This is a genomic window from Caballeronia sp. S22 (genome assembly GCF_964261745.1).
GTDB classification, from domain to species: domain Bacteria; phylum Pseudomonadota; class Gammaproteobacteria; order Burkholderiales; family Burkholderiaceae; genus Caballeronia; species Caballeronia jiangsuensis.
The window spans coordinates 1,356,079-1,413,749 of the sequence record NZ_OZ180036.1 but is presented as its reverse complement, the minus strand read 5'-3'; the positions used below and the strand labels follow the sequence as shown (position 1 = coordinate 1,413,749).

The window sequence follows — 57,671 nt, the reverse complement described above, 5'->3', positions numbered from 1 at the left end:
CAGGCTAGCGCGACCGGCCGCACAAACACTGATCACAGAGGTCGGATCGATCTTGCGGATCTGGTCGACCATCAGGAACAGGTGTTGAGTCATGTCCTGCGCGTCACTGACCCAGGTCCCCGACACGAGTGTCCGGCCGACGTTGAACGGCAGCCCATACAAGATCAACCAGTTGTACGGTTTCTTCAGAACGCCGGTATCGATCAGCTTGCGCTTGGCGAGTTCGATTTCACCCGAGCTGTGAACCGCCAGCTCTGGCTTGACGCCGACTTCCTCGAGCGTCGCGACAGCCGGCAACGCGAAGGCCTCAGGATGCCCCGGCGCACACGGTGCGACTTCCGTCAGGCCTTCACGAGCGGGACTCAAGCACATGTCGAACGTGGTGCCGTTCAGCACGTTCACGTTCGGGACGAAATCGTTGCCGAAGCGAGCTCGCAGCGGCTCGATAACCTGCTTATAGGCTTCGACCGGGAGGTAATCGCGATCCATGCGACGCCCCTGCGCGTCGGTCATGAATGAAAAGTCGATGTGGACCCCGCAGGCGCCCGCTTCGATCACGGCGGTTGCTTCATCCACATACGCCTGGAAAGACGACGTGTCGTCGAAGCGTCCCGAAACCGCGGCGTTGATTGCGATTTTCTCCGACACATTCCACTTGGGCTGCAAGTCGGCTCCTGCAATGAATTGATACTCCTCCAATTCGCGTTTGGCGGCTTCCCAGAGCGGCAGTTTTTCCATCATGATGATCCTCGACACAGGTAGTAAATTTGGGTCCATGAGCCTTTCGAACCCACGAAAAAATCTAACTGAATACGACTCGGCGGCTCGCGCCGGCGCGCGTCGACTTCGTCCAGACAAATCGATGCAGCGGATACTGTGCTTCACAAGATTACTGTATATCGAATCATGCGATATGGAATCAATAAAATCAAGGCTTTCAGTGAATACCCTGATGAATTTTGCGCGGATTCCGGTGCTTCCTGTCGATAACCCTCTCGCGCAGGCGTGGCGCGTCCTCGGCTATCAGCGCTCAAACACAGCCTTCAATTTCTCTGGTGGGAGCGCGGAAGTGAGGTCGGCATCCGGCGGAGCCGTGGGGTCGCATTTGGGGTCGAGTCCCTTTGCGCTATCTGCATACGCGAACGGAAGGATCGAAGGAGATTCCTTGTTGACGGTTCCCTGGTATGCGGCTACACCCTGGCGTACCGCGAAGCGTACGTAGGTTGTCGTGCCATCGAGCGTGAAGTAGGGGTAGGGCTTGCCCGATTGCTTCGCCGCGACAAAATGGCAGTTCACCTGGTTGTCGCTTGCTATCGTGGCGATCGCGGGGACCGGAAGGTGAGCCTGTTCGAATGCCTTGACGGCGGCCAGGGCGGTCTCGCCGCCATCCGTCACGATGGCATCGATCTTCGGATATTGCGCGATGAGACCGACGGTGGCCTTTTGTGCGTCGACAGGATTCCAGTTCGTCACGACATATTGCTCGTTGAGCAACTTCAGATCCGGGTATTTCTTGAGTCCGCCTCTCAGGCCATCCATGAAGTTCTGAGAGGTGGTCGCGCCAGGCGAGCCTCCCATGAACACGACATTTCCCTTCTTGAGTGTGGTTCCGAGCCAGTCGGCCCACAAGACACCGATCTGCTTCGTATCGCCGACCACGTTTATGACGTAGTCGCGGCCTGGCACGCCAGCCATCTGAGCCGAATACGGGACCACCGCGACGCCGGCTTTCATGGCTGCCCGCATTGCGGGAAGCTGCACCGCGCCAAAGTCAGGAAGCAGAACGAGGACGTTGATGCCCTGCGCGACCATGCTGTTGATGTCGGAATTCGCCTTCTGCGGATCGCCGTTAGCGTTGCTGTAGATGACCCGTGTGACGTTCTTGCATCGACTCAGTTCGTCCTTGACTTCAGCGAGACCCGTCTTGCGCCAGGTATTGCCGCCGTAGCCATCCGATACGCCGACTATCATTGGCTTCGTGCCGCACATCGGCGTGATATCGCCTTGGCGGTTGGTGACGGAATCTTCCAGCGCGTGGGCGGTACAGATGAAACCAAGGGAGAGAAGCAGTCCGGTGCACATCTTCGCGGCTGAGGAAAAATACTTGCCAGGCCAATATCGATCGCGACGGTTCTCGAGACCGTCCGCATGAGAGCGTTGCACTTCCTGCAATGGAGCCTGCGAAACGCGAAGCTTGAAGAACATGGTGATCCTCGCCGTCGGTGATGGATGAGTGATGGAGCAACTCGATTGGAGAAAAGGAATATCCGTGTGCCGGGACCGACACTTAACCCATATGAATCGATGCGTCATTAGATCGATTCATATCGAATAATGTTTGCCGGGACGAATGAAGTCAAGCACTCTTGGGGAAAGTCCCTGTGCGGACGTTGTTGAACCTGATGGGTGCGGACCGGATTTGCTTCGTGTAAAGCGCTGAGACGGCGCGGGTGCTTGCGCCTCCGCTCACAAGCTGAGGCTGAGCTGGGGGAGAGGATGGAAGGCAGCCCGATCTAAAACGGGCCAGCGAAGACTACTGTTTTAGTCGCGTCCGCCGCAACAGCAAACCTTGCCGGTACGGCGGCGCCAACGAAGGAGCGGGTCGTGCTCATGTCAGGGAACGCGACTCGCCTGCGACACAAACTTGGTTACAAGGTAGGCGTCGAATGTTTCGCTGCCTCCTTCGCTGCCCATGCCACTATCCTTCACGCCACCCAGCGGCGTCTCGGGAAGTGCAAGGCCGAAATGGTTGATGCCAACCATTCCGGCTTCGATACGGCCAGCAACGTATTCGGCGGTCGCGATCGAACTGGTGAAAACGTAGGAGGCTAACCCGTATTGCAGCGCATTGGCTCGTGACAGAGCCTCATCGGCGGTTGTGAATGTCGTTACCGGCACAACCGGTCCAAAGGGCTCCTCGACCATCAGGCGTGCATTGTCGGGCACGCCGGTGAGAATTGTCGGGGCGAAGAAATACCCTTTCTCGGCCAGACGACCGCCGCCACAAATCAGTGAAGCACCGCGTTCTTGCGCGTCCGTCACCAACGCCTCCATCGCTTCGACGCGCCTTTCGTGTGCCAGCGGTCCCATCTGGGTCCGGGGGTCAAGGCCGTCTCCAACGCGCAGTGGCGCGTATTCGGCAGCGAAGGCATCCACGAATCGCTCATAGGCCTTTTCGTGCACGTAGAAGCGGCTTGGTGCCATGCAGACCTGACCGGCATTGCGTGTCTTGGTACCCGCCAGAAATCGCGCTGCTCCTTCGATGTCGGCGTCGTCGAACACCAGCACGGGTGAGTGGCCGCCGAGTTCCATGGTCATGCGCTTCATGTGCGCGCCGGCGAGTGACGCCAGTTGTTTGCCAACGGAGATCGAGCCGGTGAACGAAATCTTCCGTACCGCGGGGGCGTTGATGAGATGTCTGGAGACCTCGGAGGGCACGCCCCACACGATGTTGAGACATCCGGCCGGTAAACCCGCATCGTGGAAAATGCGCGCCAGCGCCACCACCGCGCTTGGCGATTCCTCCGGGCCCTTGAGGACCACTGTGCACCCTGCGCCCAAGGCAGCGACGACCTTACGGAGCGCCAGGTTGAAGGGGAAATTCCAGGGTGTGAACGCAACGCAAACCCCTATGGGTTCCCGCGAGACCATCTGCTGCACGCCTGGCGCGCGTGGCGGGATCATGCGCCCATAAATTCGCCGGCACTCCTCCGCATGCCATTCGGCGTGCTCGGCACAGCTCTGAACTTCCAGAATGGCTTCGTTCAGGGGCTTGCCCTGGTCGAGCGTAATGTTACGAGCGATCTGTGGGGCCCGTTCCCGGATCAAGGAAGCAACGCGGCGCAGCAACGCTGAACGTTCGATTGCAGGCGTGCGCCGCCAGATCTGGAATGCGACGGCCGCTGCGCTCACAGCATCATCCAGATCCTGAGGCGTGGCGTGTGGCAAGCGGGCAAACGCGTTGCCAGTTGCGGGGTTGATCACATCCTGTTCCGGCCGCCCGTCGGCGACTAGAAATCGGCCATTGATGTAGAGCGCGAGTGTTTCGTAAGGTGCGGTTGTGGTGTTCATGGCGTTCCAGCTCAGAGGAAAACACTACCGCCGTCCACGGCGAGGGTCTGACCGGTGACAAAGCTCGCACCGTCACTCACGAGGTAGGCGAGCGCTGCCACGAGGTCTGCCGGCACTTGGTCGCGCTGAATACAACGGCCAGCAGTACGGGCATTTTCACCAATGCGATCGTGTAGATCGGTCTGCAGCACGCCATCGCTGAGCGTGAAGCCTGGCGCAATCGAATTCACCGTGATGCTGTCCTTCGCCAGTTCCCGCGCAAGCGCGCGCGTGAAGGCAATGACGGCGCCTTTGCTGGCCACGTAGTGCGCCATGTTCACCGGCCCCTTGATCGGTACGGTCGATGCAATATTCACCAGCCGACCTCGACCGCTTTGTCGAAGTTGCGGCAACACCGCTTTGGCGCAGTTGAAGGGGCCGAGCGTGTTGACCTCCATCACCCGCATCCACTCCTCATTGGTGATCTGCTCAAACGGCTTGAGTGTCAGGGTGGTAAATAGCGCGGCGTTATTGATCAGACCGTCGATTCCACCGAACTCCGAGACCGCTGCGGCGGCCATGTCCGCAACGTCCGTCTCGCTGACGACGTCCGTTCGCACGCCGATGGCCTGATGTCCGGACTCACGAAGCCGTGTCGCGGCTTCCTCGGCGCCACGCAAGTCGGCGATGACTACGCGGTGCCCCAACTGCGCAAGGTGCTCGCTGAAGGCATAGCCAATGCCGCTGGCGCCGCCCGTGACGATGAGGCGCTTAGGTGATTCAGGTTTCATATTTCCCTTCGCAGTTCATAAGATTCGGATGTCAGTATGAGGACGGCCTCACGCAAGGTTGAGGGCGTTCGATTGACATTCCGCTCCATACATCATCAGATGTCAAAGATATCGACTAAACTGTCCGGATACCGGACGTTTGTACGGAATTCGAATTCTGCGAGGATCTATGGCAGTCAAGACAGGCGCAAAAGAATCACCTGAAAGCGAGCCGGAATACGTGATGGGGCTGGAAAAAGGGCTATCCATCATCGAAGCATTCGGGATGAAAAAAGGGCCGTTGACACTGACACAGGCTGCGGAGATAACCGGCCATACGAAGGGCTCGGTACGGCGCAGTTTGCTAACTTTGTGCAGGTTGGGCTATGCCGCGCAGAACGGTCACAGCTATGTTCTCGCGCCGCGCGCTTTGCGGCTGGGCTACGCGTATGTTGTCTCGGACCCTTTGACCAAGATCGCACAGCCTGTCCTGGAGATCACTAACGAGCGTACGCAAGAGTCTGCATCGATCGCCGTATTGGATTCGCAGGATGCAGTCTTCGTCGCGCGCTCGACGCACCGGCGCAGCCTGTCCAGCGGTCTCGGCGTTGGCTCGCGCCTGCCTGCTTACTGTAGCGCCACCGGCCGCGTTCTCTTGTCAGGCCGTCCATCTGCCGAGGTGCGATTCATGTTGAACAGAATGGCGCGTCCTGCGCTGACGCCTCATACCCGGACAACGACCAGCAGCATCATGAAGGAGATCGAGTTTGCGAGTAGACACGGGTATGCGATCATCGATGAAGAACTGGAGATCGGTATACGCTCAATCGCTGTTCCGATCAGGAATGCACGCGGAGAAATGATTGCAGCGATGAGCCTCTCGGTCTCCACGAGTCGGATGAGCCGCGAAGGTGTCGTGGAGCACCTCTTGCCGGAACTCGAGATCGCACGGCGTCACCTCGCCACGTTGCTGTAACGCTTCGTTCGATCTCGGACAGCGTAGGGAAGTCCGTGTTACAAGGCGTTTTACAGCGAGCGTTGCAACCGCCCGGCCGTCTCACGTAGCGTCGGCAAAAAACTTTCTCGCAGTGTTTCGATGCTCACGCGCCCCGAAAAAACGCTCACGCTCAGCGCCGCCACGACTTGCCCGGCGCCGTTCTTCACCGGTACGGCCATCGCCGACATACCAATTTCCAACTCTTCGTCGCTGATCGCGTAACCGTCCACCACCGCGCGCCGGATCGCCTTCAGCACGCCGTCGACATTCGCCACTGTGCGATTAGTGAGGCGCTTCATGGGCACGCTTTCCAGATGTGCCCGCGTCTGTTGTTCAGGCAGATCGCCCAGCAGAACGCGCCCTGTGGCTGAGCAATAGGCGGGCAGGCGACCGCCGAGCTTCACGCCCGTCGAAACGATACGCACTGCCTCGGCGCGTGCGATGAACACGGCATAACCCTCGTCCAGCACGGCCAGTGACACGGACTCCTGTAGCTTGTCGCGCGCGATCGCTAAAAGGGGTTGCGCAATCTGCGGTAAGGACGATGTGCTGAGGTATGCGCCACCCAGCCTCAGCATGCGCGGCAACGGCGTGAAGAATTTTCCGTCGTGCGCGAGATAGCCGAGATCGACGAGCGTCAGCAGGCAACGCCGCGCTGCGGGGCGGCTCAATTCGGCCAGTTGCGCGGCGTCAGAGACGGTCATGCGTGTGGTGTTCGCGCCGAAGGCTTCGATGATCGCCAACCCCTTCGCTAGTCCCCCCATTCCTTCCTTCGCCCGGCTCTCGGTTGACGCGTCTCCATCCGTCACAGGCGACGAGTCACCGGTTCGCGTATTGACAGGCCTTTTTATGGATGTCATATTGGTTCCAATATCGAACAATGTACGATATTCGAACACATCGAAAACGGGCTGTCAACGACGGCCTCGACTCGGTCTCTCGGAATCTTGCGTTCGGCAAACGCCAGCTATGGAGTCAGCGACTTGAACATCATCCCCATTCAACCGGCGCCCCGCGCCACTGTCCAGTGGCCCGTCGAGGGCGTCACGCGCGTACCCTATGCACTGTTCCAGAGCGAAGATGTATATGCGGATGAACAGGTAGCGATCTTTCGTGGTCCGCACTGGAGTTATCTCTGCCTCGAAGCGGAGTTGCAGAGTTCAGGCGACTTCCGCAGTACGTTCGTCGGCGATGCTCCGGTGGTCGTCACGCGCGACACGGACGGCGAGCTCTATGCATTCGAAAACCGGTGCGCTCATCGCGGCGCGATGGTTTGCCTGGAGGACCACGGCAACGCAAAGGACTTCAGTTGCGTCTATCACGCCTGGACCTACAGTCTGCAGGGCGATCTATGCGGCGTTGCGTTTCAGGACGGTGTCAACGGCCAGGGCGGCATGAAGGAAGACTTCTGCCTCGGCGATCACGGCTTGCGCAAGCTGCGCGTCGCCACGCTGCATGGTCTCGTGTTCGGCAGCTTCTCCGACGATGTACCGCCACTCGACGAATATCTCGGCGAGGAGATCGTCGAACGCATTGCGCGCGTGCTTGAAAATCGTTCGCCAGTCGTGCTCGGCCGCTTCACGCAGATGCTGCCGAACAATTGGAAGCTTTATGTCGAGAACGTTAAGGATTCCTATCACGCAAGTATCCTGCATCTTTTCTTTACAACATTCCAGTTAAACAAGCTGTCCCAGCGCGGCGGGATCATAGTCGACGCCAGCGGTGGGCATCACGTCAGCTATTCGGCGGTCGATCACGCTGCTGAGGCAGCGGAGCAAACGGCCGCGGACGGCTACGCGGAACAGAAGATCCGCTCGGAGAGCGGCCACAGCCTCGAAGACGCCTCGATCCTCGCGGGCGCCGACGAATTCGGTGACGGCGTCACTTTGCAGATCCTTTCGGTGTTTCCGGGCTTCGTGCTACAGCAGATTCAGAACGCCATTGCAGTGCGGCAGATCCTGCCGCGTGGTGCGCGGCAGACCGAACTGAACTGGACCTATCTCGGCTTCGAGGACGATACACCGGAGCTGCGGGAAATGCGTCTGCTCCAGTCGAATCTCGTCGGACCGGCGGGTTATGTCTCTATGGAGGATGGCTGCGTAGGCGGCTTCGTGCAGCGTGGCATCGATGGGGCCAGTGACGCACGGTCAGTGATCGAGATGGGCGGCGAAGGCACGACAAGCAGCGCCAGCCGCGTAACCGAAGCCTCGATTCGCGGATTCTGGAAGGCCTACCGTAACGCAATGGGATATTGACGATGACGCAGGACATTCATCAACTGATCGCGCGGGCGCAGGCCGAATACGCACGCTGCATCGACGACGGCGACCTCGGGCAGTGGCCCGGGTTCTTCACGAAGTCATGTCTTTACAGGGTCACGACTGCCGACAACCATCGCCGTGGTCTCGTGGGCAGCATGATCTACGCGACCTCATACGGCATGCTGGTCGACAGGGTCGCCTCCTTGCGCGATGCGAACATCTATGAACGGCACGTCTACCGTCATTTGCTCGGGCAGCCGTATGTGATCCATGACGACGGCGTGGAGGCACACAGCGAAACGTCCTTCATGGTTGCGCGCGTCATGCGCGACGGAACCACCGACCTGTTCGCAACGGGTCGATATTGCGATGTATACGTGCGCGAAGAGGCCAGTGTGCGGTTGCGCGAGCGCATCGTCGTGTGCGATAGCTCGCGTGTCGATACCCTGCTCGCGTTGCCCCTGTGATCCCCGCGAAGTCACTCCAAACCTTGCCCGACGACGGTCGACAAGTTATCGAGGCCATATCATGGATTTTCAGATTTTCGTCGCTGACAGCGATATAACGTTCTCGTGCACGACAGGTGAAACCGTCCTCGACGCAGCCGAAAGGGCCGGCTACGCGGTGCCTTACTCGTGCCGCAAGGGCGTCTGCTCATCCTGCGAAGGACGCCTTGTGACGGGCGAGGGGCGCTCTCCGGTTCAGGGAACAGTGGCCGCCCCAGCCGAAAGGGCGCTGTTGTGCTGTCTGCGCCCCGACACGGACTTGACAATCGCGCCGCGTCGCATCGAGAAGCGCGACCCCGTAGCGCGCAAGACGCTTGAGGCCTCGGTATACCGCATCACGCAGCCAGCAGACGACGTCACCATCCTTCAGTTGCGGCTGCCCGCGGGCGTCCGAGTGAAGTTCGGTGCCGGCCAATATCTGCAGGTCGAGCTTGACGATGGCACGCGCCGTAACTATTCGATGGCAAATGCGCCGCACGAAAACGACGGCGTGCAACTGCACGTGCGCCACGTGCCCGGCGGACGTTTCTCCGAAGACGTGCTCGGCAGCATCGCGAAGGGCGACCGGCTGCGCATCGAACTGCCGTTTGGAGAGTTCACGCTGCGCGAAGGGTCGAAGAGGCCGGCTTTGATACTCGCGACAGGCACGGGGTTCGCGCCGGTGAAATCGATCATCGAAGACGCACTCAAGCGCAGGGTGGAGCGGCCGCTGTACCTGTACTGGGGCGCTCGCAGGGTCGAAGACCTCTATCTCTCAGCGCTCGCACAGAAGTGGCACGACAGCGCCCGCGTGCAGTTCGTGCCGGTGCTGTCCGAGCCGGATGAAGCCTGGACGGGAAGACGTGGTTTGGTGCACGAAGCCGTGCTCGAAGACTTCGGCTCGTTTGCAGGATATGAGGTGTACGCATGCGGGAATCCGGCGATGACGAGTGCCGCACGCGAGACCTTCCTGAAGGCCGGCTTGCCAGAAGACGACTTCTTCAGCGACGCGTTCGTGCATACCGATTGACGTACCGGTGCCGAATGGCCCGAGCTTTGATAACACCTTTTCATAACTAATAGGAAGCCTAACAGTGAAGACTTTTCTCAGTATTGGATCAGGGCCGGGCATCGGAATCGCGACTGCCACGCGCTTTGCGCAAGAAGGCTTCCGCGTGATCCTGACCTCGCGCAATCCCGAAAATCTTGCCGAGAGGGCCACGCGATTGTCGAACGAGGGTTACACCGTTGGCATCAGGTCGGTCGATGCCGGGAATCTGGACAGTGTGCTTCAGCTCGTTCGCGAAACGGAAGCGGAGTACGGTGCAATCGACGTTCTGCATTTCAATTCGGCGTCGATGCATTCCGATTCGATCGAGACGCAATCAATCGAGACGTTTGTGCCCGATCTGACAGTGAACATCGGTGCGGCGCTCGTGGCCACGCAAGCGGCATCGCGCGGCATGCTGGCGCGCGGAAGTGGTGCGATCCTGCTGACTGGCGGCGCATTGGCCACACACCCGCATCCCGACTACCTGTTACTTGGAATTGGCAAGGCCGGGATCAAAAACCTGGCGTATGCGGTTTTCGACAATTTCAAGGAGCGGGGCGTCCACGTCGCTTCCGTCACTGTGGCGACATTCGTTTCGGCAGACTCTCCCGAAGCGCGCGGTGTCGCTCAGGCGTTCTGGGATCTGTACGCTCAACCGCGCGAGAACTGGACGCCGGAAGTCATCTACCCGGGCCAGCGACCCGATCAACCATAGTCATGGCCGATGAGTCGCAAGCCCGCTTCCGGCTTATCGGTTTCCAATCCTTATATATTTTAGACCACCTTCAATTCTCAGACGATTCGCGGTTTCGACAGTTTGGCGGCCTCGCGTGCACGTGCTCATGCTGACGGGTAACAACTTGCGATGTATTGTGTGTATACGCATGATTCGATATAGTATCAAACGATGACGTTCTAATAGACCTTTCAGTCGCTTGACCAGGCTGGTAGCGACGTCTTCGTTTCGATTGTCCTGCATAAAGGAGAGGAGATTATGGGAAATCACAAACTTCGGCTGTCCATCGCCGTTGGTAACTACGATCGCATGCGTCCGCTGGTCGATGGAGATGTCCAGATCGACGGAGTCGATCCGGTCTTCATGCTGCAGGAGCCTGAGGAGATTTTTTTTCGCGCGTTTCGGCACGCCGACTACGACATCTGCGAGCTCTCGCTCAGCAGCTACTCGGTCAAGACTGCCGCGGGCACCTCGCCCTATACCGCTGTGCCAGTCTTTCCGTCACGGGCCTTCCGGCATACGGCTATCTATGTACGAACAGATCGGGGAATCGAAAAGCCTGAAGACCTGAAAGGCAAACGCATCGGCGTACCCGAATACCAGCTCACCGCGAACGTCTGGGTCCGACTCTTTCTCGAAGAGGAGTACGGCGTCAAGGCCTCGGATGTTACTTGGGTGCGCGGAGGCTACGAAGATCCGACGCGCGTCGAAAAGATCGCGTTGAACCTGCCGGGCAACGTCCGGATTGAAGACGCCCCCGAAGGCGAAACCATTTCCAGCCTTCTGGCGGCAGGGAAGATCGACGCAGTAATCGGGCCACGAGCGCCTTCCTGCTTCGATCAGGGCCATCCTCAGGTCCGATACCTGTTTGACGATCCGCACAAGACCGCCGCCGATTGGTATTCGCGCACCAAGCTGTTTCCGATCATGCACACGCTCGGCGTCAGGAAGACACTTGCCGACGAACATCCATGGCTGCCGGGCGCGCTCGTCAAGGCATTCGAGAAATCGAAGGCCCTCGCGCTTACGCGGCTCAGCGAGACCGGGGCGACCAAGGTGACGCTGCCGTTCGTCGAAGACCAGTTGCGGGCGGCGCGCAAGCTAATGGGCTTCGATTTCTGGCCATACGGCTTTGCGGAAAACGAGCGGACGATCGACCGTTTCCTTGCCCAGCATCATGCGGAGGGGCTTTCCAGCCGGCGACTGCAGCCGCATGAGCTGTTTCATCCGGCGAGCCTTGAAAGCTTCAAGATCTGATCGGTAAAACAGATCGCATACGGGGCAGCGTGGCTGCCCCGACGCCGCCTCACGCGGCGAGTGCGGCGGTCTCTCGCTTCGCCGAGGCGATGGCTCCGCTGCGTGCCTGTTCACCCATCGCCACGCCTTCCGCACGGATGAAAGTAATATCCGTGATGCCAAGAAAGCGGAAGGCGGCCTTCAGATACGTCTCCTGATGATCGAAGAAGGCGGCGGCCGATCCGTCGCTATACACGCCACCACGCGACGAGGCGATGACCAGCCTCTTGCCGCCGCACAGTCCGATCGGGCCGTGCTCGCCATAGCGGAACGTCTTCCCGGCGACGGAGACGCGATCGATCCAGGCCTTCAGTTGAGAAGGCACCCCAAGGTTGTACATCGGCGCGCCGATGACCACAATATCGGTGGCCAGGAATTCCTCGAGCGCCACCTGGCCCAGGGCGATGTCGGACTTCAACGCGTCGTCGAGGGGCGCGTCTTGCGCGGCTGTGAGATGCGCCGCGGTCAGATGGCCGATCGGCGTTGCAGCAAGGTCGAGACGACTGACGGCAAGCTCGGGATGGCGATCCCGGAAAGTCGCGACGACATGCGCTGACAGATCACGGCTGACGGATCCTTGCCCAAGGATGCTGGAATCTACGTGTAGCAGTTTCACGAGGCTTGTCTCCAAGCGGGTTACTGTGTGGCACCTGAAGTACGGGGACTCAGTGTGCCTCACACTAGACGGTAAAACATGGCTGGTTCAATCCGGTTTTTCGCGCTCGCTTCGGAGCCAGGGCTTCAGAACAACAATGTGCCGAGGCTGAGGTTCCCCGTACGATCTTGTGTAGCGACAACTTTTTCCGTTCCATCTTTTCGCACTCGAATCTCAACTTGCGAGGATGGCGCCGTAAGGCCGGTGAAACGGAAGTCACCGAAAGGGTCAGTCCTGGTTGTGCGCTCGCTTGCATCGGCGGCGTCCCGGAGGATGACTTCGGCATCCTCGAGATTGCGCAGTTTGCCATCGTCTCGTTCCTCACAGACGTTGCCCGTCACGAGATGGCTTAGCGCATCATCCAGACTCTTGTAGAAAACGCGCGGCCTGGTGCCGAACTCCGGGTGAATTACCGAAAGGCGCTCCTTCTCAACCATGTCTGCCAATTGGGCGTCCGGGACATTGAATCCGCGGATCGCCTTGGTGGGACAGGCCTGCGCACAGCGGGGTTCTTTCCAGCCGGCGTCGAGCAGGTGCGCATCGAAATTCCAGTTCTGCGGAACTTGTTCCTGCTCATTCCATTCGATCATGCCGTAAGGACATGTCCGGACCAGATCGCGGCGGCCGCGCGACTTGACCGGATCGATCATCACGACGCCGTCCGGGCGCTTGTAGATCGCGCCATCCGGTGCCGCTTTGATACAGGGTGCGTTGTCACAGTGATTGCAGGTCTTCGGGATATAGGTGACATCGACCAGCGCACCCTCTCCGCGGACGTGACGTTCGATCCGGATCGTTTCGAGGCCTTCCGGCGGGTGTGGCGCCGAATATCCCGGAAAGGCGTTGCCGGTGTACTCGTCCTTTGTCGCGAGGACACAGTTTCGGCAATTGATGCAGAGTGACACGTCAATGACCAATGCCCAAGTGTTCACGCTGCCTTCTCCAGACTTGAATTCCATTTTTCCACCTCTACCCAGCAAGTATTTGGCATGATTCCGTCCGCTGTCCGACTCATCTTTCTCCCAGGCGTGAGTAGATTGAGACAGCCTCCACGATCGACCAGACCCAACGAAGTCTCGATCATGTCGAGCTCGGCACAGGACTCGTTGCCGCGCGTCACACCCGCCTTGACGAGGTGAGAGACGTCCACGGCACAGATGACTGACGCTTGCGCGTTGTAGACCCGCACCAGATCGCCACGTTGCAGACCCCGAGTCTGAGCATCCAGTGCATTCAATCGCAGAACCCAATAGCGATAGCCGTCGACTTCCATCCGGTGTTCGTCGATCATGCTCACGTGACTATTCTTTCCGTCCGCATGCGTATGGAAGCTGTAGACGGGATGATTGGTCACGAGCTGCAGCGGAAACGGTTGCTCGCCGGTGCTGGCACCGTTCATGTAGCGGTTGACGGCGGGCCTTGCGGGATCGATCTGTTCGATACGACGAAGGCTCGACGGCACGAATTCGAACTTGCCCGACTGTGTCGGCAGGCCGTCGCCGAAGCCGAGCGAGTAGGCGGCAGGCAGTGGATTCGGCTCTGGCAAATCCTTGGGTCTTCCTTCCGCAAACCAACGCATGTCGACAGGCGGCTTGTCGTCATCCTTCGGGGGCGGTACGACGTGATAGCCCTTTCGGAGGAACTTCTTCCAGGTGGTTTGTTTGGGCAAGTCGGTTGAATTGAACATCCGCTCGCACCAGGCCAGTTCGGAGCAACCGCCTTCCGAGAACATTCCGCCGTATCCGAGTCGCGTCATGATATCCAAAAGGATCTGATAGTCCGACTTCGATTCGCCGAGAGGCTCGATGCACTTATGCTGCATGGTCACCACACGGTGATTGAGCTGGCTCTGCGCATGCTGGATGTAGCCGCCGCAGTTCGCCCATTCGGAGATGTCATCACGTTCGAGTGCGGTACACGCGGGCAGAATGACGTCTGCGAACTGAGCCTCGTTCTCCATCCAGATCGACTGGTTGACGATAAATTCGAGCGATGAATGACGATACGCTTCAACGAGCCTGTTCGATCCCGGCGTTGTGCCAAAGGATGACGAGCCGTAGCGGTACAGCATGTGAATGCGGGAATGGCCTGGCTTCGGATAAGCGTATTCAGCAAATTGCCCTTCCATTGAGAAGCCATCCCACGCGTAGCCGTGCGAGTGCCCATCCACGATGGCTTCGGCGAGCCGTTGTCGGGGAATGGCCTGCTTGACCGGGTTGATCGTGATGATGTGGGGCATGCGACAATAGTTGTTGGCCGCGCTCGCAGTGTTGTTAAGGTCACCCGAGATGCCACCCTCGGCGTAGCCGGGGAAGTAAAAGTTGAGATCCTGCGGCGCACCGATCTGCAAGTTGCCGAAGTTGATCCCGGGCTTTCCCCATCCTTGCATTGCCATCATCATGACGACGCTTCGCGCCCATTGAGCACCCGTCTCGGTGCGGCAGGCGCCACCAAAACCCGCGCCCAGGCCACCCGCCGCAAGATAGGTCTTTTTCGACGCCCACAATCGCGCAAGACTGTAGACGTCTTTGGCGGGCACGCCGGTTTCCGCTTCCTGCCATTCCGGCGTTTTCGGTACTCCGTCTTCTTTGCCGAGGACGTAGGCACTCCATTCATCGAATCCGGTTGTTTTGGATGCCACGTATTCCTTGTCATAGCTGTCGTTCACGATCCATTCATGCATGATCGCGATTGCGAGCGCCGAGTCGGTGCCAGGTTTGATCGGCAGCCATTTACCGCCAAGGAACTGCGCGGAGTGCGTCAGATAGGGGTCAATGTGTACGAATTCGATGCCAAGCTGCTTGGCCCACAGCCGGCGCTCAGTGCCTTCGAATCCTCCATATACCCCGCTGGTCGATTCGGGGTCGCTCGACCAGAACACGATGACCTCGGCATGCTGAAGGCAGTCCTCAGTCGTGCCGTAAAAGCTCGGCGTGCCCAGGCGCAAGCTGTTGCCATAGTGATGCATGGCTCCCCAGTACCAGCCTTCCCAACTGATCGGACTCGGTTCGACGCGAGTGAAGCCAATCAGATTACCGAAGCGCAGGAATGCGCTCAGGTAGTAGTTGATATTCCCCCACTGGTGATGTGCGCCCGTGACCATGGCTATGGCTCCGGGACCGTAATCTTGCTTCATCCGGCGGATTTCTCCGGCCACGATATCCAGCGCTTCGTCCCAGCTAATCCGTTCATAGCCAGAAATCCCGCGATTCCGGGGATTGCGTTCACCGCAAGGGTCAAAGTCGACGCGCTTCATCGGATAGAGAAGGCGCTTTTCCGAGTACACGAGCGATTTGAGGGAGAGGGCGTGCGGGCTGACCGTCGCGCGGCGTGCCGGTGAAAACCGACGGCCTCTCGCCGTGATACTCCAGCTCGGTCCATCGTCTTCTTCGAGATCGATGGGCGTGGTGCGGACGATCTTGCCATCCTTGACGAAGACGAACACGGGTCCACCATTCGTGAGGGTGACATAGCGGGTGGTGCCGTCTTTCATGGCCATGCCCTTTCGCCACGCGGCCGTTTTCATCGTGTTGACGAGTTGGCCGAACCACACGAGCTTTTGGTCGCTTCCACCCTGCGTGATCTTGAAGTTCTTAAGTGCATCGATGAGGAACGCATGATCGGTGTTCGGCGCGAGCATCTGACGAGCTGTTGCCACGTCCATAAAGACAAGCTCCGCGTCGGGTTTCGAATTCACACCCCAGCTCCCCGATACGGTGCCGTTCTGGAAATGGAGCTGCCTCGAAAGTGTGTTGTCCCTGAGTCGCAGTTGAATGACTCCGCTTCCTGTCGCCAGATGCGCGCGCATGGACGGGAACTTTCGCGCCGCGATACGCAGTACGGTCGGCATGAGCCAGAGAATAAGTATGAGGATTTTTCGTTGCATGGTGCTTTCAACCCTGAGTAGCGCTGCGTTTCGATTGGCCCCGACGGCTGCTGGTCGGGTGTCGCTCGGTCTGCTGGGTAAAGTAGCTATGCTATCAGTACTCAATCGACATCGAATCATATGTTAAAGTATAATCCAACGTAAGGGCTTTGAGGGTAGGGTGTGCCCTGACTATCGATTGTGCGGAGCGGATTCTGCCCCGGTTGGCCATACATAAAGGAACGTGGAAATGTCCAAGTCGAGTCTCAGCGCTGATGAAACAGCTTTGGATTGCAAGGCCCCTGCGAACGGATCCTCCAAGCTGTCCCCTGAAATATTTGATGACCGTGGCCGAACCGTCCCATGGATGACCAGGACGATGCGGCGGCTCTATGATGCAGAGGGCCAGAAAATCCTCGATAGGGAGAACCTTGCCATCTCGTACTGGTACTACCTCCGCGTGCTGGCCGAGCGTGGCATGCTGAATCAGCTCGAATTGAGCAAGCGAGTGGGTATTGCCTCGACGACCGCGGTGCCGGCGCTCGACAACCTGGAAAAACGTGGACTGGTGCAACGGATTCGGGATCCCAAGGACCGAAGAAAGTACTACGTCACGCTCAAGGACGAGGGTAGGCGGCTCGTCGACGGCATGTTGCCGCAACTCGTAGACATGATGTCGACGTCGCTCGACGGGGTTTCGGACCGGGACATGCAGGTGTTCTGGAGAGTGGCACATCAGATTGAAAAGAATCTGATCCAGATGTCCCAGGACGATACGACTCTGGACTGACTATCCGGAGCGAGTCGTTGCGACCGCGAGGTTCATCGTCACCTCGTAACGAGGGGGGCGGCTTAAGTGCCAACTCGCGATTCCGTATCGCCTAGGGGGATTCCCTAGTACTCTTGACGCGGGTTGTTCTCAGCTGCATCATTCGATGTAAATCGATCTATTTTACGGTCATCAAAAGCATGAAGCACATTGCGCTGATGGACCAGACGATCGAGTCGCGGGCACACCAAGTGCAACTGAATTCTTTTGCCGACATCGACCGGGTGACGTGTGTGGCGATGCAGGCGTGTTTTAGAGCGAAGGAGGTGGATAGATGAGTGGCAATCCGCATGATGCAGCGCCCCCGCCGGTTCAACTCTGGAGCCGTGATGGATTTCAAGGGGCGCTGTCAGTTGTCACCCGGCCGACGTACGCGCCTGAATATCTTTCCGTGCAGGGGCCGCACGCACCGCGGCGAGCCGTCCTTGATCGCTTGACGCCGGATGATCAGGACGACCCGGAGGCGCTTCCGACCACCGTGGCGACCTCCCGGCTGGGCGTCAGACTGCATGCGTCCGGACGGCGCAAGCCCATGCCATACGTGGTGCGCAACGTCGAAGCGGACGAGCTTCATTTTGTTCAGTCTGGCACGGTCAGGTTCGAAACCGAGGTGGGATGTCTCACCGCGACCGAAGGGGACTTCGTCTGCATTCCGCGTTCAGTCGCGTACCGATATGGACCGACGGGCGATGCCATGCGAAGCGTCATTGTCGAAAGTCCCTCGGCGCTGAAGCTCACGCCGCCCGCGCCAAGCGGGTTGCTCAATGTTGCGCGCGACCTGAAGTTTGCCGATATCGACCCCGCCATGCCGGCCGGCGGCCCGACGCGGCTGGTGCTGAAAACCCTCGACCCCGAGAACACGGTCTTCATGTTGCCGCATGATCCGCTTGCGCTTGGTGTGCGTCTGTCGGAGTCCGTGCCCGTATGGAAGCTGAACCTTGCCGATATCCAGGTTCACGCTTATCTGCCCGAGGGCGGCCCGCCTAGCCAGTTTCTGTCATCGAGCACGGGTGACCTGCTGATGTTCAATCTCAGCGCGCGTCCCGGAGGGCGGCCACCCGTGCACATCAACGCCGATTTCGACGAGGTGATCTGTTATGTGGGAGGCCCCGGCGCATGGGGCGGTTGCACGGAACCAGGCACGTTGACCTGTGTGCCAAAGGGCGTTATCCACCACGGGCCGTCGGAGGATGTCCCTGAGAGTTATCAGGCGTGGCTGCTGGAAACGCGCGCGACTTTGCGCTGGACACCGCAGGCCCTTGCCGCTGCGGAGTTGATGGAGACAGGCCAGTACAGGCCGCACCCGAGTTTGTCGAAATAACCGGCGTCGTATTCGCCGCTATCTCACCCTTTCCGGGCCGCATCGAGCGGCCCGGATGATGCGCTGCGGCTAATGCGTTGGCCGTCATGCGTATCAGCGGGCGCGCCGGGGCGGATCAAGTTCCGCTCGACATTCGCTTCGGTCACTACCTGCGGCAGGGCGGCAGCCGAATGCAAATCAAACGACTCAATGGTTTCGAGGTCGCAATGAAAAATCGTTTCCGAGTGGGTATCGTCGGAGTGAGCACGGGGCGTGGTTGGGGCACGACAGCTCATATTCCCGCGTTGCGCGCGCTGTCCGATGTATTCGAAACCGCCGGTGTGGCGAACACGAGTCTCGCAAGCGCAAAGGCGGCCGCTGCTGCTTTTGGCATTCCGCGTGCGTTCGAGAGCGTGGCGGAGCTAGTGGCCTCCCCCGATATCGACGTCGTGGCCGTAACGGTCAAGGTCCCTCACCATCGCGAAGTTGTCGCAGCGGCGTTGAAGGCGGGCAAACATGTCTATTGTGAATGGCCGCTCGGAACCGGACTTGCGGAAGCGACCGAGCTCGCGGAACTCGCCAGGCGCAGCAAAGTGCGGGCAGTAGTGGGCACACAGGCCACCGCGTCGCCTGAGGTTGAAATGGTACGCAAGATGGTGGCTGACGGGTACGTAGGCGACGTCCTGTCGTCGACCTATCTCGGCAGCGGTCCTACCTGGGGCGATGAAGTCACGCGCGGCGATTCCTACGTTATGGATTCGCGCAACAGCGCAACTATGCTGGCGATCATTGGTGGGCATGCAATTGCCGCCGTGCAAAGTGTGCTCGGCCCGATCGACGAGATAGCGGGCGTGCTGTCGCAGCGCCGCAAGAACGTGCGCATTGTCGAGACCGGAAACACGATTCCGATGCAGACGCACGATCATGTGATGGTCAATGCCGTTTTGAATTCGGGAGCGCCGCTGTCGCTGGAAATTCGCGGCGGCTTGCCGCGTGGCATCCGGCTGTTATGGGAGATCAACGGCACGCTTGGCGATATACGTGTTACCGCGACGAATGACGAGGTTCCCGTCATCAATATCACGCCGTTGCGCGTGGAGGCGGGCCGGAAGGGAGATCAGGGCTATCGGGCGTTAGAGGTCGAAGAGGCGCACGACTTTGAATTCGTTGCTTCGCGAAATGTGGCCGCCATCTATCGGCAAATGGCCGAGGATCTCACTCGGGGGACCAGCGTCGCACCTGATTTCGATGACGCGGTAGCGCTCCATAACATTATCGATGCCATCGAGAAATCCGACCAGACCGGCAAGCGGGTGCGAATCGACTAACGGCATCCAGAATGAAGATTCGTTGGTGCTTGCCTTAAAGGCGGATGCCGGCTGCTTGAGTGGAATCCAATCCACTCTTGCCAAACATCGTGTTCCTCAACCACAGCTCTGCTCGGCATATCGTCACGTCATGCCGCAGTGCGCTTCGACGGCATGAGCGCGGCGCGGATCTCGCCGATGCATTCTGTCGACGTCGGCCCCGTGTCCCTTTACTGTCGCCCCGGCAGCCAACCTTAAACCACCGATCCTGCCACCGGGTTGCTTGCAAGTTAGTCCGGATACCACCCCCAGTTTACCTGGCGTGGGGCGTAATAGGGATCCGCCTCGTTATGAATCTCTTCCCGTCGTCACTTACTTCGATGAAGTAGATGTGGCGCGGTCGTCCATGCGTGGCGCACTTGGTTGCGCCATAGAACCCGCAGTCGCGGCGGATTTGAGACGTAAGCCGAGTGATCCCCGACATTCGTGACGCGGCTAGGGAGATTCCCGAGGGTCATTGACTTTGTTCAATTTCAAACACATCATCCTATATAAATCGATCGCACTTGGAACGATTGCGATCGAAAGGATCTGAATCGGGCGCACTGAGGTGTTCCGGCCTCGTATCCAGCAATTCAGTGCTCGTATATACGATATATAGAAATTCGTAATACTAACAGAATATTTGAAGCCGTCCGGGCAATCTATCAGGCGCAATGCTTTGAGCGCGGACTGGTGGATTGCAGTTGATTCGTGCTCGTTCTATGGCGCGTGTAGAGACAGCCTGCCCGGTCTACTTGCTGGTAGGTGCTCGAGCGGGGACATGAACGACATGATTCAGCAGCCGGGTCTTGGGCTATGCCCGCGAGCCAGAGTGCGAACCACATCCCTTTGTTTATTTTCGAGTTATCGCCATGAATGACCAGAAAACGCTGTTGCAGGTCGATGGTGTCACCAAGATCTTCCCCGGGGTCCGGGCGCTCGACAACGTCACGTTCTCGGTGGTCGAGGGCGAGGTACACGGTCTCGTTGGCGAGAACGGGGCGGGAAAGTCCACGCTCATGGCCGTCGCGTCCGGTGCTCTTGTTCCGGAAATGGGGCGTGTCTTGATCGATGGCAGAGAGACGCGAGGTGACACGGAGGAGGCACGCCGGTTGGGGCTGGCTATCGTACGGCAGGAGCCGGCGCTTATGCCCGATCTGACCGTAGCGGAAAACCTCTATCTCGGCGTGCCTGCGGAGCAGCGTCCGTCCTTGATGGAGGTCGCGCAATGGGCGCGAAGCCTTCTGAATCAATGGAGCGACGATGTTGCGATCGATGCGAACGAGCGCGTGGTGAGTCTGGGCCCCGAGCAGCGGTTCATCGTCGAAATCGTCAAGGCGCTTGCTGCAAAGCCCAAGGTTCTGGTCCTTGACGAACCCACAGAACATTTGCTGGCGGAAGACGTCGACCGTTTGTTCGAGCGCATTCGCAAGATAACGACTTCGGGTTGTTCGGTCGTCTATATCTCCCACAGGATTCGAGAGGTACAGAGAATTGCGCATCGCCTGACCGTTCTTCGCGACGGCCAGGGCCAGGGCACCTACGAAGCCGCGGGCCTCAGCGAACAGGAAATTGTCGAATTGATCGTCGGTGGTGCGCTCGATCGCGACTTCCCGGCCAAGGGTGAAAACGGCGGCGCAAACATCATTTTCGACGTGAACAAGTTGCGTAGCGCCGGTTTCACCGACATATCGCTACGGGTCAGAAAAGGCGAGATCGTCGGCCTCGCGGGCATCGACGGCAACGGCCAACGAGAGTTCCTGCGTGCTCTTGCGGGGCTGACGCGAAGCCGCGGCAGCGTCACGGTCGTCGGCGTTCCCGCCAAACTTCGCAACTCCCAGGCTGCCGCCGGTTCGGGCATACGTTATCTGCCGGGCGACCGTCATCGCGAGGGGATTTTTGGAGACTTGTCGGTTCGAGAGAACTTTTCGATTCGAAGTCTCCCGTTCGATTCGATCAAGGGTTGGGTGAGCCAGCGCAGCGAAGCCAGGCGTGGCAGGGATGCCGTGACACGATTCGCAGTCAAGACGCCGTCTATCGACACGCCTATTCGTACCTTGTCTGGCGGTAACCAGCAGAAGCTGGTGCTCGCGAGCGTGCTCGCCAGTCACCCCAGGGTGCTATTGGTCGACGAGCCGACACAGGGCGTCGACATTGGTGCGCGGATGGAAATCTATAAAGTGCTTCGCGGGGCAGCAGCGGCAGGCACCGCCGTCATTGTCGTTTCGTCGGATGCGCATGAGGTGGCGGGGTTGTGCGACCGCGTGCTCATCTTCTCGCGCGGCCATGTCGTCAAGGAATTGGATGGAAACGCCGTCAGTGAGAACAACATCACCTCTGCCGTGCTGACTTCAACTACCGAGCGGGAAAAGGGCGCTTCCGGTACCTCCGGACTCTGGAAGTGGGCCGCCGGGGACTGGGCGCCGCTCGTGATGCTTGCGGTTGCAGTCTGTGCGCTCGGGCTGTATGCGTCGCACGTCAATCCGGCTTACCTTTCTGCGCGCAACCTTGGGGGCATGCTGGCGCTCGTGGCGACTCTGGCCATCGTCGCGTACGGGCAGCAGATACTCATGCTAGTCGGAGGAATTGATCTTTCGGTCGGGCCGCTCATGGGGCTGATCGTCGTTATTCAGTCGTTCTTCCTGAACGACGGCGCTTCGCTGGGTCATCAGCTTTCAGGCTGGGTGATCGTGTTGCTCGTCGCCCTCGCCGTCGGGCTGGTGAACTGGATTCTGGTGGGCCCGTTCCGGTTGCATCCGATGGTGGCGACACTCGCGACGTACATGGCGCTTCAGGCGGTGTCACTGCTCCTGCGCCCGGTTCCGGGCGGCTTGATTGCGGACCCCATCGTGGAGTCGATCGGCGCCCAGATCGGCGGCGTACCCGTCGTCGCGATCGTGGCGCTAGTGGCTGGGGTTGTGCTCGAAATTGCGTTGTTCAAGTCGAGGTTCGGTCTCACGCTCCGTGGCGTGGGCTCGCGCGTGGAAGCGGCGCGCATGTCTGGCGCGCGACCTCAACTGACGTCGCTCGCCGCCTATATGGGGTGTTCCTTCCTGGCGGGCGTCGCTGCAGTGCCCATGATGGCGCAAGTCGGATCCGGCGACCCCAATGCCGGCATCAACTACACGCTCGGAAGCGTCGCAGCGGTGGTGATCGGCGGTGCGAGCCTATTCGGCGGACGCGGTTCCTTCGTCGGTTCACTTCTTGGTGCGCTCCTCATCATTCAGGTCAATGTCGTCACGTCCTTCCTCGATATCGGGGATTCGTGGCAGTCATACCTCCTCGGCGGGATGATCCTCACATCAGTCGCGCTCTATTCCAAGAGCAGGGAAATGGCGGTGGCGAAATGAGAAATTCAATGCACAACCAGGCGGAAGTTATGTCGGAATTCCTTGAGTCCTCGAAGTCGGAAACAAAATCAAAACCCGCGCGGCTGGCCGCGTTCGACGAATTCTCGTGGATTTGGGTTGGGCTGATCCTGCTCTTCGCGTGCAGTTCCATCCTTGCGCCGGGCACGATGACGCAAGGCTCGATTCTTGCCATGCTTCCGTTCGCCGGAATTCTTGCGATTGTCTCGACGGGGCAAACTCTGGTCATTCAGCAGCGCGGGCTCGACATGTCCGCAATCGGCACTGTTTCGCTCGCGGGCATTGTCATGGCGAAAACAGGATTCGCGTTCGATTCCATTGTGCTCGCCGTCATTCTTACTGTCTGCGTCGGCGGGTTTATCGGAATCGTAAACGGTACGCTGGTTTCGAGGGTTGCGATTACGCCATTAGTAGCGACGCTTGCCGTCAACGCGCTGCTGATCGGCTGCGCACGATCGTTGACCGGCACGGTTCCGATTAACGTTCCGACCGTGATGCAGACCATTTCGCATGCTCAGTTCTTTGGACTGCCCGCCAACGTCTGGTTTGCTTTCGTGTTCGTGACGGTCGCATGGATCATTACACGCAAGACCACGGTAGGACGCCGGTTCGTTGCGGTGGGGGTGAACCAGCGTGCCGCCGAAGCCGCAGGCGTCAATGTTTTGAAGTACAGGATTGGAGCGTACGTCGCCTCTGCCGTTTGCTTTTCCGCGGCGGGCATGCTGCTCGCCGGATTCATCGGCAGCGCGTCGCAGACTTCGGGTAACGACTATCTGCTGCCTGCGATCGCGGCGGTGGTGGTCGGAGGTACGCCGTTCACGGGCGGCAGAGGAAGCGTCGTCGCGAGCGCCGCGGCTGCGCTATTCATGGCTCAACTTGGTCAGCTCGTTCTGGCGCTCGGGGCCGGCCCCGCTGTTCAGCTCCTCGTCCAGGCATGCGCGATTCTGTTGGCCACGACAGTACGTCACTTTCCGGGATTCCTGCGCACATTTAGCAGGTCCAGGAGGGAGTAGTTTGATGCCGCGTCCGCCCGAAAGTTCGTTAAGCGTTGGGCGAGCCGGCAGATAGAAATGCGCGTCAGGCGGATCCAGGCGATTGAGCGGCCATACAGATCTTTCTGCGCGAATCAGTGGGAAGACCACGAAGTTCGTCCGGTGCGGCCCCGAGAGAAGTGTCCGCGTTAGTCATGGAGATCATAATTCGTTAAGGATTGCAAAATGATGAAAATAGCAATAACCGCGGCTTTGGCGGCCGTCGGGATCTGCAACGCAAATGCACAGAGTTCTGTGACCTTGTACGGGCGCGTTGCCGCGGGCCTTGATTTCGTCACCAACGTTGCGACGCCAGACGGCCAATCGAAGAACAATTTCAGGTTCGGCAGCAATCAATATGGATATAGCTGGTTCGGACTGAAAGGCGATGAAGACCTTGGAGGAGGCTTTCACGCGGTCTTCAAGCTCGAAAGCCTCTTCACTTCCGGCACTGGTCAGATCCCGCCCGACACGATCTTCACCCGAGACGCCTACGTCGGGTTGTCTCACGACCAGTACGGAAGTATCTGGTTCGGACGGGCCATGAGTCTCACGGACGAAACCGGCTGGTACCTTGACCCACTTGGCGAACAGGTGGGAACCGGGATTGCAAACTTCGCTTACGGGCGAGCGTGGGGTCCGCGATCGAATGTTATCACTTACAACTCGCCCACTTGGGCTGGTTTCTCTTTCCGGGTGCAGGACGGTTTCGGTAACGAAGCGGGTAACTTTCGGGGAGGGCGGCAGTTCAGTGTAAGCGCCCAATACACGTCGGCGGCTTTCGCGGCTTACGGCGTATATGAAGAACTACGCGACGCCAATGGGAAGTTCTCAGGTCTTTATACCGCGTCACGTGAATATATGGCTGGCGCCACGTACACGCTGGGCCCCGTCAAATTCTACGCCGGCTACCAGCAACTCGTCTCGTCGGGCCAGGACACCGTGGCCGACACCTTCAATCCGTTCGCGGCGACGCGCAGTCAGCAGGAGTGGATCGGTGCGTTTTATCAGGCGACCCCCGCTCTTGCGCTGCAGGCCGGTTGGTATCACGGAAATGTCAACCATGGCGGTGGCACGGGCAACCTTGCGGCGCTCGGAACAACCTACTATTTGTCGAAGCGAACGTTTCTATATATGACGGTCGGCGCCATGTTCAACGGAAAATCTTCGGCGTTCCCGGTCGAGACGGCCGATTCACAGCCGCTTCCTGGACACAACCAACAAGGCGGCTACTTGGGAATCATGCACTTTTTCTGAACGAAACTGATGACGGTTTCTCGCGATCGAAGATCGATCGACGCGACGTTCGCGAGATCATGATCCCGAACGTCGACATGGTCTGTCACATGCAGGCGTCTTCGGTCGATCAACCCACACAGGTGAGTTTCTCAATGAGGAACGTGCCGATGGCGTCGAGAGCCTGCGCAGAAGCCTTCAACGTTCCGACGCTGCCAGCGAATCCGTGTGCCATGCCCAACCAGACGTGCACCCGCGCATCGACACCTGCAGCGACTGCGCGCTGGACATACAGGCGTGAATCGTCCAGCAAGACTTCATCGTCGCCAACGTGAACTCGGACTGGCGGCAAGCCAGTCATTGCCGCGTGGAGCGGCGAGGCCAGGGGGTGTTCGGGATCAGCATCCCGCAAGTAGGCATGGACGAGTTCTGCTACCTGCGCGCGCGTGAAGAGCGGATCGGCTTCCGCACGAGATTCGTAGGTCGGTCCGGAGAGCGTCAAATCCGTAATCGGAGACAAGGCTACCGTGGCTACTGGTGTCGCGCTTGCGGCGACTTCTCCGTTGGCGATGCGCGAAGCAAGAACCAGGGCAAGATTGCCACCCGCCGAGTCGCCGGAAAGCGCAATCCGAGACACAATTTTAGCGAGCCCGAGATAGCATGCCAGCACATCATCCGGCGCAGCGGGAAACGGATGTTCGGGCGCCAGCCGATAATCCGGGACGAAAGCTTTTAGTCCGCTCCTCGCGGCAATCTGGGCGACAAGGTGGCGGAATGCAAAGGCAGTTCCAAAGTTGAACCAACCGCCGTGCAGATGCAGTATCGCTTCGTCAGGTCGGCGATTTTCAGGGTTGACCCAGAGCCCGGGAATGCCTCCAACCGAGCCAGATTCAAACGTCACGCCGTTGTAGGGCAGAACGCGCTCCATGATCGCATCGAACACATCTCGTCCCTCGACTCCCCATCTCATGCCTTTGCCGGAACGGGAGATTGCATACATCGATTCGGTTAGCTTCGCGTCTTCGGGATCAAGAGGGTGTGAAACGACGAAGCTGCTCGATGGATCGCCATAAGACGAGGTTGTCATGGTTAGCTCCTTTGCCCAGCGATTGATTGTCATCTTGACCTGAAAAAGGATCAATTGAAGTCACAGCAACAATTTGACCATTGGGACGGTGTGTCGACAAGTCGAGAAAATGCGAATTTTTGTTCCCTAGTAGAACGACGGGTATCGGTCGTGCGCGTGATCGAGTACGGAGAGCACCGACGTGCGGCGCAACTACGGAAAACGTTTCCCCTTCCTGTATCGATCTTTTCGATCCAATTCGGTTTGTGCGTGCCGGTCCTCCCGATCACCCGCGTCTGAATGTGCTCGAGTGAGAACATGACAGCTTTATCGCAGAGCTCGACTGAGCAACCTAACCCAGTGAGAGTCATGCGCACACCGGCATCCATATACGAATTGGGATCTTCTATCCCGTCCGTGATCGCCCGAGTGCAATGCGCCGTTGCCCCGTCAAGAAAACGCCGACCGCATCGATTCGCTCATAGTGAAACTGACCGGTCGCTTTACCATTCCGCAACTCGAGGGTCATGTATCGCGCGACCAATGCATTGTGGGACCACGCGTCAATTCGTGTTACGTATGCTGCCCACGTCGGATCGATGAGAGCACGGAGCAGAAAGAGACGGAACCCTACTGAGACCCGCTGCCAAGGTTCTACAAGTTCGCCGAAGAGGGGAAGGATATCCGTGGTCATCTGATTATTCAGTTCTTCCGCTGTCACCGGCATCACTTCGTCTCATGAGGTGAAATGGTTTTAGAGCGTTGCACGAGATATGTTCGCTTAACGAATAACGTCATCGATCACCGGCCTCGATGCACCGCGGCGCACGTACGCCCGCATTGCGGCGTCGAGTAGCCTGGTCCGCATCAAAAATCGCTTTCTTTCAAATGAGCTTGTTTGAGGGTTCACGGACTCTCCTGTCTAAGATCGGTTGTCCGATTGACGTTTTGTCATCCTGACAAACTCACGTAGCAAAACCCCGTACACGTATCGGTTTGACTTGCTCGGAAAACTCCGTCCACATATATTTTCATCGTCCGCAAATGATACGTTCATCGATCGATGGCGTTCAATCTTTTTGTAGCCGAAGATTGGATGGGGATCGGAGGCGCGTGCTAATTGAATCGCGCGGAAATTCGGTCGAGCGTGATGCGATCTGCCCGCGTCGGTCGGTGCCGCGCGAGCGGGACATGCGGGTACTGTGACCGTGGCGCAGGCAGGCAATCAACTGGCGGCCCAATTCGCCGCGCGGCTGAGCATAGATAGCCGTGTAGATGGTTTGATGCGATACGTGCTGGGTCGGGTCGGTCGGATACATGCGCCTAAGTGTGCCCGGTATCTGCTGTGGAGACCACTTCCAGTCCAGCAGGGTGAGCACGACCCGCCAGCGAGCGCCCTGCATGCAACTGCGAGGTTCGTGTCGTCTGTGTGCGACGTCGATGTGGGACAGATCGTTCGTCTTTCATGGCAGAGTCACATCGGCTTCCGGTGATGTGCACGTCGACACGAACTGAGAGTTCCATTACGTAGAGGGCATTAAGCCAGGCAGGAAATCCTTGTCCGCTCCCGTCTTTCAGCAGCTACGTTTCACGAAATATCGTTATACATAGTATGCGTAGTAGGATCGTGCTACATCGGATGGAAATAAATTGAAGAATACGTTTTTGGGCTTTCGAAGTCAAGAACGATGGGGATCTGCCGACGCGCCTGCGAAAGCCAACACGTCCCACAGTCCGATCAACGTTCCCGGGATCAATGTTGCAGAGACATACGCGACGAGCGGTTGCTCACGATGAAATCAAAAAAAGAGCCCGCACAGAGGCGGGCAGAGTCCATGCTCAGACGAGCATGGCGGAGACGACCTTTGGTCTGCGCGGTCGGTTCAGAGGGACTAGACTTGCGACCTTTGCGTTCGATGATCGATGGCCCTCGCGACATCATGCGACGCCGAAGCGATTTGCGGCCCTGCGATGTGCTTGATCAACACGGCAATGCATGCGAGTGCTGCAGCGACCGCAACCGTGATGAACACTCCCGCGAAACTGAAATGGCGGCTGATGAGTTCGGCGACAAGCAATGAGCCTGCGATTCCGCCGAAGCGGCCGATGCCCAGCATGCAGGCAACGCCGGTGCCACGACCTTCGGTCGGGTAGAAGGCTGCCGCAAGTGCATTCATCGAGACCTGTGCGGTATTCAGCAACACGCCTGCCAACAGTACGGCGGGGACCAGTAGCGCCAGGTTTCCGACTGTCTGTCCGATGTACAAGAGACTGATTGCCGCGAGCCCGTAGCAGCCGGCGATCACGAGATTCGGGTTGAACCGATCCATCAATGCGCCGCACACGACTGCGCCGACACCGCCCAGCGGGAAAAGCACCGATACCAACGTCGCGCTTGTTGCGCTCAGACCCGCGTCGCGCAGCAAGATCGGCATCCAGTTGATTGCGGCGTAGCAGACCACGAGGCCCATGAAGGCCGCCGTCCAAAGCATCATCGAACCGAGGACGTACAGTCGCGACATGACGAGGCTCAACCCTTTGAGTCGGGTCGACGGTGCGCTCTCGGTCAGTGTGAACCTGTCTGCATCGGCCGTTCCCGGGCCGATTTGCGCAAGAACGGCACGGATGCGGGGAGCGGGTTTTCCGTTCGCAACCATGAACCGCACCGATTCCGGCATTGCAATCATCAGCATCACGCCGTGAAGGATCGGAATGAGCCCGCCCACCGCCAGGACGCTGCGCCAGCCCGCGTGGGGAATCAACCATGCTGCCAGCAGTCCACCCACGGCGGCGCCGAGCGGGAAGCCGCAGCACATCAAGCTTGTTATCGTGGAGCGACGTTGGGTCGGGCTGAAATCGTCCGCCATGGTGACCGCGTTAGCCATCGCGGCGCCCAGCCCGACGCCGGTGACGAACCGCAGCACCGTCAATTGGCCCACACTCGTCGCAAATGCGGATGCGAAGCACGTGACGCCGAACAGGAGCACAGCCGCAACCATCGGCACGCGTCGTCCGATGCGGTCGGACATCGGGCCGGACAGAAGGGCGCCGAACGCCAGCCCGAGCAGAGCTGCGCTCAGAACTGGCGCCAGGGCGGGCTTCGCGAGGTGCCACTCGCCGAGCAATGCCGGGGCGATGTAACCGATCGCCGCCGTATCGAAACCATCCAGAAGTACGATGACGAAGCACATCAGCAAGACGCGCTTCTGGAACTTGCCGAAGGGATTCGCGTTGATGAACGTCTGGACGTCGACGATCGATTCATGTTTCATGGATGTCTCCAGCGGAGCCCGGATCAGGCAAGTTTCACGTTTTGGTCGGCTGTTGAACCGATCTCAGGATTGACGTCTTCCTTTGAACGATCGCTCCTTGCGAGCGCCATCGCGACAAGATAACCGAACGTCAACGCCGGGCCGAGCGTGATGCCCGCGCCGATGTAATGTCCGCCTACCGGCGAGTTCATGTCGTTGCCGCAGGCGTACAGACCTGGAATCTGCTGGCCGTCATCGTCGAGCACTTCTCCGTGAGATCCCGTCACGAGGCCGCGGCTCGTACCGAAGTCCCCCGGCATCAGCTTGACGGCATAAAATGGGCCTTTCTCGATGGGGCCGAGACAAGGATTCGGCGCGTGCGTCGGATCGCCCTTGTACACGTTGTATGCGGACGATCCCTTGCCGAAGTCCTCGTCGATGCCGGTCTTCGAGAAGCGGTTGTTGCGCTCGACGCTTCGCTCCAGTCCTTTCGCATCGACGCCGATCTTGCCGGCCAGTTCAGCGAGCGTGCGACCTCGGACCAGGTAGCCTGACTTCTCATGGCGCTGCAAAGACAGACTGCCGGGCAGGATCATGCCGATTCCATACTTCTTCACTGTCGCGGCATCGGCGATCAGGTACGCGGGAATTGCGCCTGCCTCGAACATGCCGAGCGTGAACGCGTGATACGAAGCGGCCTCGTTGGTGAAACGGTTGCCGTCCTTGCCGACCGCGATGAACCCAGGCTTGGGACGGTCAAGCATGAAGTGCCCCCACAACTGCATGTTGCCCGCCTTGTCCGGATAGACGGACGTCGGAACGTAGAAACCGGTGTCCCGAGCGTTATGGTCGAGTCGCCCGCCCACTGATTCACCCAGTCGAAGACCATCGCCGATGTTGCTCGGAAGTCCCAGTCCGAGTTCCACCGTGGGTTGGCGAGAGTGCTCCCGACGCATGGCCTGATTGCCCGGATAGCCGCCTGTCGCGATGACGACGCCACGCCGGGCGCGGACACGGATTGTGCGGCCATCCCGGGCGACTTCCGCGCCGATGACTTTGCCATCAACGGTAATCAGGCTGGTTGCGGACGCCCGCAGCCATATGTCGATGTTCCGATCGAGCATCGTCTTGTATAGGCGACCCGCAAGTGCGTTTCCACCGACGAGCCGCGTGCCTCGATGATGGTTCAACCGGTCCACGGTATAGCGCGCGAAGCGCTTCACTACGTGAACGAACGAACGCGCCGAGCGGGTGAAGGAAAGGAAGTGCAGAAGGTCGACGAGGTCGAGCATCATCCCGCCGAATGGTGCGAAGGCAGGAAGCGGGGCGCGCAGGTTATTGAAGTTCGGTCCGAGCTTTCGGGCGTCGAATTCGATGGGGGCATGCGCGCGTCCGAACATGCCCCCCGCCAGTTCAGGGCTATAGTCCGGGTACTCGACGGCTGCGACCTCGAGTTCCGAGTTGCGCAGCATATAGTCGAGCGCGACACGGCCCTGTGAAATATAGGCTTCCTGTAACGAGCGGTCGACTGTGTCTCCGACCGTCGCGGCGAAATATTGCTGTGCCTTGTCGACTGAGTCCTTGAAACCGGCGGACCGCATGGGCGTGCTGTCGACGAACCACATCATGCCCACCGACCACGCGGTGGTGCCGCCTATCTTATCCGTCTTCTCGAGGACGAGCGGCACGAGTCCTTCATTCTTCGACACGATAGCGGCCGTCATCCCGGCCGCACCCGATCCCATGATGATGACGTCGACCTCGCGGTCCCAATCATGTGTCGCAACCTTGTCCATCGCATTCGTCCTGTGTCAGCGCTTCTGCGCAGAGCCGAGTGAGTTGGCCCGGTACGGATTCGTCAAAATAGGGTGCGCCCGGCAACTGCGCAAACAAAATCTATGTCAAATAATGCGATATAGGATGAATTGTGTCAAGCGTTCTTGACTCTCCCGTGCTGGAGCGCAGCACAGTGTCATGGGCGGAATTGATGGTCGCGACCAATCGATCTCATCTATTGTTGACTGTGAGGAAACGGATAGTTGGTGAAATTAGTAGTTACCCGAATCAAAGTTGCGAATTAGACTTCGCTTCACACGTGGCCGGATGGTTTTCGTAGCGCCACGCACAACAATCGATTGAGGTAGATCCAATGAAGTCGTTCGCAGGAGTGGTCCTTTTGGCCGCCGCGGTTGCAGTACCGGTGGCATCGTTCGCACAGTCCAGTGCTGGTCAGCCGACCAGTCGTGCGCAGGTGCGTGAGGAGTTGAAGCAGCTCGAGAAAGCGGGCTATGACCCGCATGATTGGGTGCACTATCCTGAGAATATTCAGGCAGCGCAAGCGAGGGTGGCGACACAGAACGCCACCGCGCCAGGCACGGCTTCGAGTTCGGCATTTGGCGGGGCGTCAGACGGAGCATCCCGGTCGGGTGCAGCGAATGGTTTCTGAAATCGTGACTTAACACGCGGCGCGTGGCATGTGTGAATTGCGGCTGAGTCCTTCCTGCTGGCATCAGCAGACAAGACTCAGCCATTTCGTTTGTGCCTCCGTGAATGCCCGAAGCTCCTCTCCGCGCTCTTCTTGACCTCATCAATTCGATATCGTATCATCCGTAAACGGTCTAATCTTCGGCGATATTGTCTTTCCGTAGCCGCCATTTCGAAACAAGTTCGACTGTGTCCTTGGATCAGGGCGCTGGGTGTCCGAACCTCCGTCAGGCATCGACACACGTTCAAGAATCGCATTTCTGAATGGTTCCGAGGAAGCTATGAATAGGCGTTTCCGTGTGGGAATCGTCGGCCAGATCGACGGTCGCAGGGGCACTGAAGCTCACATTCAAGCGCTGCGTGTCCTTGCTGACGACTTTGATATCGCCGGCGTTGCGAACCCCGGCCCGACAAGCGCGCAGGAGGCCGCCGCCTTCGGGATTCCTCGGGCTTTCGACAGCGTTGCAGAACTTGTGGCGTCCGACGACATTGACGTGGTGACGTTCACGGAGCATGTTCCGCGTCATCGCGAGGTGGTCGCGGCGGCGATTGAAACCGGAAAGGATATCTATTGCGAATGGCCGCTCGGAGCCGGGCTGACTGAGGCATCAGAGCTTACGCGGCTGGCAAATGAAACGGGTGTGCTTGCTGTGATCGGAACGCGAGCGATCGTGTCACCCGAACTCAATTATGTACGACGTCTGGTTGCAAACGGGTTTGTTGGCGACGTATTGTCGTCGACGTATCTCGGTGCCGGTTTCGGATGGGGCGATGAAGTCGTGCACACCGACGCCTGTTCAATGGGCTTCAAAGATGGTGCGACGCTGCTTTCCGTCATCGGTGGGCATGCCATCGCTGCGATACAACGAGTGCTCGATCCCATACAGGAAGTTGGCGGCACGTTGCCGCGAAGTCGAGGGATCGTAAAGGTCCGAAAGGCGGCGGGAACCGTTCAGATGAGAGCGTCAGACCATGTAATGGTCAATGCAATTCTTGAGTCCGGAGCCCCGTTGTCGCTGCAACTGCGCGGCGGATTTGAGCATAAAGCTGGCTTGCTATGGGAGATCAATGGAACAAAGGGAGACTTGCGTATCACCGCGGAAATGGACGAGATACGCGTAACCAACCGTTTCCCGGTGCGCGTCGAGTTGGGCCGCAAAGGGCTGAATGGTTACCATGAAATCGAGGTGCCGCGAACGCATGGTTTCGGCCTCGATGAGGCTATCACAGCCGGAAATTTAGCGAGTATCTACAGGTTGATGGCAAACGACCTGCGCAACGGCACCCACACAGCGCCCGACTTCGACGACGCACTTGTACTTCATATGACAATCGATGCGATCGAGCAGTCGGCCAAGATGGGACGACGAGTACGAGTCGCTTGATGAGCATGGGCGTCGAGTTCCGTCCGACAGTGCGAAGACAAACGCTGCATCCGGGGTGATTTCCCTGGACGGTGGTCGAGGAAGCCAACCCCCGGCGCTGCCGCACCGAAATCGATGCCGAGCAACTATGGCGGCGCCACCCCGGCCGGAAGACAGCAGGTCTCCGCGCCCGACGCAATCATCTGCCGCGCGCGCACGATCAGCGCGCGCTTGCGGCGCCCGATCCGCTCAGACAGGTAGCCTACACCGGACCGCGGATCAGCCAGTCGAGCGGAATCATGCTCGAGCGATCGGACGGCCTCTCGTGGTCGACGGGAGGCACAGCAGCGCGGGCCCTCGCTAGGTAATTACCCTGACTATCTTGATAATTCTATTCCGTGACGTATCATTCGGTTACGCACGATTCGTCATCGAAGATTCGGCATCTGCAATGAAGTCTAGCGGCACTGGACGGATCGAGGGCTCGGAATGACGGACGAACGTTTTAAGAGCGCCGGATCCGCCTTGCTCCGGAATACAGCCGGGCGTCGGGCACAACGTGGGCTTTGGGTCTGAAGCTGAAGGAGCGAGAAATGCGCGGCAACATAATCTCCCTGCGGAGCGTGGTCGACAAATGGATGGCCCCGACGTCGGCCTCGTCCATCCGCTTCAACCGGTGCACTTACTCGACGCTCAGCCATACGCGTTGTGTGCGTGCGGAGTCTCTCGGCGCGTCAGGGCGCCTCGCGATCTTTTTTTTCCGGCACGACGACGGTTCTTGGCGTGTCTTTCCGCCTCCTTCGGCGCGGCCGATGATGCGCTCTGGCCTGGAGGCCATCTGACAAAGGCCTGCACACGCGTCAGCGTTAAAGGGGAATGGAAATGGATATCGAAAAGATCGCGCGCGATTCGGGCCTGCTAGTCGTGCTTGATGGGCGGATTGGCCGCGAAGAGTACAAAAGCGTATGCGGATCCTTGCACGCGCTTCAACGCTTTGCTGACAGCGTCTGCGAGTTGCTTTCACGCGAACCTCGCGCCACCTCCATTGATCGGTTGCGCGAATGGGGACGCTGAGGAACACCAATCATGTGCGCGAACATCAATAGCGTCTCTACCGATTGGTTGAAGAATATTGCTCTCCGCCTGTTCGGGCAGTGATTTTGGCACCGATCGTCGGACGCCTTTTACCGCGGGTTGACGCGCGGCTGATCGCCACGCTTGCCTTCTACGGCTTTGCCGGCGTATTTTTCATGCGAGTGAACTTTCTGACGACGATCGACAGATTTCACCTGATTGTCCCCACGCTCCTGCAAGGCATTCCGACGACGATGTGGTTCGTTCCGCTGACCGCTATTATCCTTTCAGGACTGCCGCCCGAGCGCATAGCAGCCGCTGCAGGACTATCGAATTTCGTCCGGATATTCTGCGCCGCCGCCGGTACTTCAATCTCTGCGACGGTCTGGAATGACCGGACGATCCTCCATCATGTGCAGGTCCACGACGTGCAGATTTTCTGGCTTGCGGATATGACCGACGCCGAGGTCTGGGCGGCAATCGACAAATGAAGGAAGGCCAAACATGCGGCGGTTCAGTTCGACGTACGCGGGGAGCCCGGAGAGTACGGACACTCGGTGTTTCTTAAACCAGGCGTACCGCTGGGGACCTATCGAAACGAGCGGTTCCGCAATGAGCCGCCTCCGCCAGTCGAACGTATTTGGCGTGCGATGACTGACTTGGCCGACAGCGGAATCCTGCAGCAGCAGGCAGAAACCGACATTGAGGGAATTCCGTTGCGTCGAGTTTTCGTCAATGTACTGTTCACAGAGCGGTTCAAGCCGCTTGTCGACGCCAGCAAGCTTGTCGAGATGCCGATGCATGTACAACCGGTCTTCCGGCAGGCAATCATCTACTGAGGGCAATTCTCATCTCTCTGAAATGCGCGGCCGGTGGTCGCGCGTTTTTTCATTGCCTATCTTGGTCGATATTGTTCTGGCAGGCATGCTAGACATGGCCACTGGGATGCCCGCGCCGATGATTCGGCGAGAACAGGAGGCGGGCGAGTAATCCAGAAACATACACTTTTCGGACAGGTTGGTGGGTGTTTCACACGCTATTCGGACAAGCCGGCTCGGCCGATGGTCGGAATCGCTCAGGATCCGGACAGCACCTCTGATCACGGAGGAGGCCGCGAGGTCGTCCAAGGCCTTCGTGTAACGCGAAGAGCGTCTCGCCTCGCCGACCCGTTCGAACTAAGCATCAGCACATGCTCTGATGCCGTTCGGTCGAGCATTGGGCTCGGCAGAACTGAACGAGCCGCGTGCAAGGTCGCTCGCTCTCAACTCCGTTCGCGGCGTTCTGCCGATTTTCCCCTGGTTGCCCCGATGCAACAAAGCGAACGGCAGCGCTCGTCACGACGCGGAAAACCGTCTGCGGAGGACGCCGCCGCACGGAGGGTCTCGGGATCAGCGTGGCGAGAAGAACCATGCAGCCAATAGAGCCGCAGCCAAAAAGAATTCGCCACCAAAGATGGTCGCGCCAGTCCACGCGGTGATGAAGGAAGCCGCCACCAGCTTGAGTTCGGCCCCGCTGTCGCAGGCACCGGCTCAAAGGTTCGGTGCTGCCCGCCCGCGCTTTCCCCATTGCCACACCGCGCCGACAAGCATCACGATAGCTGTGCCGCACGCGACGTAGAGGGACGCCTCCGATACACCCGATGGTCGACGCCCATCAGCAGCCGCCGTCGTGCATATTCCTCGCGCATCCGCGAAAGGTCTCGGCAAACACCATGCATGGACGCCCCCGGTTTGCCAAGCTCTCATCTGCGACGGTGTGAAGGTTAAGATTGCAGCCATGCATCCGGACTTCGCTGTCCGGCGCAAGCCGGCGGTCCCTGATGGAATTTGCTGGTCGGGGTCTCATCAGATTTGCGTGCTGTCGCGCACACCGGTGTTTTCAGACTTTCCGGACCACGGTCTAACCTGTTCTGCCATCACGTAATGATTGCCCAGGCAATCGGCTGAAGTCTCCTGCTGTTCGTTATTCGATGCGGGTATTGCTGAGGTTAAACTGCCATTTTTGCCGCCGCGTAATCGCTCTCGAACTCGCGACTGCGGGCCAGGAGTGCCCATACGATCCGTGCATTTTTGTTTGCGAGTGCCACGGCTGCGACATTCGGGTTTCGCCGCTGTAACAGGCGCTGCAACCAATCCTCTTTCTGCTCCTTGCGACTGGCAGCCTGAATTACTGAACGCGCGCCGTGAATCAGCAACGTTCTCAAATAGGTGTCGCCTCTTTTACTGATACCGAGTAGCACGGTCTTGCCGCCGCTGGAGTTCTGCCGGGGCACCAGACCAAGCCATGCCGCGAGCTGACGCCCGTTTGAAAAACTCTTTGCGTCGCCGATCGAGGCAATCAATGCACTCGCGGTAATCGGCCCGATGCCGGGCACCTTCGCGAGCTTGCAACTGGCTTCGTTCTCGCGGTGCCACGTTTGAATCTGCACCTCCAGCTCCCGGACCTGACAGTCGAGTTCTTTAAGGTGTTCCATCAGGCGCTGAATCAGCAGCCGGAACGATCCCGTCAACTCGTTGGTCGCATCTTCGAGCAACTCGGGTACCCGTCGGGCAATGTGGGAGATCCCTTGCGGGACAACCAGTCCGAACTCACTAAGCAGACCGCGTATCTGGTTGGCTTGCGCAGTACGTGCCCGCACGAAGCCTTGCCGGACACGATGTAGCGACAGCACCGACTGCTGCTCAATGTTCTTGACCGGCACGAAGCGCATATTCGGCCGCGCGACGGCTTCGCAGATCGCCTCGGCGTCGGCCGCGTCGTTCTTGTTCGTCTTCACGTAAGGCTTGACGAATTGCGGTGCGATCAGTCGCACGGCATGCCCCATGGTCTCGAGTTTGCGAGCCCAGTAGTGCGCGCTCCCACAGGCCTCCATCCCGATCAGACAGGGCGACAGGTTTGCGAAGAACGTCGTAACCTGATCGCGTTTCAGTATCTTCTTCAGTACGGCTCTGCCATGCTCATTCACGCCATGCACGGCAAAAACAGTCTTCGCCAGATCGATGCCAATTGTCGTAATCTTCATGGTGGGCGCTCCCCTCGTTCAGGTGGTTGCTTTAACACTTCCACTTTGGCACATCGATGCCGTTTCGGGTGGGGGCGTCCATTCCATTAGATTTGACAATACTCTTGGCGATACTCCGGAAGTATCACCCCAAAGGCATTGGCGCACCCTCGCTATCCTCGCTATCTTTCACGGCAAGCCGTAATGTGGCGGCGCGACTTCGAGAGGAAAAGATGCACGACGCTCAATCGACCTTGACGCTGGGTCGTCAATACCTTAAAGCCATCGAGCAGTCCGAAGAGCCCTCGATAGTTGAGGCGCTAAAAGAGATCGCGCCCGACCTCGCACGCATGGCGATCAGTTTCGCCTACGGAGAAATCTACTCCCGGCCCGCGCTCGACCTGCGGCAGCGTCAGCTTGTGACGGTTGCCGCGCTTGCGGCGATGGGCGGTGCGGACCCGCAACTGCGCTTTCATATCGCGGGTGCGCTGAACGTCGGATGTTCGCCGCGCGAAATAGTCGAGTTGATGATTCACCTAGTTGTTTATGCGGGCTTTCCCGCCGCGCTGAACGGCGTATCGGCTGCACGAGTCGTGTTCAACGAGAAGCACATTGAGGTCGCTCCCGTCACGGTGCGGCCCAGTGCGACGCGTTACGAGGATGGCGTGGCAGGACTGCGGGCCATCGACGGTGCCGTCGGCGAAGGCGTGATCGAATCGTTGAACGACATCGCGCCGGACCTCGGCCGCTTCATCGTCGAATTTGCGTTCGGCGACGTCTACTCGCGCAGCGGTATTGATCTCGTCGTGCGCGAATTGATTACGGTGGCCGCCCTGGCCGCGATGGGCTCCGCGACGCCTCAATTGAAGGTCCACATGCACGGGTTTCTCAATGTCGGCGGGACGCGAGAGCAACTCGTCGAGGCGGTCACACAGATCGCAGCGTATGCCGGGTTCCCAAGGGCGATCAATGCGGCGCTCTCGGCGAAGGAAGTACTGCACCACCGCGACCAGGATCGCGTCGACGCCGGAAAGCAACGTGACCCAGTGTAGGTAGCCTCGGTCCGCAATCTGCTCAAGACACTCTCGGAGAAAAAAACCATGAGCAACATAGAAGGAAAAATCGTCGTCATCACCGGCGCAAGCAGCGGAATCGGCGAAGCGACGGCGCGCCTGCTCGCGCAACTCGGCGCGCACGTCGTCCTCGGCGCGCGCCGCGTCCGGCAACTGGAATCACTCGCCGCATCGATTGCAGCGAGTGGCGGGTCGGCCCGTACACGTTCGCTCGACGTCACGAGTCGCGAGGACATGCAGGCGTTCGTCGAATTTGCGAAGACGGAGTTCGGACGCATCGACGTGATCGTCAATAACGCGGGTGTGATGCCGCTTTCTCCGCTTTCTTCGCTGAAGGTCGACGACTGGAACCGGATGATCGACGTCAACATCCGCGGTGTCTTGCATGGCATTGCCGCGGTCTTGCCCGCGATGGAGGCACAAGGCTTCGGCCAGGTTATCAATATCTCATCGATCGGCGGCCTCTCGGTCTCGCCGACGGCCGCGGTGTACTGCGCAACCAAATTCGCGGTGCGTGCGATTTCGGACGGCCTGCGTCAAGAAACAGACAAGTTGCGTGTGACGGTGGTTTGCCCCGGCGTGGTCGAATCGGAACTTGCCAATAGCATTTCTGACGACACTGCCCGCGACGAGATGAAGACATTCCGCCGCATCGCCATACAGCCGGATGCGATTGCACGCGCGATTGCATACGCGATCGACCAGCCTGAGGACGTCGATGTTAGTGAAATTATCGTGCGCCCCACTGCAAGCCCGTTTTGAATCAGACTCAAGCTATCAGCAGGGTCACACGCTTCGCCTATCTTGTGAGGGGTTTCCATGAGCGACACGCCTTCAGGCCGCTTCGAAGAATTGGTTTCTGGCGGCAGCCGTCACTATCAAATTTTTCCAACGCTTGATGAAAAGCAGATTACGGTGTTGGAGAGATACGGTGAACGACGCAAGTTGAAGACCGGAGAGGTACTGTTCGCCGAAGGTGATCGGCACATTCCCATGTTCGTGATCGTATCGGGAGCAATCGAGGCGACGCGAGGCTCCGGAGACGGCATCCATGTGCTCGGTACGCACGGCCCCGGCATCTTCACCGGCGAGGTCGGAACGCTTGCCGGCCGCGCCGCGGTGGCAACGGCACGTGCGATCTGCGATTGTGAAGTCATCGTTATCGATGAGGAATCGCTGCGCGAGCTCGTCATCGCGGAAGCCGAGCTAAGCGAAACGATCATGCGTGCATTCATCCTGCGTCGGGTCGCGTTTACTCAGGACCAGAGCGGGGGCGTTCTGGTGATTGGTAGTTCGGTGTGCGCGAACACGTTCCGTCTCCGGCATTTTCTGAGCCGCAACGCGCAGCCTTCTGCCTACTTCGACATCGTGGAGCACGAAGAAGCGAAGGCGCTTCTTGAACGCTATGACGCGACAGACGCCGACATACCAGTGGTCATCACGCTGCAAGGTGAAGTGCTCAAGCGCCCGACGCATCGAGTCGTGGCGGACGCCATTGGTCTGAGTCCCGACAGGCTGAACGATGAAAGGTTCGATGTCGTCGTGGTCGGCGCAGGACCGGCAGGTCTTGCCGCTGCGGTGTATGCGGCGTCCGAAGGGTTGAGGGTCGCGGTTCTGGACACGAAAGCCCCGGGTGGGCAGGCAGGCACCAGTTCGAAGATCGAAAATTACTTCGGCTTTCCGACCGGCATTTCGGGTCCGGCCCTGGCCGGCCGCGGCTTGTCGCAGTGTCGCAAATTCGGCGCCGAAGTTGGCGTGCCGATTGAAGTCCTCGGCATCGATTGCGAGGGCGCGCCACCTTTTCGTCTCCGGCTCAATTATGACGAGCAGGTATATGCCCGCGCGGTTGTTATCGCCACTGGCGCGCGATATCGGAAACCGGCGCTGGATCGCCTTGAGCATTTTGAGGGGCGCGGAGTCTATTACAGCGCGACGTTCATGGAGGCGGCGTTCTGCACCGGTGAAGGGGTGATCATCGTTGGCGGAGGAAATTCGGCAGGTCAGGCAGCGGTTTTCCTCGCGGGATTTGCGCAGCACGTCCACATCGTAATTCGCGGAGACGGACTCGACACAAGCATGTCGAACTATTTGATCAGGCGGATCGAAGCGATGTCCAACATCACCGTTCATCGGCGGTCGCGCCTCGTCGAACTAGACGGCGAGGCGAGACTTGAATCGGTCACATGGGATCGGCAAGGGACGGTCGAACAAACGCCAATCCGGCACGTCTTCATGTTCCTCGGTGCGCAACCCAACACCGATTGGCTCGGCGATTGTGTTGCGCTCGATAAGCATGGCTTCGTGCTCACGGGACCCGACGCTGGTACAGCGCGTGCATCGGACCGGCCGCCTCGTCATCTGGAGACGAGCCGACCAGGAATTTTTGCAGTGGGCGACGTTCGTAGCGGCTCAGTGAAGAGGGTCGCGTCCGCTGTTGGAGAGGGCGCCGCCGCACTACAGTCTCTTCATCAATATCTGGCCTCTATGCGTGACGCTTAGCCGCGAGGGTGGTCTTCCGATGACGCAATCCGGACGAAGTTTGGATCGCCGCTCCCGAGAAGCGTTTCGTAATCGATGTCGCCGATCACTTCAACCTGATCGTGGTAGTCGAGGTCGAACTCGGAACCCGCGACTTCGTTCAGCGGGGTGAAGGGGCAATCGTTGACCCGATTCCGCTCGAGTCCGTCCTCGAAGATATTGATCATTTCATTGGACCTTGTTTGTGGATGCGGGCGCGGTTTGGTATCCGCATCCCCGTTGGGAATAGTGAATTCCTGTAACGGCTATGTCGAGTGGACGTCGTTCTGAAGACCGCGTCACTCAATTCCAAGACGTGAAGGGCATCAGTCCAGCGTGGCGCGAGCCAGGAAGGGGGCGAGCAGTTCCCGCGCGATCTCTGGAGTCACGACGTCGGCGGGTGCAAGCTTTTCATAGGTGTAGCTCTCCGGGTCGTCGTAGATACGCTCCGCGATGAGCTTTGGTTTTGGCTCATTCGTGTACGTAAAAATCTGGAAGAGGTGGTGCGTCATCAGGTAGTGCGCCGCGGGGTCCGCGTCGATGCCGTGATCCTCGAGGCATACACCGGGCACGACGTGGGTCCACACGGCTTCAGTCGTGATGCCGTAGTCGTCGACGCCCATGTTCATGGTCCGAGCACCCATCACGTTCTGGCGCGTTTCGGCGGCTTCGCGATAGAAGCCTTCGACGGCTGTCTTGCCCGTCAGAACGTGCATCTGGCGCCGATCACCGACGCGGTACATGGGCTCGTCGACGGTGAGTTCGGGAACGATGATTTGATCCCAATACCCGGCCACTTCCAGCAACAAATGGCGGAGGTAGTTCCTTAGCATGGCCCGGTGATGCGGGTTGGTGGTCTTGTGGAGAAACGCTTCGACTTCCCGGGGCCATTTCGTTACGTCGAAGTGTACGGGGACGTGCATCAGTGTCAGCGCGTCGGCCGTGGGCATTTCTCTGCCTGGCGCCGCAAGGGTGGCGTATTTCATGATTGTCTCCTATACGTTGTGAGGATCAGATTCAAAAGATGCACGGGCCAGCGGGCCGCGAGAGCACATAACCTTCCGCTGCGTCGGGAAAGATCACCGCACCTTCACGCTCAACTCACCGAGGCCAGCGATGCCCCCGGTCATGGTGTCCCCACGGTGGACGGGCCCTACGCCTTCTGGCGTTCCGGTGTAGATGAGGTCGCCTGGCTGGAGCTCGAAATACGTGGACAGGTTGGCGATGATTTCCGGTACCGACCAGATGAGCATGCTGAGGTCCGTACGTTGACGATCCTCGCCATTGACCTGTACCCAAAGGGCGCCACGGTCAATGTGGCCGACTTCGCTGACCCGGCGTAGCGGCGCGATCGGCGCCGATTGGTCGAATGCCTTGCCCAGTTCCCACGGTCGACCCTGGTCGCGCAGTGCGAGTTGCAGGTCGCGGCGGGTCATGTCGAGACCGACCGCGTATCCAAAGACGTGATCCAGAGCATCTTCCACCGCGATGTCGCTGCCAGCCCGTCCTATCGCCGCAACCAGTTCGATTTCGTGTTGGTACTCGCTGGTCTTCGGCGGGTAGGAAACCTCGACGGTCGTACCAGACGGCACGTTCACGATGGCATCTGCTGGCTTGCAGAAGAAAAAAGGCGGTTCACGGTTCGGGTCGAAGCCCATCTCGCGGACATGAGCGGTATAGTTACGGCCCACGCAGTAGATGCGCCGAACCGGAAAGACGGAGTCGCTGCCGTGTATCAAGACGGTTGGCGTGGGTAATGTGATCTCGCTACGCATAACGGCAACTCCTGGCTTTCAAAGCCGCTGATCGGTGAGGACTCACGAACGCAGTTGTGTTCGTATCAAGTGTCAGGAAGTATGGTTGCGCGCTGCGTCTGCGTCCAACGAGGAATTTAGACACCGTGATCTCGAATTCAGATCACCGTGCATCGCTTTGGGCGGATTGCGAGCTTATGGCGGCACGGCCCTCACATAGTCGATCTTGTATCGATGCCTGTGCGGTAGTGCAATCGCAGGACATCCATCAGGTGCTGCATGGACGCATTGAGAGCATCGGGCAGGTAGGCGATTGCTACCTCGATCCGCAAGTCCGTGCGCTCGCGGAGCTCACGATAGATCACGCCATCGCGCGCAATGGATTTCAGCGACGAAGGAATCAGCGCAACACCTTGACCGTCGGCGATCAGGCTGAGGAGCACGTGGTGGTCAGTCGGTTCCGCGACGCGCCGGGGGCTGAAGCCGTGGGTGCGGAAGACTCCCTCGAAGTGATCGTAATAGCCCGGATTGATACGTCGCAGCGGCCAGAACAGCGGATCGCCGGCCAGTTCCAGCAGCGAAATGCGTCGTCGTTTGCGCAACGCATGGCCTTGTGGAAGTGCGGCTGCGAGCGGGTCGTCGAACAGGCGCTCGACGCGCAGGCCTTCCGTGGCAGATGGCAAACCGATCAGTGCGGCGTCGAGCAAGCCTCGACGGAGGTCCCGTACTGAATCCTGCGAGTACTGCCGCTTCTGAATCACCCGTAGTGCAGGCGCACGTTTCCTGAGCGCGGGTTCGATCCAGGAAAAAAGCGCGGGGTCCAACACCGTAGTGATGCCAAGCCTGAGCTCGGGCCTGCCCCGGGCTGTGCGCTGCCCGATCCGCGCGAACGTAGCATCGGCTGCCGCGAGAAGATCGCGGGCTTCGGTCAGTAAATAGGCGCCTTCGGAGGTCAGACGTACACCACCGCGATCGCGCTCGAACAGCCTCGCGCCGATGATTTCTTCGAGCGCCTGAATCTGTCTCGTCAAGGGCGGCTGTGTAATGAACAGACGCTCCGCCGCACGCCTAAAGCTCAGCTCCTCGGCTGCGGCGACGAAGTACCGCAGTTGCCAGAGTTCGATATTCGCTTGCATGTGGAAGTCCAGCATCGCACTTGTGATACGCGGAACGTATCACGACCAGGGTACGATTAATAGCGCGTTGCCGGATTGCCTTAAGCGAATGGGCTTGCTTAAAACACACGCGACCCGATCGGCTCTTTCTGAACCATGGCAACACCAGTTTTAATGATCGGCGGCCTCAAAAGCGAAGCGCAACACTTTTCTCGTGAAAATTCACCACAAGCACTCGGATGAGCTTAACCCTTGACGCCACGCCTGGAAGACGATATTTCTCGACCAATACCATCCGGGATATCGATATATGCTCGACGGCGTATCTATGGACCAACTGCGCACCTTCATCGCGGCCGTCGACGAGGGGAGCTTTTCTGCGGCAGGGCGCAAGCTTCACAGGGCACAGTCCGTCGTGAGCCAGACGCTCGCCAATCTTGAAGCCCAGATCAATGTGCCATTGTTCGACCGAAGCGGCCGCTATCCGCGAATGACCGAGCAAGGCACCGCGCTGCTTTCGCAGGCGCGTCTCGTCGTCAGCGGCATGGACGGCTTCAAGTCGAAGGCGCGAGCAATCGCAGACGGACTCGAACCTGAGCTTTCTGTCGTGGTGGACGTGATGTATCCGATGGCCTCGCTCACGGTGGCAGTCGGCGAATTCCGTGAAGCATTTCCGCACACGCCATTGCGGTTGTATGTCGAAGCTTTGGGCGCGGTAGTGCAACGAGTACTGGAACGGGTATGCAGGCTCGGCATCAGCGGTTCAATGCCAGCGGTGCCCGAAACGGTCGATGCCGAGAAATTGCTCGACGTGCAGATGGTCACCGTCACCGCTCCAACGCATCCTTTGGCATCGCTCAAACGAGTGGTCCGATCGCGCGAGCTTGAAGAACATGTGCAACTTGTGTTGACTGATCGCACGGCTCTGACCGACGGGAAGTCGTTCGGCGTATTCTCACCGCAGATCTGGCGCTTGGCGGATCTCGGCGCGAAGCATGCGTTTTTACGCGCTGGTTTCGGATGGGGGCATATGCCGGCTGCGATGGTACATGCCGATCTTGTTTCGGGCGACCTGGTACCGCTTCGAATCGAAAACTTTCAGCCCCGAACCCCACCCATCGCCATGTTTGCGATTTACCGCAAAGATACGCCACCCGGCCCGGCGGGCCGCTGGTTCCTCGGTCGACTCAAGCAAACCTCAAGCGAAGAGTGACGGTCGCGCTCGGCCTGCCGCTTCTTACCAAGGTTGTAAATGATCCAGGAACTCGGTAAGCAACGCGTTCACTTTCTCGGGCGCTTCCTCTGTACATGCGTGGCCACAATCCTTTATGAGGCGGAGCTTTGCGCCCGCGATGCTCTCCTGCATATTGCGAGCCTGCTCCGGATCGATCCCCCGGTCGTCGGCACCGTGCAAAATAAGCGTAGGGCACTTCAGTTCATGGAGCTTGGCGGTAACGTCAGGCTTTCCAATCCACGATCGATATTCGTAGTAAAGCGAGCGGGCGCTACGTTTCGCCCAGCGTCGCTTCCAGTCTTCAATCATCTCGGGCTGATGATCCATCGCATGCTGGCTGAAAATCACCGGCACGAACCATTCGATGAAGCTTGAAGAGAGACTTCCATCGCGGTCAAGAGGGTCGAAGTGCTGACCGAACAAGCGCTTTTCGTCGTCTGTGTACGCAACTGACATGGAATCGAACAGCACTAGACCGGCTACCCGGTCGGGGTGCTGCAACACGAAGTCGATCGCCATGAAGCCGCCCATCGACAAGCCGCCCAGCACGCAGCGGTCGATCTCGAGGTCATTCATCAGAGCAAGGCAGTCGGACACCAGATCTTGATTCGAATACGGGTGCTCGGCCTCGGCCGTTGCGGCACGAAGTCCATACGCAATCGTCCGGAATTTCGAACTCAGAAAGTTGACCTGATGCCTGAACATCGTGTGGTCCATCAACGTACCGTGTGCCAGCAATATGGCTGGTCCAGTGCCGCGGTCGAGTAACGGTGTGTTCATGATCGCCTTCGAAAATGGGAAAAGGAGAGCGAGACAGGCGTTCTCAATCGAGAACACAGGTGACGTATGCGACCTATGGTAGGAACGCCACAGTCCTTTTGCAAGCAAAAATGGGTCTGCACAGTTCACATTTAGTTCTAGTGGAAATACCTAGTTCGTGTATACGAACTGACACGATAACCTGCACGTGTCGCCCATCGTTCGTGCGAGGAACCGTAGTTGCGGTCAGAGACGATCTATCGGTACAGGCACAAGCACACTTGGCAAGCACGTAATCCAACTCACACGAACATGCGGAGCGATCATGAATCGTCACACTGCGATCATCACTGGTGCGGCCGGCGGAATTGGTGCAGCGCTTGCCGAGCGCCTCGTCGGTAAAGGCGTGAATGTGGTGCTTGTTGGGCACCATGCGGAGAAGTTGACGGAACTGGCCCGTAGGCTTGAGCTGGACGATAGCAACTCCCTCGTTGTGGAAGCCGACGTTTCAAGGCACGAGGACGTCGACAACTACGTGCGACTCTCCGTTGAGAAATTTGGTCGAATCGACTATTTCTCCAACAACGCAGGCATCGAGGGCAAGTTTGCTTTGATCGAGGACTTGTCGTCAGCAGATTTCGATGAGGTTTACCAGGTCAATGTGCGAGGCGTGTTCCTGGGACTTCGCGCAGTCCTTCCGCACATGAAACGACAGCACAGCGGTTCGATCGTCGTTACGGCATCACTGGCGTCGCTCTGGGGCCTGCCAAGGTTGGGAGCGTACATCTCGTCGAAGCATGCGATCGTCGGTCTTACGAAGGTTGCGGCACTGGAGGCCGCGGAGCATAGCGTGAGGATTAACGCGGTGCTGCCGGGCATGATCAACACGGGCATGATGCGGCGCATTGAATATGCTTCTGGAGACGCGCAACGATCGCGTTCCGATTTTGAGGCCGCGGCGCCTATGAAGCGTTACGGCGAGCCTGCGGAGGTCGCCTCGGTCATCGAATTTCTGTTCTCCGACGCAGCGTCGTTTGTGACTTCGTCGCTGTATACCGTGGACGGAGGCGCAATCTGGCAATAGAGAAGGGCGCGAGTCCGTCACGCGCTTCACAACGCGCGTGGCGGCGCCCGCTCGGCTCCCACTCGATCGGGATGCCGCGATCCGCGTCGATCGCCAACGCCGTGCGCTACATTCCTGACACTGCGTGACGCAAGCTTCCTTCCGGCACACCACCTCTTCAGAGTCAATCTCGCCTTCGCGATTTCGACACCCGTGTTGTCCGACTTCACACGGACTTTCACGGTGTAGTCGTCTGACCTTGCAACAAGGTCTGCAATTGATCCCCTTACCCCAACAAAATCTGATTCGCCCAGCCGTCCGATGGTCGGTCCGCAGTCATTGCCATGGCTGGGCGACAGGAAAAATCTGTCGGGAAGGCCGCTTCCAAGAGGCCACACTAGCCAGCGCACAGGGCTGGCTTCTAGCTGGCTCGACATTAGAGAGCGTTTCCAAAAAAAGCGATCTGAGTTCCTAGGGATAAACCTAGTTCATATACGAGAACAATGGGCTATACTTTGGCCATGCATTTAATGGGCGTGAGGGAGTTTTCCGGTCCGGTAGCTGCAACCGTCGACCACGCAGCGAACGGTGTTGACTGGAATCCGCGCGCCGATTTGCGGATAGAGAAATTTTGAAGATTCAAGCGGATCACCGAGGGGGTTTGCCCCACTCATCAATTCGCCAACCGCTAATGGAGACAGCCTTGTCTACGCAACCTATCAGCAGAACGTTGCCACAACTGATCGGCGAACTTGCATCGCTGTACGGTGAACGTGACGCCATCGTCGACGTTCACCGCAGGCTGACCTATCGCGACTTGCTGGAACTCATCGACGATTGCGCGCGCGGTCTCATGTCGATCGGCGTTGGGCGCGGCGACAAAGTGGCCATTCTGATGGGCAATCGGCTCGAGTGGATTGTCTCGGCCTTGGCCGCTACGCATCTCGGCGCGGTGGCCGTCGCGGTCAATACGTGGTGGACATCGAGGGAAATCGCCTATGCGTTAAGTCACGCCGAAGCCAGATTCATTGTCTGCACGCCTGGCTATATGAAGCATGACTACGTGGAAATGTTGAACGGGCTGCAGTCGGAGGGTCAATTGCCGTCGCTACAGGCAATCGTTGGGGTCGGACAGTTGTTGCCCACCTCGTGGTATTCATGGCGTGAACTCTGTGCGCTGGGAAGGCGCTACGCTTCTGATGTCATCGACGTTCAGTCAGAGCCTGATGATGTTGCCTTTATCCTGTACACGTCCGGCTCGACGAGTCATCCGAAAGGCGTGCAACTCGTGCATCGCGGCCTGATCGAAAACGTCTGGAATATCGGCGAGCGGCAAAAGATCACGGAACATGACCGCCTATGGCTAGCGGTATCGCTGTTCTGGGGTTTCGGATGTTCGAACGCAATGATGAACCTCCTGACGCATGGCGGTTGCCTCGTCCTGCAGGAATCGTTCGACGCTGCGGAAGCGCTGAAACTTATCGAGCGCCAGCGTTGCTCCGTGATATACGGCACGCCCAACATGATCCAGGCCTTGGCGGAGCATCCCGAGCGCGAAAAACACGACCTTTCGACTCTTCGCTCGGGTGCGACGCTCGGCACACCCGAGCAGGTGATGCGCGCGGTTACCCTGGGTGCAAGCAATATCTGCAGTATCTACGGTCTCACGGAGACGTACGGCAACAGCCACGTGACCGACGCGAACGACCCCTTGGAGCTCAGGTTGCGCTCATGCGGACGGCCACTTCCCGGTGTAAGTCAGCGCATCGTCGATCCAGAGACGGAGCTCGAAATGTCTGCCGGACAAGTCGGCGAAATTCGGGTGAAGGGCTATGTCACCAAAGGCTACTTCAAGGATGCCGCGCAGACTGAACGCGCTTTCGATGCACACGGTTACTTCAGGACCGGCGACCTTGGATGCGTTGACGAGGACGGCAACCTGTTTTATCGCGGGCGTATCAAGGAACTGGTCAAGACGGGCGGAATCAACGTATCGCCAGCGGAAGTGGAAGCGGTACTCATGACGCATCCGGACGTGGCTCATGCCGTGGTGACGGGCGTGCCTCACCCGACTCGCGATGAAGTGCTAGGCGCGCTGGTCGTTCCGAGGCCGAACCGTTCGCTGACCGAAGACGTCTTGAAGGCCTACTGCCGCACTCAACTGGCTGCCTATAAGGTTCCTGCCCATGTGGTCTTTTGCAGTGAAGTGGACCTGCCGCTTACGACAACCGGAAAGATCCAGAAGAGCCTGATAGCGGCTACGTTCTTCGCGCAGTCAGGAGAAACGACAGCATGATGCCGACGTCGCATTCCGTGCGTCTGCTGGTGGACGCACGCAATTCATTAGGCGAATCGCCCCTATGGTGCCCTCGCAGCCAGGCGCTGTGGTGGATCGACGTTCAACAGCCCTCGCTCTGGCAATGGGATCACGCGACAGGCGCGACCAAAACCTGGCCATTGCCCAAGCCTCCCGGGAATATCTCGCTGCTCGAAGGCGGAGGGTTGCTGGTTGCTTACCGTAAGGGGCTTGCGGTGCTGCGGGAGCCGGATATGCATCCTGAACCGCTGCGACTGGGAGAGTTCGAGTTCGGTGATGAACGCTTTAATGATGGGAAAGTAGACCGGCTTGGCCGTCTTTGGGTGGGGTCGTTTGATCGCTCGCTTGAGCGGGAGACAGGGCGTCTTTATCGTGCCGACGCGTCGATGTCCATCCGCGCCGTGGATACGGGTTTTGGCCTGTCAAACGGTATCGGCTGGAGCAGCGATTCTTCCACCCTGTATTTCGCCGATACGCACGCGCAATGTATCTACCGGTACGCGTTCGACTTGAAGTCAGGTGAAGCATGTGATCGCGACGTCTTCGTTGAGTTTCGTCCCGGCCCAGGCGGCCCCGACGGCCTGACGGTCGATGCGGAAGGTGGCGTGTGGTGCGCACTGTTCGATCGAGGCCGCGTCGATCGCTACAGCGCCGACGGCACGCTCGACCTCAGCGTCGAGTTGCCGGTTTCCCGGCCGACGAGTTGCACGATCGGCGGTCCCCGCATGCGGACATTGTTCATCACCACGGCCCGTATGGGCATCGACGAAGAGGCGCTGACAACCCAATCCGGGGCGGGCGGTGTGTTCTGCCTCGAGATCGGACAGCGCGGGTTGCTCGGGCAGCCCTTTGCACCCAGTACAGACCTTTCGGCGCGGCAAGCGCGGCAGTGAGTGACATCATGCCAGTTAATCAAAAGTCTTCGGTCGCGGTGGTGGGAATAGGCCACACGTCGTATGGTCGTCTTCCCGAACACGACGCGTGCAGTCTCGGGCTGTGGGCCCTCAACAATGCGCTGGACGATTGCGGGCTCTCTCATGACGACATCGACGGCCTGATACTTAACCGCATCACCGACTATCAGCGCTTCGCAACGCTGTGCAACATCAATCCTGCTTACACGCTAACCACTCCAGCGCACGGGCGATTCTCGGCAGTCTGTGTGCAGACCGCCGTGGCGGTGATCCAGGCAGGTCTTGCGAGTGTTGTCGCACTTGTATACGGGAACAATGGGCGAAGCGCGGGAGTGCGGTATGCCGGCACATCCGCGCCCTATGACAGCGAGGCGGGAGGTCTGTGGTTCCCATATGGAATGACCTCGCCGAGTGCGTACCACGCGCTGATGATGCAGCGGCACATGGCTAAGTACGGCACTAACGAACGCCAACTAGGCGCTATTGCCTCGACGTTTCGTCGTCATGCCTGCGTGAATCCCGATGCCGTGATGCGTAAGCCTTATAGCGTCGATGAGTATCTCGCGTCTCCATTCATTTGCGAACCGCTACGACTGCTCGACCACTGCCTGATCAACGACGGTGGCGTTGCGATGATCGTCACGACGGCGGAACGGGCGGCCGACATGCCGGGAAAGCCGGTGTTCGTGCGCGGCCACGGACAGGCCTCGAGCTTTTCGCATTCTGATTTCCCACCGGACGATTTCTGGGGTGATGCGATGCAGCGCGCCGGACGCCACAGTTATGCAATGGCCGGCCTTGGACCGGCAGACATGGACGGGCTCATGATTTACGACAACTTCACTCCAACGGTTCTGTTTTCGCTCGAAGGATTCGGATATTGCGGTCGGGGGGAATCCGGCGTGTGGGTCGAGGAAGGGCACCTTGCAATCGGAGGACGGTTTCCCGCGAATACCAGCGGCGGTCACTTGTCAGAATCCTATATGCAGGGTTGGAACTTGCATATCGAGGCCGTTCGCCAGCTCCGCGGTACGGCGGCCGGCCGTCAGATCGAACAGGCCCGGCACATTCACTATATGGCGGCGGCGCCCATTGTCAGCTCGATCATCTACGCCGGGGAGCCGCGATGAGCCGCTATGAGAAACCCCTTCCTCGCTCCGACGATCTCGACAATGCGCCATATTGGGCCGCTGCCCGGGAGGGGCGGCTCGTGTTTCAACGGTGCACTCGATGTGGACAGTTTCGCTTTCCGGCCGCCCCTGTCTGTGCCGATTGCAGGTCGCGCGAGGCGCAGTGGGAAGAGATCTCGGGCACTTGGTTGATTGAATCGCTTTGTCGTTTCCACAAGGCGTACTGGCCTTCGTTCGCCGACGACGTTCCGTACACCGTCATTCAGGTTCGGCATGCGAGCGGTGTTCGGATGTACAGCAATCCCGTCGATGCGCATCTCGAAGACGCTCGGATCGGAGCTAAGGTGGAACCGGCGTTCGAGAAGGTTACCGATGAAGTTACCTTGGTCAAGTTCCGGCGCGTACTTGAAACAGGAGATGCGAAATGAATGTCGGCGAAGGACTTGTCCTGCTTGAGAGCCTGTTGCAGGCGACGTGTGCCGGCCTGCTGGTCGGCGGTGTTTATGCACTGATGTGTCTCGGACTAGGGATGATTTTCAGCGTCATGCGTGTGGTCAATTTTGCGCAGGGCGAATTCCTCATGCTCGGTATGTACGGGACTTTCTACATTTGCTCGTCGTTTGCTCTGGACAGCGTGTTGGGCCCGCTCGTCGCCCCAATCGTTGCGGCCGGGATAGCCGGACTCGTGCTCTTTGGAGTTGGCATGGCGGTGCAGGCGTGGCTTCTGAATCGCGTTACCGGATTGAAGACGATGGGTGTCCCCGGGGACGGACACTTCCCGCAACTGATCGTGACCCTGGGTCTTGCGCTGGTGATTTCCAACGGCGCATTGATGGCCTTCGGATCATCGCCGCAGGGCTTGCATACGCCGTACTCGTCAAGAGCGTGGGAAATCGGGCCGCTGGTCGGCCAAGACGTGTCCGTGTTCGTCAACAAGGCTCGCGCAGCAAGTCTTTGCGTCGCACTGATCGTGGCGGGGCTGTTGTATTGCTTCGTCAAACGCTCTTCAACCGGGCGCACGTTGCGTGCCGCCGCGGACAATCCCGTGGCTGCCGTCTATGTTGGCGTCGACGTCCAGAGATCCTTTCGGATCGCGTTCGGTCTTGGCTGCGCCGTCACCGGCATTGCGGGTGGACTGCTCGCCACGTATCTGCCGTTCCAGCCGTATGTCGGGACCGATTTCGTCACGGTGATGTACGCGGGTGTGGTTCTCGGCGGTCTGGGAAGCATCGCCGGATCATTCTTCGGAGGATTGATCATCGGGCTCGTTCAGCAGCTTTCCGGCCTGGTCCTGCCGGCGCAATTACAGAACGCAGCGATCTTTGTCATCTTTCTTCTGGTCGTGCTGCTCAGGCCTCAAGGCCTGCTGGGCAGAAACGTGGAGCGGACGTGATGAACATGACCCTGCAAACCCGGCGCTTCTTGTGGACGCTAGGCCTTTTCTGCGCGGTATATGCCTGCACCGCGCTGGTGGTCCAGAATTCATATTACCAACTCGTCCTGACTCTCATGCTCATTTGGGCCGTGATGGGCTGCTCGTGGAATGTATTCAGTGGCTTTTCCGGACTCATCTCGTTTGGACACGCGGCGTTTTTTGGGCTCGGCGCGTACATCGTTGCGCTCATATTCCAGAAGCTTGACGTGTCGCCGTGGCTCGGAATTCCGCTTGCGATGTTGGTTGGAAGTGTCGCGGCGCTTGTGATCGGTTACCCGACCTTCCGGTTGCGTGGACACTACTTCGCTCTCGCTCTGCTTGCCTATCCTCTCACGCTTCTTTATGTAGCCGAGTGGCTCGGTCTTCAGGAGATCACCTTGCCGCTCAAGCGGCACAATGGGGCCGCGTTCATGCAGTTTGCCGATCAGCGCGTCTATGTGCTGATCAGTCTTGTGCTGTTGGCCGCGTCCCTTTGCATCTGCCACTGGATCAAGCATTCCCGGTTGGGGCTGGCGCTGAATGCGATCAAACAGAATGAAGCGGCGGCGGAAGCGGCCGGCATCGATTCCCTCAAGGTCAAGCTGGTGGCGATCGCCATCTCCGGCGCGATGGCGGGTGGGGCCGGCGGCATGTATGCAGTCGTGCTGCTCGTCGTTACACCGCATACGGTGTTTGGCTTGCTGACCTCGTCTCAGGCGCTGATCGTCACGATTTTCGGCGGCGTCGGTTCAGTGTGGGGGCCGCTCGTCGGTTCCGCCGTCTTGATTCCGCTGTCGGAGGGTTTGAATTCGGTGCTCGGAGATCGCCTGCCTGGAATACAGGGCATCGTATTCGGCGGGGCAATCATGCTCGTCATGCTGTTTGCGCCCGAGGGCGTGCTTGCGAGCCTCCGCAGAAAGCGCAAGCCGAGTCCGAGACGCATCGCCGCAACCACGGAAGTGGCGAGTCTCGTCGTCGACATTCCGGCGGCGCGGGTGGGTGTGAGCGATACGGTCCTGAATGTCGGCAACGTGTCGAAGAGCTTCGGCGGCGTGAAGGCTGTGCAGTCGGTCAGCTTCGAAGCCCACAAAGGCGAGGTGCTCGGGATCATCGGACCCAACGGCGCAGGCAAGACGACGCTCTTCAATCTGCTCAACGGATTTGTGCGACCCGATAGCGGAAGCGTCACGTTCGAAGGCCGCAACCTGGTCGGACTCAAACCAAACAGGATTTGCCGGCAAAGGATCGGACGGACATTCCAGGTGATGCGTCCGTTTCCCGATCTGACGGTCCTCGACAACGTTCTTGTCGGCGCACTGGCTATTGACGGGTCAATGGACGCGGCAGGAAGCGCGGCGCTCGAGGCGCTTGCCAAGGTCGGCCTCGGTGATTGTGCAAGCACATTTGCCCGGGACCTCACGACGGTGGAACTCCGGCTGATGGAACTGGCGCGTGCACTGGCGTCCGGACCAAGGCTCGTTCTGCTCGACGAGACGCTCGCAGGACTCGGCGGCCTTGAGGTGGAGCGCGTGACGAAAGTAGTCAGGTCACTTTCGCGCGGCGGGCTCACGATCCTGATCATCGAACACACCATGCAGGCGATGGTGGGACTTGTCGACCGGTTCGTCGTTCTCGATCACGGCGAGGTCATCGCCAACGATGCACCGCAGACGGTGATGAAAGACGCGAAGGTGATCGAGGCATATCTGGGCAAGCGGTGGGCTACATCATGATGACGATTCGTGGACTGAATGCCGGGTACGGGGGCCTTGATGCGCTCGTTGACGTGTCGATGGATGTCGAGACGGGAAAGCTCGTGACGGTCGCCGGCCCGAACGGCGCGGGCAAGAGCACCTTGTTCAAGGTGCTGTCCGGCATCGTGCCGGCGCGTGCGGGCTGCATCGAATTCGACGGAATCAACTTGCTCGGGATAAAGCCCTCGGATCGTGCGCGATTGGGTATCGCCCATGTTCCTGAAGGGTGGCAGGTTTTCAAGTCAATGACCGTCCTCGAGAACCTGGAGATGGGGGCGCTAATTCGACCCGACAGAAAGAGCTGGAAGCACGATCTCAAGCGGATCTACGAGCTCTTTCCGATTCTGGCGGAGCGCCGGGGTCAGCTGGCCGGCACCCTGTCGGGCGGCCAGCAACAGATGGTGGCTATCGGCCGTGGCCTCGCGTCTGCGCCGCGCCTGCTTCTACTCGATGAACCGTCGATGGGTCTCGCGCCCGCGTTGATCGACACGGTGTTCGAGCGGATCGGACGGATTCATGCTGAAACCGCGCTGACCATCATGCTCGTCGAGCAGCGCGCGACGGAAGCGCTCGAACTCTGCAACTACGGCTACGTGCTCGAATCGGGCCGGGTCGTCGCCGCGGGATCGCGTAGCGACCTGTTGAAGAATCCGCGTGTGCAGGCTGCCTACCTTGGGATCTAAGGCGCCCGGACAACCATCAAAAGCAGGGAGACGATCATGAGGTTTCAGGGCTGGTTAAGGATGGCAGCGGCAGTAGCCGCAGGAACACTCGGCGTTGTTGCGTTTGCGCAGACGACTACCCAAACGCAGGACGTCAAGGTCGGGCTGATTGCGCCGTTGTCGGGGCCCTTTGCGCGGCAGGGGGCGCTGATGCTTCAAGGCGCGCAGTTGGCAGTCGCGCGCATCAATGAGAAGGGCGGCGTCAAGTCGCTCGGCGGTGCGAAGTTGAAACTCATCGTCGCCGATACCGGGGATTCGACCGAGAAGGCCAAGAATGCTGCGCAACGTCTGGTCGCCGACAACCCGGGCATCGTTGGTATCTCGGGTGCCTGGTCGTCGTCGTTCACCCTTGCAGTCACCGAAGTCACCGAGCGAGCCGGCATTCCGTTTGTGACCCAGTCGTTTGCGGATCAGATCACGGCTCGTGGTTTCAAGTACGTCCTGCAGACTTCCGCACCTGCGGGCATTCAGGCGAAAAGCGCTCTAGCCGCCATTCTGAATGTTTCGAAGCTGGCATCGGCGCCCACCCCGCGGAAGATGGCCGTCATTCGTGACAACACCGCGTCCCCAACCGGACTGATGAATGCAATCCAACAGAACGGCGAGATGCAAAAGCTCGGACTTGAGGTGGTGGCCGACGAGGTGTTCACTCCTCCCATGGCAGACGCCACGTCGGCAGTCCAGAAACTGCGCAACGCTCGACCGGATGTCTTGCTCCTGCTGCCGACGGTGATGTCGGACGACAAGCTCGTGCTGGAGCGGATGAATGAGACCGGCTTGGGCGATGGGCGTCTGCCCACGGTCGCCAGCGGTGCGCATATGGCCGCTCCGGAAATGCTGAAACTCGTCGGACCCGAGGTGCTCGAAAACACCTTCGTGATCGTCGCCAACTGGCAAGCCAAGGGCCTGGAGGATGTCGTGGCCGACTACCACAAGAAGACTGGCGAACCCTGGATGCCTCAGGAGAGTGTCTCGACCTATGGGGACATGGTTTTCTTCAAGGAAGCTGTCGAGCAGGCTGGCAGCGTCGATCGTCAAAGGGTCATGGCCTCGATGCGTGCTCTCGGGAACAAAGGAGCGGTCGCCCGGTTTTATGCGGGTAATACGCTTGAGTTCGACGAGACGGGAAAGCGGCTTGGCGCGTCGGTGATGATCCTGCAGTGGCAACAGGGGCAGCCCAAGCTTGTTTATCCGGCCAACGCAGCGGAAGCCAAACCTCGCTGGCCCTCAAAAGCGGGATGAGTCATAGCCCACCATTCTACGTAGGAGTGACTTTAGATGACACTTGCAAATATAGCGCTCTCGTCTCGACGGCCGATCCGTGATGGCCTCCTCCAATTCGATCCGCCGCGCCTGCTCGGATCGCACTGCAAGGCGTGCGACACGCGGACGTTTCCCCCTCGTGATTTCTGTCCGGCATGTCTTCGCGACGGACCTCACGATGTGGTTCCCCTCGGGCCGAACGGAACGGTATTCAGCTACACCGTCGTCCACCAGGCACCGGGCGGGCGGCGTACGCCCTATGTTCTCGCATACATCGATCTGGACGACGCGGTACGTGTGCTTGCCCGCATCGACGCACCCGGCGACGACATTCAGGTGGGCGACAAAGTTGAACTGGTGCTACAGGAAGCCGGTGAGAGCGAGGGCGTGAGCTTGGTCGGATACGCCTTCGTGCCGAGTCCCTTGAAGAGCGGAGCGGTGTGATGGAGAAAATATTTATTGCCGGAGCCGGCATGGTCCGGTTCGGAAAGTACGACGCCAATGTGACCTTTGAAAGACTGGCCGTTGGCGCCGCACTGGGCGCCATGAAGGACGCCGGCGCGACGCGCGGGCAGATCGATGCGGTCTACGTGGGACACGTTTTCGGCGGTCCGGTTGCCGGTCAACGCGTGGCGACGGAGCTGGGCCTGGCTGGTCTTCCGGTGAGCAATCACGAGAACTATTGCGCGAGCGGCGCGACCGCTCTGCGCGAAGCCTGGATGGCTATCCGTGCAGGTGTTCATGACGTGATCCTGGTGATCGGCGTGGAGAAAATGACAGACCGGGTGAAGGGTGGCGTGACGCCCGAGCCCTCGGACCTCGATGCAATGCAGGGATTTGTGATGACCGCCGGGCACGCGTTGAGCGCCCGCCGCTACATCATTGACCACGGCGCGACACGCGAACAGATTGCGATGGTCGCAGTGAAGAATCACATGCACTCGCAGCATAATCCCTACGCCCAGTACCAGCGGCCGGTATCGCTCGATGAAGTCCTGCAGGCGCGGCCGGTTGCGGATCCCCTTGGCGTTCTCGACTGCAGTCCGATCAGCGATGGTGCGGCTGCCGCGATAGTGTGCAGTGCCGCCGGTCTGAAGCGGCTTGGCATTACATCGTCCCGCCC

The 57,671-nt window shown here is 59.2% G+C and carries 48 protein-coding genes and 2 pseudogenes (2 of these 50 only partly in view); 32 read left to right on the top strand and 18 right to left on the bottom strand.

Annotation, left to right across the window (positions count from 1 at the left end):
* From ACEN42_RS21900 to ACEN42_RS21885, 4 genes are all read right to left on the bottom strand, one after another.
* On the bottom strand, positions 1-741 hold the 5' portion of the coding sequence (locus tag ACEN42_RS21900; protein WP_371881452.1) for a 3-keto-5-aminohexanoate cleavage protein. Its footprint begins 207 nt before the window's first position; the window shows 741 of its 948 coding nt (coding positions 1-741); the start codon lies at positions 739-741; its stop codon lies beyond the left edge, outside the window.
* Positions 742-1,023: 282 nt separating this feature from the next.
* Positions 1,024-2,205 (bottom strand): substrate-binding domain-containing protein, encoded by a 1,182-nt coding sequence (locus ACEN42_RS21895; RefSeq protein ID WP_371881451.1) that lies wholly within the window; start codon positions 2,203-2,205, stop codon positions 1,024-1,026.
* 408 nt (positions 2,206-2,613) lie between these two features.
* The gene (locus ACEN42_RS21890; RefSeq protein ID WP_371881450.1) at positions 2,614-4,071 is read right to left on the bottom strand and encodes an NAD-dependent succinate-semialdehyde dehydrogenase; all 1,458 of its coding nucleotides are present in this window, start codon (positions 4,069-4,071) and stop codon (positions 2,614-2,616) included.
* A gap of 11 nt (positions 4,072-4,082) precedes the next feature.
* Positions 4,083-4,841 (bottom strand): SDR family NAD(P)-dependent oxidoreductase, encoded by a 759-nt coding sequence (locus tag ACEN42_RS21885; RefSeq protein WP_371881449.1) that lies wholly within the window; start codon positions 4,839-4,841, stop codon positions 4,083-4,085.
* A 169-nt stretch (positions 4,842-5,010) separates the two neighbouring features.
* On the opposite strand from ACEN42_RS21885, the gene ACEN42_RS21880 reads away from it, so the two are divergent.
* Complete coding sequence (locus ACEN42_RS21880; protein WP_371881448.1) at positions 5,011-5,796, top strand: IclR family transcriptional regulator C-terminal domain-containing protein; 786 nt, start codon at positions 5,011-5,013, stop codon at positions 5,794-5,796.
* Positions 5,797-5,846: 50 nt separating this feature from the next.
* Here the strand turns inward: ACEN42_RS21880 and ACEN42_RS21875 are convergent, their stop codons facing one another.
* Positions 5,847-6,677 (bottom strand): IclR family transcriptional regulator C-terminal domain-containing protein, encoded by an 831-nt coding sequence (locus tag ACEN42_RS21875; RefSeq protein WP_374191189.1) that lies wholly within the window; start codon positions 6,675-6,677, stop codon positions 5,847-5,849.
* A gap of 123 nt (positions 6,678-6,800) precedes the next feature.
* On the opposite strand from ACEN42_RS21875, the gene ACEN42_RS21870 reads away from it, so the two are divergent.
* The 5 genes from ACEN42_RS21870 (at position 6,801) to ACEN42_RS21850 (ending at position 11,607) form a co-directional block, all read left to right on the top strand.
* Positions 6,801-8,072: an aromatic ring-hydroxylating dioxygenase subunit alpha gene (locus ACEN42_RS21870; RefSeq protein ID WP_371881447.1), complete on the top strand. Its 1,272-nt coding sequence runs from the start codon at positions 6,801-6,803 to the stop codon at positions 8,070-8,072.
* 2 nt (positions 8,073-8,074) lie between these two features.
* The gene (locus ACEN42_RS21865; protein ID WP_062265447.1) at positions 8,075-8,545 is read left to right on the top strand and encodes an aromatic-ring-hydroxylating dioxygenase subunit beta; all 471 of its coding nucleotides are present in this window, start codon (positions 8,075-8,077) and stop codon (positions 8,543-8,545) included.
* A gap of 61 nt (positions 8,546-8,606) precedes the next feature.
* Entirely contained in the window at positions 8,607-9,593 is a 987-nt protein-coding gene (locus ACEN42_RS21860) for a 2Fe-2S iron-sulfur cluster-binding protein (RefSeq protein ID WP_371881446.1), read from the top strand.
* Between the two features lie 64 nt (positions 9,594-9,657).
* On the top strand, positions 9,658-10,329 hold the full coding sequence (locus tag ACEN42_RS21855; RefSeq protein WP_371881445.1) for an SDR family oxidoreductase: 672 nt from the start codon (positions 9,658-9,660) through the stop codon (positions 10,327-10,329).
* A gap of 279 nt (positions 10,330-10,608) precedes the next feature.
* Positions 10,609-11,607 (top strand): ABC transporter substrate-binding protein, encoded by a 999-nt coding sequence (locus ACEN42_RS21850; RefSeq protein WP_371881444.1) that lies wholly within the window; start codon positions 10,609-10,611, stop codon positions 11,605-11,607.
* A 49-nt stretch (positions 11,608-11,656) separates the two neighbouring features.
* On the opposite strand, the gene ACEN42_RS21845 is transcribed toward ACEN42_RS21850, so the two are convergent.
* The 3 genes from ACEN42_RS21845 to ACEN42_RS21835 all read right to left on the bottom strand — a co-directional run bounded on the left by ACEN42_RS21845 (position 11,657) and on the right by ACEN42_RS21835 (position 16,187).
* Entirely contained in the window at positions 11,657-12,262 is a 606-nt protein-coding gene (locus ACEN42_RS21845; protein ID WP_371881443.1) for an FMN-dependent NADH-azoreductase, read from the bottom strand.
* Positions 12,263-12,387: 125 nt separating this feature from the next.
* Positions 12,388-13,260 (bottom strand): 4Fe-4S dicluster domain-containing protein, encoded by an 873-nt coding sequence (locus ACEN42_RS21840; RefSeq protein WP_371881442.1) that lies wholly within the window; start codon positions 13,258-13,260, stop codon positions 12,388-12,390.
* Positions 13,230-16,187 carry a molybdopterin-dependent oxidoreductase gene (locus ACEN42_RS21835; RefSeq protein ID WP_371881441.1) on the bottom strand — a complete coding sequence of 986 codons (2,958 nt, stop codon included), beginning with the start codon at positions 16,185-16,187 and terminating at the stop codon, positions 13,230-13,232. Before ACEN42_RS21835 ends, ACEN42_RS21840 begins: the two co-directional genes overlap by 31 nt.
* Before the next feature lie 229 nt (positions 16,188-16,416).
* On the opposite strand from ACEN42_RS21835, the gene ACEN42_RS21830 reads away from it, so the two are divergent.
* The 6 genes from ACEN42_RS21830 to ACEN42_RS21805 all read left to right on the top strand — a co-directional run bounded on the left by ACEN42_RS21830 (position 16,417) and on the right by ACEN42_RS21805 (position 25,300).
* Positions 16,417-16,956 carry a MarR family winged helix-turn-helix transcriptional regulator gene (locus tag ACEN42_RS21830; protein WP_371881440.1) on the top strand — a complete coding sequence of 180 codons (540 nt, stop codon included), beginning with the start codon at positions 16,417-16,419 and terminating at the stop codon, positions 16,954-16,956.
* Between the two features lie 313 nt (positions 16,957-17,269).
* Positions 17,270-18,316, top strand: coding sequence for a homogentisate 1,2-dioxygenase (locus ACEN42_RS21825; RefSeq protein ID WP_371881439.1), 1,047 nt, complete (start codon positions 17,270-17,272; stop codon positions 18,314-18,316).
* A gap of 206 nt (positions 18,317-18,522) precedes the next feature.
* On the top strand, positions 18,523-19,623 hold the full coding sequence (locus ACEN42_RS21820; protein WP_374191205.1) for a Gfo/Idh/MocA family protein: 1,101 nt from the start codon (positions 18,523-18,525) through the stop codon (positions 19,621-19,623).
* Between the two features lie 893 nt (positions 19,624-20,516).
* Positions 20,517-22,994: an ATP-binding cassette domain-containing protein gene (locus ACEN42_RS21815; protein ID WP_371881438.1), complete on the top strand. Its 2,478-nt coding sequence runs from the start codon at positions 20,517-20,519 to the stop codon at positions 22,992-22,994.
* A gap of 29 nt (positions 22,995-23,023) precedes the next feature.
* Positions 23,024-24,025: an ABC transporter permease gene (locus ACEN42_RS21810; RefSeq protein ID WP_374191204.1), complete on the top strand. Its 1,002-nt coding sequence runs from the start codon at positions 23,024-23,026 to the stop codon at positions 24,023-24,025.
* 204 nt (positions 24,026-24,229) lie between these two features.
* Positions 24,230-25,300: a porin gene (locus ACEN42_RS21805; protein ID WP_371881436.1), complete on the top strand. Its 1,071-nt coding sequence runs from the start codon at positions 24,230-24,232 to the stop codon at positions 25,298-25,300.
* A gap of 109 nt (positions 25,301-25,409) precedes the next feature.
* Here ACEN42_RS21805 and ACEN42_RS21800 read toward each other — a convergent pair whose 3' ends face one another.
* The 4 genes and pseudogenes from ACEN42_RS21800 to ACEN42_RS21785 all read right to left on the bottom strand — a co-directional run bounded on the left by ACEN42_RS21800 (position 25,410) and on the right by ACEN42_RS21785 (position 31,392).
* Positions 25,410-26,366: an alpha/beta hydrolase gene (locus ACEN42_RS21800; protein WP_371881435.1), complete on the bottom strand. Its 957-nt coding sequence runs from the start codon at positions 26,364-26,366 to the stop codon at positions 25,410-25,412.
* A gap of 1,076 nt (positions 26,367-27,442) precedes the next feature.
* A pseudogene (locus ACEN42_RS21795) lies at positions 27,443-27,742 on the bottom strand (IS30 family transposase); the annotation flags it as partial.
* A gap of 495 nt (positions 27,743-28,237) precedes the next feature.
* Positions 28,238-29,617: an MFS transporter gene (locus ACEN42_RS21790; RefSeq protein ID WP_371881434.1), complete on the bottom strand. Its 1,380-nt coding sequence runs from the start codon at positions 29,615-29,617 to the stop codon at positions 28,238-28,240.
* A gap of 23 nt (positions 29,618-29,640) precedes the next feature.
* Positions 29,641-31,392 carry an FAD-binding protein gene (locus ACEN42_RS21785; RefSeq protein ID WP_371881433.1) on the bottom strand — a complete coding sequence of 584 codons (1,752 nt, stop codon included), beginning with the start codon at positions 31,390-31,392 and terminating at the stop codon, positions 29,641-29,643.
* A 353-nt stretch (positions 31,393-31,745) separates the two neighbouring features.
* On the opposite strand from ACEN42_RS21785, the gene ACEN42_RS21780 reads away from it, so the two are divergent.
* From ACEN42_RS21780 to ACEN42_RS21760, 5 genes and pseudogenes are all read left to right on the top strand, one after another.
* Complete coding sequence (locus ACEN42_RS21780; RefSeq protein WP_371881432.1) at positions 31,746-32,042, top strand: DUF4148 domain-containing protein; 297 nt, start codon at positions 31,746-31,748, stop codon at positions 32,040-32,042.
* 319 nt (positions 32,043-32,361) lie between these two features.
* Positions 32,362-33,465 (top strand): Gfo/Idh/MocA family protein, encoded by a 1,104-nt coding sequence (locus ACEN42_RS21775; protein WP_371881431.1) that lies wholly within the window; start codon positions 32,362-32,364, stop codon positions 33,463-33,465.
* Positions 33,466-34,326: 861 nt separating this feature from the next.
* On the top strand, positions 34,327-34,518 hold the full coding sequence (locus ACEN42_RS21770) for a hypothetical protein (RefSeq protein WP_371881430.1): 192 nt from the start codon (positions 34,327-34,329) through the stop codon (positions 34,516-34,518).
* A gap of 77 nt (positions 34,519-34,595) precedes the next feature.
* A pseudogene (locus ACEN42_RS21765) lies at positions 34,596-34,940 on the top strand (EmrB/QacA family drug resistance transporter); the annotation flags it as partial.
* Between the two features lie 228 nt (positions 34,941-35,168).
* The gene (locus ACEN42_RS21760) at positions 35,169-35,357 is read left to right on the top strand and encodes a hypothetical protein (protein ID WP_371881429.1); all 189 of its coding nucleotides are present in this window, start codon (positions 35,169-35,171) and stop codon (positions 35,355-35,357) included.
* A 1,148-nt stretch (positions 35,358-36,505) separates the two neighbouring features.
* Here the strand turns inward: ACEN42_RS21760 and ACEN42_RS21755 are convergent.
* On the bottom strand, positions 36,506-37,540 hold the full coding sequence (locus ACEN42_RS21755; RefSeq protein WP_371881428.1) for an IS110 family transposase: 1,035 nt from the start codon (positions 37,538-37,540) through the stop codon (positions 36,506-36,508).
* Between the two features lie 212 nt (positions 37,541-37,752).
* On the opposite strand from ACEN42_RS21755, the gene ACEN42_RS21750 reads away from it, so the two are divergent.
* Genes ACEN42_RS21750 through ACEN42_RS21740 form a run of 3 tightly spaced genes read left to right on the top strand, consistent with a single transcriptional unit; the run spans position 37,753 to position 41,091 of the window.
* Positions 37,753-38,571, top strand: coding sequence for a carboxymuconolactone decarboxylase family protein (locus tag ACEN42_RS21750; RefSeq protein ID WP_371881427.1), 819 nt, complete (start codon positions 37,753-37,755; stop codon positions 38,569-38,571).
* Between the two features lie 48 nt (positions 38,572-38,619).
* Entirely contained in the window at positions 38,620-39,354 is a 735-nt protein-coding gene (locus ACEN42_RS21745) for an SDR family oxidoreductase (RefSeq protein ID WP_371881426.1), read from the top strand.
* Between the two features lie 57 nt (positions 39,355-39,411).
* Complete coding sequence (locus ACEN42_RS21740) at positions 39,412-41,091, top strand: FAD-dependent oxidoreductase (protein ID WP_371881425.1); 1,680 nt, start codon at positions 39,412-39,414, stop codon at positions 41,089-41,091.
* Here ACEN42_RS21740 and ACEN42_RS21735 read toward each other — a convergent pair.
* From ACEN42_RS21735 to ACEN42_RS21720, 4 genes are all read right to left on the bottom strand, one after another.
* Positions 41,088-41,297, bottom strand: coding sequence for a hypothetical protein (locus ACEN42_RS21735; RefSeq protein ID WP_371881424.1), 210 nt, complete (start codon positions 41,295-41,297; stop codon positions 41,088-41,090). The two genes, ACEN42_RS21740 and ACEN42_RS21735, sit on opposite strands and share 4 nt — an antisense overlap.
* Positions 41,298-41,435: 138 nt before the next feature.
* A complete protein-coding gene (locus ACEN42_RS21730) occupies positions 41,436-42,095 on the bottom strand; it encodes a hypothetical protein (RefSeq protein WP_371881423.1) in 660 nt (219 codons plus the stop codon).
* A 93-nt stretch (positions 42,096-42,188) separates the two neighbouring features.
* A complete protein-coding gene (locus tag ACEN42_RS21725; protein WP_371881422.1) occupies positions 42,189-42,884 on the bottom strand; it encodes a fumarylacetoacetate hydrolase family protein in 696 nt (231 codons plus the stop codon).
* A 191-nt stretch (positions 42,885-43,075) separates the two neighbouring features.
* A complete protein-coding gene (locus ACEN42_RS21720) occupies positions 43,076-43,999 on the bottom strand; it encodes a LysR family transcriptional regulator (RefSeq protein ID WP_371881421.1) in 924 nt (307 codons plus the stop codon).
* Between the two features lie 289 nt (positions 44,000-44,288).
* Here ACEN42_RS21720 and ACEN42_RS21715 point away from each other — a divergent pair, with 289 nt between their 5' ends.
* Positions 44,289-45,191, top strand: coding sequence for a LysR family transcriptional regulator (locus ACEN42_RS21715; RefSeq protein ID WP_371881420.1), 903 nt, complete (start codon positions 44,289-44,291; stop codon positions 45,189-45,191).
* A 24-nt stretch (positions 45,192-45,215) separates the two neighbouring features.
* Here ACEN42_RS21715 and ACEN42_RS21710 read toward each other — a convergent pair whose 3' ends face one another.
* The gene (locus ACEN42_RS21710) at positions 45,216-45,992 is read right to left on the bottom strand and encodes an alpha/beta fold hydrolase (protein ID WP_371881419.1); all 777 of its coding nucleotides are present in this window, start codon (positions 45,990-45,992) and stop codon (positions 45,216-45,218) included.
* A 304-nt stretch (positions 45,993-46,296) separates the two neighbouring features.
* Between ACEN42_RS21710 and ACEN42_RS21705 the strand changes: the two genes are divergently transcribed.
* From ACEN42_RS21705 to ACEN42_RS21655, 11 genes are all read left to right on the top strand, one after another.
* Entirely contained in the window at positions 46,297-47,055 is a 759-nt protein-coding gene (locus ACEN42_RS21705) for an SDR family NAD(P)-dependent oxidoreductase (protein WP_371881418.1), read from the top strand.
* 682 nt (positions 47,056-47,737) lie between these two features.
* Positions 47,738-49,330 (top strand): AMP-binding protein, encoded by a 1,593-nt coding sequence (locus ACEN42_RS21700; protein WP_371881417.1) that lies wholly within the window; start codon positions 47,738-47,740, stop codon positions 49,328-49,330.
* Positions 49,327-50,244 (top strand): SMP-30/gluconolactonase/LRE family protein, encoded by a 918-nt coding sequence (locus ACEN42_RS21695; protein WP_371881416.1) that lies wholly within the window; start codon positions 49,327-49,329, stop codon positions 50,242-50,244. Before ACEN42_RS21700 ends, ACEN42_RS21695 begins: the two co-directional genes overlap by 4 nt.
* On the top strand, positions 50,241-51,395 hold the full coding sequence (locus ACEN42_RS21690; RefSeq protein WP_371881415.1) for a thiolase family protein: 1,155 nt from the start codon (positions 50,241-50,243) through the stop codon (positions 51,393-51,395). The genes ACEN42_RS21695 and ACEN42_RS21690 overlap by 4 nt, the downstream gene beginning before the upstream one ends.
* Positions 51,392-51,823 carry a Zn-ribbon domain-containing OB-fold protein gene (locus tag ACEN42_RS21685; RefSeq protein ID WP_371881414.1) on the top strand — a complete coding sequence of 144 codons (432 nt, stop codon included), beginning with the start codon at positions 51,392-51,394 and terminating at the stop codon, positions 51,821-51,823. Before ACEN42_RS21690 ends, ACEN42_RS21685 begins: the two co-directional genes overlap by 4 nt.
* Entirely contained in the window at positions 51,820-52,788 is a 969-nt protein-coding gene (locus ACEN42_RS21680) for a branched-chain amino acid ABC transporter permease (RefSeq protein WP_371881413.1), read from the top strand. The genes ACEN42_RS21685 and ACEN42_RS21680 overlap by 4 nt, the downstream gene beginning before the upstream one ends.
* Positions 52,788-54,542: an ABC transporter permease subunit gene (locus tag ACEN42_RS21675; RefSeq protein WP_371881412.1), complete on the top strand. Its 1,755-nt coding sequence runs from the start codon at positions 52,788-52,790 to the stop codon at positions 54,540-54,542. The genes ACEN42_RS21680 and ACEN42_RS21675 overlap by 1 nt, the downstream gene beginning before the upstream one ends.
* A complete protein-coding gene (locus tag ACEN42_RS21670) occupies positions 54,539-55,246 on the top strand; it encodes an ABC transporter ATP-binding protein (protein WP_371881411.1) in 708 nt (235 codons plus the stop codon). Before ACEN42_RS21675 ends, ACEN42_RS21670 begins: the two co-directional genes overlap by 4 nt.
* A gap of 36 nt (positions 55,247-55,282) precedes the next feature.
* Entirely contained in the window at positions 55,283-56,527 is a 1,245-nt protein-coding gene (locus tag ACEN42_RS21665; RefSeq protein WP_371881410.1) for an ABC transporter substrate-binding protein, read from the top strand.
* A gap of 36 nt (positions 56,528-56,563) precedes the next feature.
* Complete coding sequence (locus ACEN42_RS21660; RefSeq protein WP_371881409.1) at positions 56,564-56,992, top strand: Zn-ribbon domain-containing OB-fold protein; 429 nt, start codon at positions 56,564-56,566, stop codon at positions 56,990-56,992.
* Positions 56,992-57,671, top strand: the 5' portion of a protein-coding gene (locus ACEN42_RS21655) for a thiolase family protein (RefSeq protein ID WP_371881408.1). 469 nt of this gene lie beyond the right edge of the window; 680 of the gene's 1,149 nt are visible here — the first part of the coding sequence; its start codon is at positions 56,992-56,994; its stop codon lies off the right edge, out of view. Before ACEN42_RS21660 ends, ACEN42_RS21655 begins: the two co-directional genes overlap by 1 nt.

Bases quoted from the DNA above. Each gene is read 5' to 3' on its own strand.
- ACEN42_RS21895 (WP_371881451.1), bottom strand. From the start codon at position 2,205: ATGTTCTTCAAGCTTCGCGTTTCGCAGGCTCCATTGCAGGAAGTGCAA.
- ACEN42_RS21890 (WP_371881450.1), bottom strand. From the start codon at position 4,071: ATGAACACCACAACCGCACCTTACGAAACACTCGCGCTCTACATCAAT.
- ACEN42_RS21885 (WP_371881449.1), bottom strand. From the start codon at position 4,841: ATGAAACCTGAATCACCTAAGCGCCTCATCGTCACGGGCGGCGCCAGC.
- ACEN42_RS21880 (WP_371881448.1), top strand. From the start codon at position 5,011: ATGGCAGTCAAGACAGGCGCAAAAGAATCACCTGAAAGCGAGCCGGAA.
- ACEN42_RS21875 (WP_374191189.1), bottom strand. From the start codon at position 6,677: ATGACATCCATAAAAAGGCCTGTCAATACGCGAACCGGTGACTCGTCG.
- ACEN42_RS21865 (WP_062265447.1), top strand. From the start codon at position 8,075: ATGACGCAGGACATTCATCAACTGATCGCGCGGGCGCAGGCCGAATAC.
- ACEN42_RS21860 (WP_371881446.1), top strand. From the start codon at position 8,607: ATGGATTTTCAGATTTTCGTCGCTGACAGCGATATAACGTTCTCGTGC.
- ACEN42_RS21850 (WP_371881444.1), top strand. From the start codon at position 10,609: ATGGGAAATCACAAACTTCGGCTGTCCATCGCCGTTGGTAACTACGAT.
- ACEN42_RS21840 (WP_371881442.1), bottom strand. From the start codon at position 13,260: ATGGAATTCAAGTCTGGAGAAGGCAGCGTGAACACTTGGGCATTGGTC.
- ACEN42_RS21835 (WP_371881441.1), bottom strand. From the start codon at position 16,187: ATGCAACGAAAAATCCTCATACTTATTCTCTGGCTCATGCCGACCGTA.
- ACEN42_RS21830 (WP_371881440.1), top strand. From the start codon at position 16,417: ATGTCCAAGTCGAGTCTCAGCGCTGATGAAACAGCTTTGGATTGCAAG.
- ACEN42_RS21825 (WP_371881439.1), top strand. From the start codon at position 17,270: ATGAGTGGCAATCCGCATGATGCAGCGCCCCCGCCGGTTCAACTCTGG.
- ACEN42_RS21820 (WP_374191205.1), top strand. From the start codon at position 18,523: ATGAAAAATCGTTTCCGAGTGGGTATCGTCGGAGTGAGCACGGGGCGT.
- ACEN42_RS21815 (WP_371881438.1), top strand. From the start codon at position 20,517: ATGAATGACCAGAAAACGCTGTTGCAGGTCGATGGTGTCACCAAGATC.
- ACEN42_RS21810 (WP_374191204.1), top strand. From the start codon at position 23,024: ATGTCGGAATTCCTTGAGTCCTCGAAGTCGGAAACAAAATCAAAACCC.
- ACEN42_RS21805 (WP_371881436.1), top strand. From the start codon at position 24,230: ATGATGAAAATAGCAATAACCGCGGCTTTGGCGGCCGTCGGGATCTGC.
- ACEN42_RS21800 (WP_371881435.1), bottom strand. From the start codon at position 26,366: ATGACAACCTCGTCTTATGGCGATCCATCGAGCAGCTTCGTCGTTTCA.
- ACEN42_RS21790 (WP_371881434.1), bottom strand. From the start codon at position 29,617: ATGAAACATGAATCGATCGTCGACGTCCAGACGTTCATCAACGCGAAT.
- ACEN42_RS21785 (WP_371881433.1), bottom strand. From the start codon at position 31,392: ATGGACAAGGTTGCGACACATGATTGGGACCGCGAGGTCGACGTCATC.
- ACEN42_RS21780 (WP_371881432.1), top strand. From the start codon at position 31,746: ATGAAGTCGTTCGCAGGAGTGGTCCTTTTGGCCGCCGCGGTTGCAGTA.
- ACEN42_RS21775 (WP_371881431.1), top strand. From the start codon at position 32,362: ATGAATAGGCGTTTCCGTGTGGGAATCGTCGGCCAGATCGACGGTCGC.
- ACEN42_RS21770 (WP_371881430.1), top strand. From the start codon at position 34,327: ATGGATATCGAAAAGATCGCGCGCGATTCGGGCCTGCTAGTCGTGCTT.
- ACEN42_RS21760 (WP_371881429.1), top strand. From the start codon at position 35,169: ATGACTGACTTGGCCGACAGCGGAATCCTGCAGCAGCAGGCAGAAACC.
- ACEN42_RS21755 (WP_371881428.1), bottom strand. From the start codon at position 37,540: ATGAAGATTACGACAATTGGCATCGATCTGGCGAAGACTGTTTTTGCC.
- ACEN42_RS21750 (WP_371881427.1), top strand. From the start codon at position 37,753: ATGCACGACGCTCAATCGACCTTGACGCTGGGTCGTCAATACCTTAAA.
- ACEN42_RS21745 (WP_371881426.1), top strand. From the start codon at position 38,620: ATGAGCAACATAGAAGGAAAAATCGTCGTCATCACCGGCGCAAGCAGC.
- ACEN42_RS21740 (WP_371881425.1), top strand. From the start codon at position 39,412: ATGAGCGACACGCCTTCAGGCCGCTTCGAAGAATTGGTTTCTGGCGGC.
- ACEN42_RS21735 (WP_371881424.1), bottom strand. From the start codon at position 41,297: ATGATCAATATCTTCGAGGACGGACTCGAGCGGAATCGGGTCAACGAT.
- ACEN42_RS21730 (WP_371881423.1), bottom strand. From the start codon at position 42,095: ATGAAATACGCCACCCTTGCGGCGCCAGGCAGAGAAATGCCCACGGCC.
- ACEN42_RS21725 (WP_371881422.1), bottom strand. From the start codon at position 42,884: ATGCGTAGCGAGATCACATTACCCACGCCAACCGTCTTGATACACGGC.
- ACEN42_RS21720 (WP_371881421.1), bottom strand. From the start codon at position 43,999: ATGCAAGCGAATATCGAACTCTGGCAACTGCGGTACTTCGTCGCCGCA.
- ACEN42_RS21715 (WP_371881420.1), top strand. From the start codon at position 44,289: ATGCTCGACGGCGTATCTATGGACCAACTGCGCACCTTCATCGCGGCC.
- ACEN42_RS21710 (WP_371881419.1), bottom strand. From the start codon at position 45,992: ATGAACACACCGTTACTCGACCGCGGCACTGGACCAGCCATATTGCTG.
- ACEN42_RS21705 (WP_371881418.1), top strand. From the start codon at position 46,297: ATGAATCGTCACACTGCGATCATCACTGGTGCGGCCGGCGGAATTGGT.
- ACEN42_RS21695 (WP_371881416.1), top strand. From the start codon at position 49,327: ATGATGCCGACGTCGCATTCCGTGCGTCTGCTGGTGGACGCACGCAAT.
- ACEN42_RS21685 (WP_371881414.1), top strand. From the start codon at position 51,392: ATGAGCCGCTATGAGAAACCCCTTCCTCGCTCCGACGATCTCGACAAT.
- ACEN42_RS21680 (WP_371881413.1), top strand. From the start codon at position 51,820: ATGAATGTCGGCGAAGGACTTGTCCTGCTTGAGAGCCTGTTGCAGGCG.
- ACEN42_RS21675 (WP_371881412.1), top strand. From the start codon at position 52,788: ATGAACATGACCCTGCAAACCCGGCGCTTCTTGTGGACGCTAGGCCTT.
- ACEN42_RS21670 (WP_371881411.1), top strand. From the start codon at position 54,539: ATGATGACGATTCGTGGACTGAATGCCGGGTACGGGGGCCTTGATGCG.
- ACEN42_RS21665 (WP_371881410.1), top strand. From the start codon at position 55,283: ATGAGGTTTCAGGGCTGGTTAAGGATGGCAGCGGCAGTAGCCGCAGGA.
- ACEN42_RS21660 (WP_371881409.1), top strand. From the start codon at position 56,564: ATGACACTTGCAAATATAGCGCTCTCGTCTCGACGGCCGATCCGTGAT.